The 56,483-nt window shown below is 65.4% G+C and carries 53 protein-coding genes and 4 pseudogenes (2 of these 57 cut by a window edge); 23 read left to right on the top strand and 34 right to left on the bottom strand.

The window, feature by feature from the left end; all coding sequences use genetic code 11:
- From GDIA_RS04475 to GDIA_RS18340, 8 genes and pseudogenes are all read right to left on the bottom strand, one after another.
- Nucleotides 1–267, bottom strand: the 5' portion of a protein-coding gene (locus tag GDIA_RS04475; protein ID WP_012226810.1) for a cysteine hydrolase family protein. It extends 297 nt beyond the left edge of the window; 267 of the gene's 564 nt are visible here — the first part of the coding sequence; the start codon lies at nt 265–267; its stop codon lies beyond the left edge, outside the window.
- Nucleotides 264–1,151 carry an ABC transporter permease gene (locus tag GDIA_RS04470; protein ID WP_012226809.1) on the bottom strand — a complete coding sequence of 296 codons (888 nt, stop codon included), beginning with the start codon at nt 1,149–1,151 and terminating at the stop codon, nt 264–266. Before GDIA_RS04470 ends, GDIA_RS04475 begins: the two co-directional genes overlap by 4 nt.
- Nucleotides 1,148–2,182, bottom strand: a complete 1,035-nt coding sequence (locus tag GDIA_RS04465; RefSeq protein WP_012226808.1) for an ABC transporter permease — start codon at nt 2,180–2,182, stop codon at nt 1,148–1,150. The genes GDIA_RS04470 and GDIA_RS04465 overlap by 4 nt, the downstream gene beginning before the upstream one ends.
- The gene (locus tag GDIA_RS04460) at nt 2,179–3,651 is read right to left on the bottom strand and encodes an ABC transporter ATP-binding protein (protein WP_012226807.1); all 1,473 of its coding nucleotides are present in this window, start codon (nt 3,649–3,651) and stop codon (nt 2,179–2,181) included. Before GDIA_RS04460 ends, GDIA_RS04465 begins: the two co-directional genes overlap by 4 nt.
- Nucleotides 3,648–4,706 carry a BMP family lipoprotein gene (locus GDIA_RS04455; protein ID WP_231854119.1) on the bottom strand — a complete coding sequence of 353 codons (1,059 nt, stop codon included), beginning with the start codon at nt 4,704–4,706 and terminating at the stop codon, nt 3,648–3,650. Before GDIA_RS04455 ends, GDIA_RS04460 begins: the two co-directional genes overlap by 4 nt.
- Nucleotides 4,606–5,436 (bottom strand): GntR family transcriptional regulator, encoded by an 831-nt coding sequence (locus GDIA_RS04450; RefSeq protein WP_012553417.1) that lies wholly within the window; start codon nt 5,434–5,436, stop codon nt 4,606–4,608. The genes GDIA_RS04455 and GDIA_RS04450 overlap by 101 nt, the downstream gene beginning before the upstream one ends.
- Nucleotides 5,437–5,803: 367 nt before the next feature.
- The gene (locus GDIA_RS04445) at nt 5,804–6,568 is read right to left on the bottom strand and encodes a DUF72 domain-containing protein (RefSeq protein WP_012226804.1); all 765 of its coding nucleotides are present in this window, start codon (nt 6,566–6,568) and stop codon (nt 5,804–5,806) included.
- A 116-nt stretch (nt 6,569–6,684) separates the two neighbouring features.
- Nucleotides 6,685–7,014, bottom strand: a pseudogene (locus tag GDIA_RS18340) (FAD binding domain-containing protein); the annotation flags it as partial.
- 108 nt (nt 7,015–7,122) lie between these two features.
- Between GDIA_RS18340 and GDIA_RS04440 the strand changes: the two are divergent.
- Both GDIA_RS04440 and GDIA_RS04435 read left to right on the top strand, forming a co-directional pair.
- Nucleotides 7,123–8,226 (top strand): annotated as a pseudogene (locus tag GDIA_RS04440) (IS256-like element ISGdi8 family transposase); the annotation flags it as partial.
- Nucleotides 8,227–8,328: 102 nt separating this feature from the next.
- Nucleotides 8,329–9,387 carry an IS481-like element ISGdi10 family transposase gene (locus tag GDIA_RS04435; RefSeq protein WP_012222646.1) on the top strand — a complete coding sequence of 353 codons (1,059 nt, stop codon included), beginning with the start codon at nt 8,329–8,331 and terminating at the stop codon, nt 9,385–9,387.
- A 223-nt stretch (nt 9,388–9,610) separates the two neighbouring features.
- Here the strand turns inward: GDIA_RS04435 and GDIA_RS04425 are convergent.
- Nucleotides 9,611–10,728, bottom strand: a protein-coding gene (locus GDIA_RS04425) for an IS3-like element ISGdi11 family transposase (protein WP_157864127.1) whose coding sequence is annotated in 2 segments (ribosomal slippage) — nt 9,611–10,476 and nt 10,476–10,728 — 1,119 coding nt in all. Because the reading frame shifts where the segments join, the coding sequence is not laid out codon by codon here.
- Between the two features lie 44 nt (nt 10,729–10,772).
- Nucleotides 10,773–10,985: pseudogene (locus tag GDIA_RS19875) on the bottom strand (hypothetical protein); the annotation flags it as partial.
- Between GDIA_RS19875 and GDIA_RS19870 the strand changes: the two are divergent.
- On the top strand, nt 10,913–11,149 hold the full coding sequence (locus GDIA_RS19870) for a hypothetical protein (protein WP_390614182.1): 237 nt from the start codon (nt 10,913–10,915) through the stop codon (nt 11,147–11,149). The pseudogene GDIA_RS19875 and the gene GDIA_RS19870 sit on opposite strands and share 73 nt — an antisense overlap.
- Nucleotides 11,146–11,349, top strand: coding sequence for a mandelate racemase (locus GDIA_RS04415; RefSeq protein ID WP_012553416.1), 204 nt, complete (start codon nt 11,146–11,148; stop codon nt 11,347–11,349). The genes GDIA_RS19870 and GDIA_RS04415 overlap by 4 nt, the downstream gene beginning before the upstream one ends.
- A 30-nt stretch (nt 11,350–11,379) precedes the next feature.
- On the opposite strand, the gene GDIA_RS04410 is transcribed toward GDIA_RS04415, so the two are convergent.
- From GDIA_RS04410 to GDIA_RS04395, 4 genes and pseudogenes are all read right to left on the bottom strand, one after another.
- Nucleotides 11,380–11,943: a ferritin-like domain-containing protein gene (locus GDIA_RS04410; protein WP_012226789.1), complete on the bottom strand. Its 564-nt coding sequence runs from the start codon at nt 11,941–11,943 to the stop codon at nt 11,380–11,382.
- Nucleotides 11,944–12,207: 264 nt separating this feature from the next.
- Nucleotides 12,208–12,579: a YidB family protein gene (locus tag GDIA_RS04405; protein WP_012226781.1), complete on the bottom strand. Its 372-nt coding sequence runs from the start codon at nt 12,577–12,579 to the stop codon at nt 12,208–12,210.
- Nucleotides 12,580–12,642: 63 nt separating this feature from the next.
- Entirely contained in the window at nt 12,643–14,157 is a 1,515-nt protein-coding gene (locus tag GDIA_RS04400; RefSeq protein WP_012553415.1) for an FAD-dependent oxidoreductase, read from the bottom strand.
- 39 nt (nt 14,158–14,196) lie between these two features.
- Nucleotides 14,197–15,215 (bottom strand): annotated as a pseudogene (locus GDIA_RS04395) (SDR family oxidoreductase).
- Between the two features lie 324 nt (nt 15,216–15,539).
- Between GDIA_RS04395 and GDIA_RS04390 the strand changes: the two are divergent.
- On the top strand, nt 15,540–16,322 hold the full coding sequence (locus GDIA_RS04390) for an SDR family NAD(P)-dependent oxidoreductase (protein ID WP_012226771.1): 783 nt from the start codon (nt 15,540–15,542) through the stop codon (nt 16,320–16,322).
- Between the two features lie 433 nt (nt 16,323–16,755).
- Nucleotides 16,756–17,556, top strand: coding sequence for an SDR family NAD(P)-dependent oxidoreductase (locus GDIA_RS04380; protein ID WP_012553412.1), 801 nt, complete (start codon nt 16,756–16,758; stop codon nt 17,554–17,556).
- A gap of 31 nt (nt 17,557–17,587) precedes the next feature.
- On the opposite strand, the gene GDIA_RS19500 is transcribed toward GDIA_RS04380, so the two are convergent.
- The 5 genes from GDIA_RS19500 to GDIA_RS04360 form a co-directional block, all read right to left on the bottom strand.
- Entirely contained in the window at nt 17,588–18,463 is an 876-nt protein-coding gene (locus GDIA_RS19500) for an Lhr family helicase (RefSeq protein WP_211205836.1), read from the bottom strand.
- 35 nt (nt 18,464–18,498) lie between these two features.
- Entirely contained in the window at nt 18,499–22,383 is a 3,885-nt protein-coding gene (locus GDIA_RS04375; RefSeq protein WP_211205835.1) for an ATP-dependent helicase, read from the bottom strand.
- Between the two features lie 110 nt (nt 22,384–22,493).
- Nucleotides 22,494–22,880: an MAPEG family protein gene (locus tag GDIA_RS04370; protein ID WP_012226764.1), complete on the bottom strand. Its 387-nt coding sequence runs from the start codon at nt 22,878–22,880 to the stop codon at nt 22,494–22,496.
- A gap of 315 nt (nt 22,881–23,195) precedes the next feature.
- A complete protein-coding gene (locus GDIA_RS19050; protein WP_231854341.1) occupies nt 23,196–23,300 on the bottom strand; it encodes a sugar-binding domain-containing protein in 105 nt (34 codons plus the stop codon).
- 104 nt (nt 23,301–23,404) lie between these two features.
- Nucleotides 23,405–24,145, bottom strand: coding sequence for an SDR family oxidoreductase (locus GDIA_RS04360; RefSeq protein ID WP_012553411.1), 741 nt, complete (start codon nt 24,143–24,145; stop codon nt 23,405–23,407).
- 102 nt (nt 24,146–24,247) lie between these two features.
- Here GDIA_RS04360 and GDIA_RS04355 point away from each other — a divergent pair, with 102 nt between their 5' ends.
- Nucleotides 24,248–25,132: a LysR family transcriptional regulator gene (locus GDIA_RS04355; protein ID WP_012226758.1), complete on the top strand. Its 885-nt coding sequence runs from the start codon at nt 24,248–24,250 to the stop codon at nt 25,130–25,132.
- A 167-nt stretch (nt 25,133–25,299) separates the two neighbouring features.
- On the opposite strand, the gene putA is transcribed toward GDIA_RS04355, so the two are convergent.
- Nucleotides 25,300–28,866, bottom strand: coding sequence for a bifunctional proline dehydrogenase/L-glutamate gamma-semialdehyde dehydrogenase PutA (gene putA / locus GDIA_RS04350; protein ID WP_012553408.1), 3,567 nt, complete (start codon nt 28,864–28,866; stop codon nt 25,300–25,302).
- A 140-nt stretch (nt 28,867–29,006) separates the two neighbouring features.
- Between putA and GDIA_RS04345 the strand changes: the two genes are divergently transcribed.
- Nucleotides 29,007–29,465: an Lrp/AsnC ligand binding domain-containing protein gene (locus tag GDIA_RS04345; RefSeq protein WP_012226755.1), complete on the top strand. Its 459-nt coding sequence runs from the start codon at nt 29,007–29,009 to the stop codon at nt 29,463–29,465.
- Nucleotides 29,466–29,516: 51 nt separating this feature from the next.
- Here the strand turns inward: GDIA_RS04345 and GDIA_RS04340 are convergent, their stop codons facing one another.
- On the bottom strand, nt 29,517–30,251 hold the full coding sequence (locus GDIA_RS04340) for a FadR/GntR family transcriptional regulator (protein WP_012553407.1): 735 nt from the start codon (nt 30,249–30,251) through the stop codon (nt 29,517–29,519).
- Between the two features lie 136 nt (nt 30,252–30,387).
- On the opposite strand from GDIA_RS04340, the gene GDIA_RS04335 reads away from it, so the two are divergent.
- From GDIA_RS04335 to GDIA_RS04310, 6 genes are read left to right on the top strand one after another with little or no spacing between them, the layout of a single operon-like run.
- Complete coding sequence (locus GDIA_RS04335; protein WP_012553406.1) at nt 30,388–31,140, top strand: SDR family oxidoreductase; 753 nt, start codon at nt 30,388–30,390, stop codon at nt 31,138–31,140.
- Between the two features lie 42 nt (nt 31,141–31,182).
- A complete protein-coding gene (locus GDIA_RS04330) occupies nt 31,183–32,028 on the top strand; it encodes a fumarylacetoacetate hydrolase family protein (protein ID WP_012553405.1) in 846 nt (281 codons plus the stop codon).
- Nucleotides 32,025–33,305, top strand: coding sequence for an L-fuconate dehydratase (locus tag GDIA_RS04325; RefSeq protein ID WP_012553404.1), 1,281 nt, complete (start codon nt 32,025–32,027; stop codon nt 33,303–33,305). The genes GDIA_RS04330 and GDIA_RS04325 overlap by 4 nt, the downstream gene beginning before the upstream one ends.
- A gap of 8 nt (nt 33,306–33,313) precedes the next feature.
- A complete protein-coding gene (locus GDIA_RS04320) occupies nt 33,314–34,087 on the top strand; it encodes an SDR family oxidoreductase (protein ID WP_012553403.1) in 774 nt (257 codons plus the stop codon).
- Between the two features lie 26 nt (nt 34,088–34,113).
- Nucleotides 34,114–34,551 (top strand): RbsD/FucU family protein, encoded by a 438-nt coding sequence (locus tag GDIA_RS04315; protein ID WP_012226745.1) that lies wholly within the window; start codon nt 34,114–34,116, stop codon nt 34,549–34,551.
- Nucleotides 34,548–35,375, top strand: a complete 828-nt coding sequence (locus GDIA_RS04310) for an amidohydrolase family protein (RefSeq protein ID WP_012553402.1) — start codon at nt 34,548–34,550, stop codon at nt 35,373–35,375. The genes GDIA_RS04315 and GDIA_RS04310 overlap by 4 nt, the downstream gene beginning before the upstream one ends.
- Here the strand turns inward: GDIA_RS04310 and GDIA_RS04305 are convergent.
- Nucleotides 35,354–36,394, bottom strand: coding sequence for a LacI family DNA-binding transcriptional regulator (locus tag GDIA_RS04305; protein ID WP_012226736.1), 1,041 nt, complete (start codon nt 36,392–36,394; stop codon nt 35,354–35,356). The two genes, GDIA_RS04310 and GDIA_RS04305, sit on opposite strands and share 22 nt — an antisense overlap.
- A gap of 147 nt (nt 36,395–36,541) precedes the next feature.
- On the opposite strand from GDIA_RS04305, the gene GDIA_RS04300 reads away from it, so the two are divergent.
- From GDIA_RS04300 to GDIA_RS04285, 4 genes are all read left to right on the top strand, one after another.
- Nucleotides 36,542–38,086 carry a sugar ABC transporter ATP-binding protein gene (locus GDIA_RS04300; protein WP_012553400.1) on the top strand — a complete coding sequence of 515 codons (1,545 nt, stop codon included), beginning with the start codon at nt 36,542–36,544 and terminating at the stop codon, nt 38,084–38,086.
- A 31-nt stretch (nt 38,087–38,117) separates the two neighbouring features.
- Nucleotides 38,118–39,101, top strand: a complete 984-nt coding sequence (locus GDIA_RS04295) for an ABC transporter permease (RefSeq protein ID WP_012553399.1) — start codon at nt 38,118–38,120, stop codon at nt 39,099–39,101.
- Between the two features lie 66 nt (nt 39,102–39,167).
- A complete protein-coding gene (locus tag GDIA_RS04290; RefSeq protein ID WP_012553398.1) occupies nt 39,168–40,112 on the top strand; it encodes an ABC transporter substrate-binding protein in 945 nt (314 codons plus the stop codon).
- 13 nt (nt 40,113–40,125) lie between these two features.
- A complete protein-coding gene (locus GDIA_RS04285; RefSeq protein ID WP_012553397.1) occupies nt 40,126–41,898 on the top strand; it encodes an L-fucose isomerase in 1,773 nt (590 codons plus the stop codon).
- 23 nt (nt 41,899–41,921) lie between these two features.
- On the opposite strand, the gene GDIA_RS04280 is transcribed toward GDIA_RS04285, so the two are convergent.
- The 6 genes from GDIA_RS04280 to GDIA_RS04255 are packed head-to-tail and all read right to left on the bottom strand — an operon-like array spanning nt 41,922 to nt 46,220.
- On the bottom strand, nt 41,922–42,569 hold the full coding sequence (locus GDIA_RS04280) for a methionine ABC transporter permease (protein WP_012226728.1): 648 nt from the start codon (nt 42,567–42,569) through the stop codon (nt 41,922–41,924).
- Complete coding sequence (locus GDIA_RS04275) at nt 42,550–43,578, bottom strand: methionine ABC transporter ATP-binding protein (RefSeq protein WP_012226726.1); 1,029 nt, start codon at nt 43,576–43,578, stop codon at nt 42,550–42,552. Before GDIA_RS04275 ends, GDIA_RS04280 begins: the two co-directional genes overlap by 20 nt.
- A complete protein-coding gene (locus GDIA_RS04270; RefSeq protein WP_012553396.1) occupies nt 43,575–44,387 on the bottom strand; it encodes a MetQ/NlpA family ABC transporter substrate-binding protein in 813 nt (270 codons plus the stop codon). The genes GDIA_RS04275 and GDIA_RS04270 overlap by 4 nt, the downstream gene beginning before the upstream one ends.
- Nucleotides 44,388–44,419: 32 nt before the next feature.
- Nucleotides 44,420–45,031: an RBBP9/YdeN family alpha/beta hydrolase gene (locus tag GDIA_RS04265; protein WP_012226722.1), complete on the bottom strand. Its 612-nt coding sequence runs from the start codon at nt 45,029–45,031 to the stop codon at nt 44,420–44,422.
- Nucleotides 45,032–45,087: 56 nt separating this feature from the next.
- Entirely contained in the window at nt 45,088–45,567 is a 480-nt protein-coding gene (locus GDIA_RS04260; RefSeq protein WP_012226720.1) for a thioredoxin domain-containing protein, read from the bottom strand.
- 20 nt (nt 45,568–45,587) lie between these two features.
- Nucleotides 45,588–46,220: a peroxiredoxin gene (locus GDIA_RS04255; RefSeq protein ID WP_012226718.1), complete on the bottom strand. Its 633-nt coding sequence runs from the start codon at nt 46,218–46,220 to the stop codon at nt 45,588–45,590.
- A gap of 528 nt (nt 46,221–46,748) precedes the next feature.
- Between GDIA_RS04255 and GDIA_RS04250 the strand changes: the two genes are divergently transcribed.
- The 4 genes from GDIA_RS04250 to cysE all read left to right on the top strand — a co-directional run bounded on the left by GDIA_RS04250 (nt 46,749) and on the right by cysE (nt 49,881).
- Nucleotides 46,749–46,979 (top strand): hypothetical protein, encoded by a 231-nt coding sequence (locus tag GDIA_RS04250; protein WP_012553395.1) that lies wholly within the window; start codon nt 46,749–46,751, stop codon nt 46,977–46,979.
- Entirely contained in the window at nt 46,976–47,275 is a 300-nt protein-coding gene (locus GDIA_RS04245) for a co-chaperone GroES (RefSeq protein WP_012226712.1), read from the top strand. Before GDIA_RS04250 ends, GDIA_RS04245 begins: the two co-directional genes overlap by 4 nt.
- A 25-nt stretch (nt 47,276–47,300) precedes the next feature.
- Entirely contained in the window at nt 47,301–48,926 is a 1,626-nt protein-coding gene (gene groL / locus GDIA_RS04240) for a chaperonin GroEL (protein ID WP_012226710.1), read from the top strand.
- Between the two features lie 193 nt (nt 48,927–49,119).
- Complete coding sequence (gene cysE / locus GDIA_RS04235) at nt 49,120–49,881, top strand: serine O-acetyltransferase (protein ID WP_144880068.1); 762 nt, start codon at nt 49,120–49,122, stop codon at nt 49,879–49,881.
- A 14-nt stretch (nt 49,882–49,895) separates the two neighbouring features.
- Here cysE and GDIA_RS04230 read toward each other — a convergent pair whose 3' ends face one another.
- The 5 genes from GDIA_RS04230 to GDIA_RS04210 all read right to left on the bottom strand — a co-directional run bounded on the left by GDIA_RS04230 (nt 49,896) and on the right by GDIA_RS04210 (nt 54,167).
- Entirely contained in the window at nt 49,896–50,672 is a 777-nt protein-coding gene (locus GDIA_RS04230; protein ID WP_012553393.1) for an ABC transporter ATP-binding protein, read from the bottom strand.
- The gene (locus GDIA_RS04225; RefSeq protein WP_012553392.1) at nt 50,666–51,661 is read right to left on the bottom strand and encodes an ABC transporter permease; all 996 of its coding nucleotides are present in this window, start codon (nt 51,659–51,661) and stop codon (nt 50,666–50,668) included. Before GDIA_RS04225 ends, GDIA_RS04230 begins: the two co-directional genes overlap by 7 nt.
- Nucleotides 51,658–52,719 (bottom strand): ABC transporter substrate-binding protein, encoded by a 1,062-nt coding sequence (locus tag GDIA_RS04220; protein ID WP_012226700.1) that lies wholly within the window; start codon nt 52,717–52,719, stop codon nt 51,658–51,660. The genes GDIA_RS04225 and GDIA_RS04220 overlap by 4 nt, the downstream gene beginning before the upstream one ends.
- Nucleotides 52,720–53,096: 377 nt before the next feature.
- Nucleotides 53,097–53,825, bottom strand: a complete 729-nt coding sequence (locus GDIA_RS04215; RefSeq protein ID WP_012553391.1) for an SDR family oxidoreductase — start codon at nt 53,823–53,825, stop codon at nt 53,097–53,099.
- A 21-nt stretch (nt 53,826–53,846) separates the two neighbouring features.
- The gene (locus GDIA_RS04210) at nt 53,847–54,167 is read right to left on the bottom strand and encodes an ABC transporter permease subunit (protein WP_012553390.1); all 321 of its coding nucleotides are present in this window, start codon (nt 54,165–54,167) and stop codon (nt 53,847–53,849) included.
- Between the two features lie 610 nt (nt 54,168–54,777).
- Between GDIA_RS04210 and GDIA_RS04205 the strand changes: the two genes are divergently transcribed.
- Nucleotides 54,778–56,235: a carbohydrate porin gene (locus tag GDIA_RS04205; RefSeq protein WP_012553389.1), complete on the top strand. Its 1,458-nt coding sequence runs from the start codon at nt 54,778–54,780 to the stop codon at nt 56,233–56,235.
- Between the two features lie 89 nt (nt 56,236–56,324).
- Here GDIA_RS04205 and xylB read toward each other — a convergent pair whose 3' ends face one another.
- A protein-coding gene (gene xylB, locus GDIA_RS04200) for a xylulokinase (RefSeq protein WP_012553388.1) crosses the window boundary here: on the bottom strand, nt 56,325–56,483 show its 3' end. It continues 1,320 nt past the right edge of the window; 159 of the gene's 1,479 nt are visible here — the last part of the coding sequence; its start codon lies off the right edge, out of view — the gene reads right to left on this strand; its stop codon occupies nt 56,325–56,327.

Here is a 56,483-nt window from a genome sequence, read left to right as displayed (position 1 = left end):
AGGCTCGAACCCGGTGACGAAATCGGTGCTCGGGTCGCCTTCCAGATGGTGAATCGGCAGTTTCTTCCACTCGAAATCATCGTGGAACGTCCGGTGCCGTTCGGCGGCATGGATGACGAGATGCCCATGCTGCCGCGCCGCGCGCAGCATGGTCGCAATGACAGGCAGGACGTCTTCGGCGCCCGGATAGTAATTGGGTTCACCCGGATCGAAAAACGAGTTGATCACGTCGACCAGAAGCAGCGCGATCTTGCGTCGCGAAGTCATGTTTTCAGTCCTTTCAGCATGCGCTGGAGGTTGGGCTGATGACGGTTGGCGACGGCCTGGGCGCCCAGCACGCAGATCACGGCCAGATAGGGCGCGGCCTGCGCCAGCGCTGTCGGCAATCCGTCGGCCTGTGCATGGATGGCGGCCTCGGTCAGCAGGCCCAGCATCAGGCACGCCGCCGCCGTGGAGAAGGGACGCGCCCGGCCGATATAGAAAGCCGCCAGCGCCATGAAGCCGCGTCCGTTTGAAATATTCGTGCTGAACGCGCCGACGATCCCAAGAGAAAGGTCCGCTCCGGCCAGGCCGGCCAACACGCCCGCTGCGATCGTGGCGGCGGCCTGCAGACGTTTTGGGTCGAAACCCAGGGCTGTCGCCGCACCCGGTGACTCGCCCGCCGCGCGCAGACGAAGTCCCAGCCGATGATGACGGAGAAACCAGGCGCAGGCCGGGACAAGGCTCCAGGACAGCAGCGTCAGCGCATCGAGCGTTCCAAGTTCCGGTATCGCAACGACTGGAAGGCGTCGCGCCGCAGGAAGGGACAGCAGTCCCGTAACGCCGAAGGCGAGCTTGACGACCAGGCGGCATACGGCCTGCGCGCTCATGTCGAAGCCCAGGCCCGTCACGATCTGGTCTGTGCGGGCAAAGCGGATGACAGCCGCCATCAGGGCTGCGGTCCCCCCGCCGGCGATCGCGGCACCTGCCACCCCGCCCAAGGATGAACCCGTCACCGCCGACGCGACTTCTCCGGCAAGGGCGCCGGCCAGGATGAACGAGTCCAGTCCGACGTTCACCGTGCCGCCCTGGCGGTTGATCGCTCCGCCAAGGGCGGCAAGGAGGATCGGCGTCGTCGCGGCAAGCGCGTCATGAAGGAACGTCAGGCTCATTCCGCCCCCCTTGCCAGGGACGACATGTCGGGACGTCCGAACGTCAGGCGCGCGGACGAGAAAATGATGACGCTTCCGACGATCAGGTCCACGACCTCTTCGGGCAGGCCGGCCAGAAGCTGGACCCCGATGCCCGCCACGTTCAGCGCCCCCAGTGCCATGGCCGCCACGGCCATAGGGAAGGCATGATTCGCGCCCAGAATCGCCACGGCCAGCCCCATGAAGCCGTAATTGGAGGAGAAACCCGCGACGAAACGATGCAGATTGCCCAGGACGTGCAGCCCGCCTCCCAGGCCGCCGACGGCGCCCGAGACGACCATGGTCCCGATCAGGAGACGGGTGCGCGGCAGGCCGACGGCAGCAGCGAAACGCCGATTGCGTCCCATGATCCGCGTCTCGAACCCCGATACCGTGTAGCGCGCCCAGAGTCCGTACGAGACGATGACGAGGAGACCAACGAAAAAGCTGCCGTCCAGGGTACCGGATGCCAGCAGATGGGGAACACGCGATGCCACGGGAACCATGGCCGTTGCGGAATTCGCCGAACCCGGGGCAAGGAAGAATTGTTGCACGAGGCCGTCGGCCACCGCCTGCGCCACGAAATTGAGCATCAGAGTGGTGACGATCTCATCCACGCCGAGGCAGGCATACAGGACCGCCGGAAGAACCATCCAGGCCGCCCCGGCACCCATGCCCGCCAGCAGCGTCATCGTGACAAGGAAAGGGGACGGCAGGATTGGCAGATACGTCGCCGTGACCGCTGACGTCAGGCCACCCAGCACGAAACACCCTTCTATCCCGACATTGAAGATGCCGCTGCGGAAGGACAGCGCGGCCGCGACCGCCGTCAGGATCAAAGGTGCCGCGGCCGAACAGGTTTCGGCCAGGGCGGCCGCGCTTCCGAATGCGGCCTGCACGATCACGGACAGGACATGCATCGGGTTGAAGCCGCTGAGCGTGATGATCGCGGTGGCGAACATCAGCGCCAGCAGCGACGATGTCAGCCAGTAGAGACGAAGCGCTCCGTTCATGCCGCATGCACGGGCAGCAACCGCCCGTCCTCGCGCAGTTGAAGAACGCGCGAAGCCAGCGCCTCGACTTCGTCCCGGTCCTCCGAAACCATGACGACGGCGCCCCCGGATTCGACGAAATCGCGCAATACGCCGTGAATGAAGGCAATTCCGGCCAGATCGACGCCGCGGGTCGGCTGCGCGACCAGCAAGATGCGGGACGCACCGTCCAGTTCGCGCGCCAGGGCGACGCGTTGCTGGTTGCCGCCCGACAGGACGCCGACCGGCAGGTCGTCGGCCGGCCGCCGGACCGAAAAGCGGTCCAGCAATGCCGCGGTATGCGCGCGAATGGCGGCATGATCCAGAATCCGCAGCCGACTGAAGGGTCGGACGCGATGGCGGCCCGCGATGGCGTTGTCGCGAATGGACATATCCCGGCACAGACTTTCCGTGGCGCGATCGGCGCTGAGATATCGGATGCCGGCACGCCGGCGCGCCGTCACGGAGCAGGCGGTGATGTTCCGCCCGTCGATGGATATCGTGCCGGCCGCCGCGCGGCGCAGGCCGGCCAGAACCTCGAGAAGCTCAATCTGCCCCCGGCCGGGCGCACCGGTTATCGCCAGTATCTCGCCAGCCCGGATATCGAGGGAAATATCCCTGGTACGAACGACGCCGCTATCGTCGGTGACGCATACGCCGCGCGCCGTCAGGCACACCTCGCCCGCGACCTGCTCCGCGGGGGCTGTAAAGACGATATCCTCTCCTGTGACTTCGCGCATCAGAAGGTTACGGTCGGCGCTGATGCGCTCGATCGTGGACTGATGGCGCCCTTCCCGAAGAACCGTAATCCTGTCGGCAATATCGAGGACTTCGTTCAGACGATGACTGATGAACAGGATCGTGCGCCCGTTATCGCGCAAGCGACGCAGAATCCCCAGAAGCGAGGCGACCTGTTCATGCGCCAGAACCGCGCTGGGTTCGTCCAGAATCAGGATGTCCGCGCCGCGATACAGGATACGGAGAATCTCGATAACCTGCAGAACATGAAGCGGTGTCGCCGACACGGTCGCGTCCCAGTCGACCGCGACGCCAATCGTGCGTGCCAGTTCCTCGGCCGCGCAACGCGCTGCCTTCCAGTCGACCACACCGGACCGGCCGACCGGCTCCGCGCCGAGAACGAGGTTTTCCAGAAGCGTCAGGCCGGAAACAAGATTGAACTCCTGGTGGACCATGCCGATTCCATGGCGGAACGCAACCTGCGGTGAGGACAGGACAACCCGTTGGCCATCGATCAGGATGTCGCCACCGGTGGGCTGGCACAGTCCCTGCAGCATGCGCATCAGGGTCGTCTTTCCCGCGCCATTGCCCCCCAGGAAGGCGTGAATCGACCCCCGATGGATCTGAATCGAAATGTCGTCGTTGGCGACGAACGTGCCGAACAGACGGGTCAGGCCGCGCGTCTCGATACGAATGGGCGGCAACGCGTTCATTGATAGAAATCCGGATAACCCTGGGCGGTTACGTCCCAGACATGAACATGATCGTTCAGGATATCGCTCCGTGCCCGTGCGACGTCGGACAGGACATCCGGAGGCAGGATTGCACGCGTGAAACGCATGTCGCTCAAGCCGATGCCTCCGCTGGCCAGGCCCATGCGGATCACGCCGTCGTCGGGCAGCGTTCCGTCATGCCATGACCGCACGACATTTCGTACGGCCAGGTCTGTATGTTTGACCATGCTGGTCAGGACATGCCCCGGCGCAAGACCGTCCTCGTCCTGGTCGACGCCGATGGCGTAGCGGTTCATGTCCCGCGCCGCCCGTATGGCGCCTATCCCTGTCGTGCCGGCGACGGCATAGATGATACCGACGCCACCGCGATACATGGCACGCGCCATTTCGAAGCCGAGGGCCGGATCTCCAAAAGAATTGGCATAAGCGACGTGAATCGTGATTTTCGGGTCTATGGATCGTGCGCCCTGGATGAAGCCGACGATGAACTTATCGATCCCCGCCGACCGTACGCCGCCGATCACGCCCAGGCCGGCATGGCGATCCAGGCCCGGCAGCGCACGGTCGCGCAGGGATGCTGCCGCCAGGACCCCGGCCAGGTATGATCCCTCCTGTTCCTGAAACAGGATCGATGTGATGTTGGGTCCATGCACAACCTGGTTCAATGTCACGAAACGGCAGCGCGCGAATTGCGGCGCGACTTCGGCGATGACCGCACCGTGGGCGTATTCCAGGTCGACAATCAGTCCGAATCCCGCCGCCGCGGCCTGACGCAGGATATCGGCGCCCTCGGATACGACCGAGGCGGTTTCCACGATGCGCCCCGTGACACCGATGTCACGAACACCCTGCAGAAAGCCTGCGGTACCCAGATCGTTATAGGACTGGTCGCCCAGGCCGCCCTGGCCGACGACCAGGACGGCATGCGGGGCTTCAGCGCTTCTTGCCGGACAGCTTGCGGCCGGCAAGGCGCCCGCGACCGAAATCGAGACCAGGACCGCCGTCAACTGTGGATGACGCATCCGTCTTGTCATTGACAGGCTCCCTATCCGCCGTGGCATTCCTGATCAATCGTGATTCGTAATAATAATGGCGAGCGTCATAGACCGCCTCGACCATATCGAGCAGTCGGCCGGAAGCGTCGAAGGACTGGCGATGCACGACGATCAGAACGGCGGGATCGTTCAGGCCGAGCAACACCTGTTCGTCGGGCGTGGCCAGGCGACCGCTCAGCCGTTCGGAGGCGCTTGCTACCGGGTAACCATGCGTCGCCAGAAACCTGTAGAACGAAAAATCCTCGCGCGCCGCGATCTGTCTGGTCAGACCGGTTGCGGTCACCAGTTCCTCGGGCACCACCGAATGGTGGCGGGCAATAGGCACGCCGTCGACGTAGCGCAGGCGGTCCATGACCGTGACCGGGCCATCGCTTTCGAAGGGCGGCACGCCGTTCCCGGGCCATTTCTCGAAGGCGCATAGACGGTGCGTCGCGACCCGCCCCGCGGCTTTCACGGCCTCGGTAAAGCTTAAAAGCATGCCCGGGGTCCTACGCAGAGGCCGATCCGCCACGAAGGTGCCTGCCCCCTGGCGCCGAACGACGAGCCCTTCGTCAACGAGTGCCTCGACCGCGCGGGAGACGGTAAAGCGGCTGACGCCCCAGGCGTTCGCCAAGGCCGGTTCGCTCGCCAGTTTTGTGCCGGGCTTGCTCGCGTCGATTTCCTGACGGAGACGTTCGGCGATCTGTTGATATAGCGGAGATGGAACCATGGGGCCTTCGCAAGCTGTCTGCAACCTGACCGGTTGTCCAGTCAACTATGCAGACTGGTACGCAGGAGGCAAGACATTTCGTTCGATATCGAGATGAATGTGGCTGTGCCATTTGTTAATGAGCTGAATTAAAATCATTATCCCTGTCGAGAATCGCTTTGATCCTCGGCTGAGCACGCGGAAATGCCGTCCGATGTTCATGAAAAGGGTGACGGTTCCACGGACATGGCCGGCTCCTGGTTTGGCTGAGAGGAGTTCAAGCGTGGACAGCCCCGCGTTCCATCCCGAACTGCTGGCGGTGGATGGATACTGTCTGCGATGACGTCACGGGAGCCAACGAAACAGACGGCTCCCTGCCGTTGAACCATCAGCTTCTATCGGTCACTGAACGAGCCATTTCCGAGTTTGTATTAACGAGAGCGTCTGCAAGCTGAAACGCGTTCTGCGTGGCGGCGCCAAATGTGGTGTTGTCGTAGATCGTCCAGATATCGGCGCCGCGTTCGGCGAGTGAAGCAACGACTTTCGCGTGGGCTTCGATGGCGTCTTTCCCATAAGGTGACTCGTAGATGCGGGGGGAGCCGTGCAGGCGAAAATAGGCGAGGCCGCCCCAGCCTCCGGGTTGCGCCGCACGCAATGGCTTGGCCGGGTCCGCCGCGACCCGTGATACCTGCTGCCTGCGTAACATGTGGTCGACCTCGGGCTGGAACCAACTGGCATGTCTCGGTTCCAGAACGACAGATCCAGTGATCATACCCTTCAGATCATTGATGAATTGTTCGGCGGCATCGCCGGGATAGGCGAAACTCGGAGGAAGCTGAACCAGGATGGGACCACGCTTGTCGCCCAAGCCACCCGTTTCCTCGGCAAAGCGTTCGATGAGCGACCGACAATCGATCAGGCGGCGCTCATGCGTGATCGTCCTGGGCAGTTTGACGGAGAAGCGGAACTCGGGCGGGACGCTCGCCGCCCAGCGCTGATAGGTCGTGCGCCGGTGCGGTCTGTAGAAACTGCTGTTGATCTCGACAGCAGAAAAGCGCGCGCCATAGCGTTCAAGGTGTGTGCCGACCGATGGAAACTGCCCGGCAAGCGCGGGTGGGATCGACCAGCCAGCGACGCCGACGCGAATGGACATGAACCGCTCCTCCTACGACCAACTGTGGCGGAAACGGGGCCCCTCGCCGGCGCCTGTGCCGCACATGCCGATTTCACCCACGCCCTTGACCCCCAGCGGACTGACAGCAACGTCCCGGCATCCGGGACGCACCAGGGCCTCGTCCCCACGCCGCCAAGCGCGATGCAGCCGCGCTGGATCATACCGTCCTCGATCTGCAGACCGACGGCGACCGAGACGATTGCGAAAGCGAAGGAGAGCCGGTCGCGAATCTTGAGGTAGGTATAATAATGGCAGCGTGTCCGTTGGTTCAGGTTGCCGCCGTTGGTCGCCACGTTCCCGATCTGCGGGCTGGCACCGGCGAGAATGGCGGAGGTCAGAAGGGGGGACAACCTAGCCATGAGGGGATGGGCCGCGGTATCGGCATTGGTGGCAAGGGCACCAAGGTGCAGGCCCCCCTGGCTCATCGAAGGCTGTGTCCCGAGGTGTGGTATAGGAGCGAGTCTGGCTGCTGAGGCGGCCATCGCCGGTCTTTGATAGGGTTCGGGTGCGAACTGAACCTGAAGGACCTGACGATGACCGACGAGAAGATGGCGCTGCTGGAGCTTGTGGAGCAAGCGTCGGATGGCGATTTTGTTCGTGAGATGCTGGCGTTCGCTGCCGATCGGATGATGGAGATGGAGGTTGAGGCCGGGACCGGTGCGCCGCTTGGCGCGCGTTCGGCCTCCCGCTCGACCCAACGCAACGGCTACCGCGCTCGGAACTGGGACACCCGGGCGGGCACGGTGGAGCTTGCGATCCCGAAGCTACGCAAGGGCAGCTATTTCCCGACCTTCCTGGAGCCGCGGAAAACGGCGGAAAAGGCACTGCTGGCGGTCATCCAGGAAGCCTACGTCCAGGGTATTTCCACGCGATCGGTCGATGATCTCGTCCGCGCGATGGGCGCCGGGGGCATCTCCAAAAGCCAGGTCAGTCGTCTGGTGGGCGAGATCGACGAACGGGTCAACAGCTTCCTGTCTCGGCCGATCGAGGGCGAATGGCCGTATCTCTGGATCGACGCCACCTATCTGAAACTGCGCCAGGGTGGCCGGATTGTCTCGATTGCCGTGATAATCGCCGTGGGCGTAAATACGGACGGCCGTCGTGAGGTGCTCGGCGTGGCGACGGGACCGTCCGAAGCGGAAGCGTTCTGGACGGATTTCCTGCGCTCCCTGGCCGATCGCGGCCTGCGCGGCGTGAAGTTGGTGGTGGCCGACGCGCATGCCGGACTGCGGGCCGCGGCCGGTCGCGTGTTCAATGCGACCCTGCAACGCTGCCGGGTGCACTGGCTGCGCAATGCGCTCGCCCATGCCCATGCGAAGCAGCGTCCTGCCATCTCGGCCCTGTTGCGCACGATCTTCACGCAGGAAACCGCCGAGGATGCGTCACGCCAATGGCGGCACGTCACCGACAAGCTGCGCGAAGGCTTTCCGAAGCTGGCCGAATTCATGAAGCGGACGGAAGTGGACGTGCTTGCCTACATGGGCTTTCCTCGGGAGCATTGGACGCAAATCTCGTCGACGAACCCGATCGAGCGGGTGAACAGGGAGATCAAGCGTCGCTGCGACGTCATCGGCATTTTCCCCAACGATGCCGCCATTATCCGCCTCGTCGGCGCGCTGATGTGTAGAAGTCTCGACTAAATCTGACGGATGGTGTCTGCTGAAGCTCAACCAGGGCTGCGGCGGGGGCGGAGTGGCCGGGCGACGCAGCCCCCGCCGCAGCCATCGGAGGATATCCTCATGACCCGTGACCAGAAGATCATCCGCGCCAAAGTTGGCCTGCTGGAACTATCGAAGCAACTGGGCAACGTCTCCCAGGCCTGCAAGATGATGGGGTATTCGCGCGACAGCTTCTACCGCTTCAAGGAGCTCTACGACAAAGGCGGCGAAATCGCGCTCCAGGAACTCTCCCGCCGCAAACCCTTGCTGAAAAACCGCGTCGAGCCGGCGGTTGAGGAAGCAGTGGTCGCGATCGCCATCGAACAACCGGCCTGGGGCCAGGCCCGCGTGGCCAACGAACTGCTCAAGCGCGGCGTCACCGTCTCTCCTTTCGGGGTGCGCAGCATCTGGCTGCGCCACGACCTCGCTACCATGAAGCTCCGCCTCAAGGCGCTCGAAGCCAAGATGGCCCAGGAACGGCTGATCCTCACCGAAAGCCAGCTTGCGGCCCTGGAGAAGGCCAAGGCCGACAAGGAGGCCTGGGGCGAGTTCGAGACCGAATGTCCCGGCTATTGCGGCGCCCAGGATACCTTCTATGTCGGCACCCTGAAGGGCGTCGGTCGCGTCTACCAGCAGACCTTCGTCGATACCTACAGCAAGGTCGGCTTCGCCAAGCTCTATGACCGCAAGACCCCGGTTACCGCTGCCGACCTGCTCAACGACCGCGTCATCCCCTTCTTCGAGCTGCACGATCTCCCGCTCCAGCGCGTGCTGACCGACCGGGGCACCGAATTCTGCGGCTCTCATGACCGCCATGAATACGAACTCTATCTGGCGGTGGAGAACATCGACCATACCCGCACCAAGGCGCGCAGCCCGCAGACCAACGGCATCGTCGAGCGCTTCCACAAGACCATGCTCGACGAGTTCTATCGTGTCACTTTTCGCCGCAAGATCTACGACAGCATCCACGAACTCCAGGCAGACCTCGACGAATGGATGGATGACTTCAACCGCAATCGCACCCACCAGGGACGATACTGCTTCGGCAAAACCCCGATGCAAACCTTCCTTGACGCAGCCCACCACGCCCGCGAAAAAGATATCGGGCGCCACGTCGAACACCACATGAACGCGTAGCATCCACGCCGGCCACTTCAAGCCGTCCGTCAGATTAAGTGCAAACTTCTACAGCTGATGCTCGAACAGAACGACGAGTGGGCGGTCTGCCGACGTTACATGACGCTGGAAGGACTGGCCGCCATCAGCCATAATCCCACAATCAGCCTGCCCGCCGTGGCCGCCTGATAACCTCGAACCCTTCGAGGAACGGTGCTCCTATGACCCTGCCCCGAACGTGCCCTCAGTTTTGAGTTAGGGTCTGTGTATTGTTGTATGCCTTGGTGGCGTGTTGAGCGAAAGCCTCTGGCGTCATGCCATTGAGGCTGGTGTGAGGCCTGACGGCGTTGTAGTCGGCCCGCCAGTCCTCGATGACCGTCCGAGCGTGGGCGATGTTACGGAACAGATGCTCATTGAGGCATTCGTCGCGGAACCGGCCGTTGAAGCTCTCGACGAACCCGTTCTGCTGCGGCTTGCCCGGTGCGATATAGTGCCACAGCACCGATCGCTTCTGCTGCCAGGCCAGGATCGCGTTCGATGTCATCTCGGTGCCATTGTCGCTAACGATCATCAGCGGCCAGCCGCGATGCTCGCCGATCCGGTCGAGTTCACGACCGAGGCGTTCGCCTGATAACGAGGTGTCCGCCACCAGCGCCAGACATTCGCGCGTGTAGTCGTCGACCACCGTCAGCACCCGGAAGCGCCGTCCGTTGTTCAATGCATCCGAGACGAAATCCAGGCTCCAGCGCTGGTTCGGCCCGTCGGGCAGCATCATCGGCGAGCGCGTGCCCAGCGCCCGTTTCCGGCCGCCACGCTTGCGGACCGACAGCCCCTCTTCGCGATACAGCCGGAACAGCTTCTTGTGGTTCATCGTCATTCCTTCCCGGCCGAGCAGGATATGCAGTCGCCGGTAGCCAAATCGCCGTCGCTCCCCAGCCAGTTCGCGCAGCCGCCCGCGCGCTGCGGCATCATCCGGGCGGCGTGACGCATAGCGCCAGGTCTTCGGGTCCATGCCGATCAGCCGGCAGGCCCGTCGCTGCGAATACTCTTTCTCCCGGATCGCCCAGGTCACGGCTTCCCGCCGCAAACCGGGCGTCACGAGTTTTTTGCCAGTAGTTCCTTCAGCGTCGAGACGTCCATCACGCTCTCCGCCAGAAGCCGCTTCAGCTTCGCGTTCTCTTCTTCAAGAGCCTTGAGGCGCCGCGCTTCCGACACCTCCATCCCGCCGTATTTCGACCGCCAGGTGTAGAAGGTCGCGTCACTGATCCCGTGCTTGCGGCACAGATCCGCAGCCGTAGCGCCCGCCTGATGCTCTTTCAGGACCCCGATAATCTGGTCCTGCGTAAATCGCGCTTTCTTCATCGTCTGTCTCCAGTGGACAGACCTTACTTCAATGCGAGGGCATTTCAGGGGGCAAGGTCACCTACACCACACCTCGGGACACAGCCCTCATCGAAAGAGACTTGAGATCGGCCACGTGTGCAGGACGCTCGACATCCGATTTCATGAGATCGATCCTCAACCCGCTTGCGGATGCGCTGGCTGATTGCGTAGCCGGGATGGCGCGTGGTGCGACCATCGATGGAAGATCGTCTGCCTGACAGGTTCTGGGCCACGTGAAGCGCGCACCGATCCCAACGTGCCGCCCCTGCCGCCGCACATCACGTTGCAGCAGGCCAGGGAATTCCTGTCCTCGCTTCCTGCCGAGCCCGAGCGTACAAGCGTCATTCTCGGTTCGGCCAAGGAAATGCTGGCTTCGATCCTGCCGTCCCGGAAGCCGTGAGTCGTCCGGACTTCCAGATCGACGGCGTCACGGCGCAAGCCTTTACCCTTCCGACGGACGGACCGGAAGCGGCGATCATCATCGTGCATGTCCAGGCGGGCGAGCGCGTCGGTTTCGGCTACACCTATTCCGACGCCACGGTAGCCCGACTGATCGAAGACACCCTGAAGTCGAAGATCGTCGGCCAGCACCGAGTCTGAGGCCCGGAGGATGAAACCGATCAGGGCCGGTCAGGAGAGGAACGGAACACCTTCATGGGCCACCAGCAGGTCGTGGAGGTCGGTGGCATGGTCTTCCTCGTCCGCCAGGAATCCTTCGAGCATGATGCGGGTGGTCGGATCGTCATCGCCGAAATAGCGGATAAGCTCCTGATAATGCTCGATCACGACGCGCTCGGCGATCAGGTCCTGCTTGACCATCTCGACGAGATTCCCACCGTTGCCGTATTCCGTCGCCGAGCGTGTGGCCAGTCCTTCCGGATTGAAGTTCGGGACCCCGCCAAGCTGGTCAATCCGCTGAGCCGCCGCCAGCATGTGCTTGCGCTCGGACGCTGCGTGTTCGGCAAACTCGCGGCCCACGCTCTCGCTGGTCAGGCCCTCGACCGAAATGGAATGCATGGTGTAGCGCAGGACACAGACAAGTTCGGTGGCGACGACCGCCTGAAGAAGCTCGATCGTCTTCTTTACGTCCCCCTTGTAGGACGGCATTACGGCTCCGTCATCGAGAGACTTCTGCGCCCGTTCGCGCAGGGTCTTCACGTCGGAGAGGAAAGCATTCTTCGTATCAATGGTCATGGCCGGGTTCCCTTCGTCTGAGACATGAATTCGTAACGTCGTGATGGCGAAAGGTTGCATGCAACCTGGATGGGCGTTTATTGGCAAATTCTTATTATTGATCAGAAAAATCCGTCCGATACCTTCAATTCCTGCTGCGACAGCTACGCAGTTCACGCGATCTGCTGTGGACTGGCACCGGTATGATGATTGTGGAAGGCCCGACAGGGCGGTGCTCCGGACATGGTGGCGGAGCGGCCTTGATGACTGTCGGTGCCTTTCCGGTCAGGCCCTGACGAAATCTTCGTGCGCGCGCAGCTTGTGTGTTGCCTGCGGCAACTGTTCCTGCAACGCCTGAACCGTGGCCGATTTCGTCAGGCCGGTCTGCGAGGCAAAGGTGTCGAGGATATCCTCGGGCACCAGAGCCGTAACGGTCTCCTCGGACGTTTCCTGCGGCAGGCGTTCCATCAACCATTCCTTGACTTCCGCTTCGACGCCGACGTTTCTGGCACGCGTCATCAAGCCGTCCTTCCCGGTTGAAACGAGATATGCGCCAAGGAGACTGGACAGACCCGAATGGTCGCCGGCCGCCCCCGTCACGACGTCGGAAACTTTGCTGATGGCGCTGGTCGCGATGGATGTTTTGTCGTTGGTCATGCCAACCTCCTGCTATTGTCTATTCCTGTGAATGTTCTTGGCGGGCGCGTACTGGTGGCGCCCTTACTCCAGCCTGCCGGACAGCACGGCGTGCGCCGTCACGTCCGGACGTCCCGCCGTGACCAGGCCGACGCAGCGGCCGTTCCGGGCCAGACGCGCAACGAAATGAAGCGCGTCCAGATCGCCTTCGATGGTCACGTCGTCGAATGGTTCATGATAGCCCGCATATTCGATCTTGCTTCCGAATTGCTGGGTCCAGAACCAGGGAAGAAAACGCGAAGGCCCGGATCGACCCGTGATCGTCCGCGCGGCCTGACGGCCCTGCACCTGTGCCGAGCGCCAGTGCTCGATCCGGACGCGGCTGTCGCCATGCGTGATGCGTGCACAGTCCCCGGCGACGGAGATGCCGGGAAGGGCCTGCATGCGGTCGTCGACATCGATGCCGCCATCCGGGGCCGCCAGTGCCGCCGCGAAACCGGTAGCGGGTTGCACGCCGACACCCACCAGGACGATTTCGTCTTCCAGACTGGTACCGTCGTCGAGAGAGACCCTCTCGACACGCTGGTCTCCCTCCATTCCGACGATGCGTCGTCCACCGCTGTAGACCACGCCGTTTTCCTCATGCAGGCGCCGCAGCCGCGCGCCGACCTCGCGGCCGAACATTTTCGCGAACGGGATATCGTCCGGTGCGATGATCGTTACCTGCATGCCCCGGGATGTCAGCGATGCGGCGGCCTCCATGCCGATGAAATTTCCCCCGCTGATCACGACCCGTCCGTTCGGAGGACAGGCCGCGAGCATTCGCTGTGCATCGACTGTCTGCCGAAGCGTGAATACGCCCGGCAGATCGGCACCGGGTACGTCCAGGGGGCGGGGAGTGGAGCCGGGGGCAAGCAGCACATGATCGGCCGCCAGAACCCGCCCGTCCGCCAGCGTGATGGCGCGCGACGGCGCATCCAGTGCCACGACCAGGCCCACGACGCGATCGATGCCGTGATCGGTCCAGAAGCCGTCCGGACGCAGTAATGGGGGCATGTCACCGTCGGCCTTGCCGGCCAGTACGGCCTTGGTCAGCGCCGTGCGATCGTAAGGCGCCGCATCCTGACTATCGACCATGGTCACCGAGCCGGCAAAGCCGAATTCGCGCAGCGAGACAGCGGCGGCGACACCGGCGGCTCCGGCCCCCACGATCAGGACGCTCTGCGCCGGCCCCTCGGTCCCGGACGATAGCGGGCGTGCGCCGAGGGAGACAAGGACGCGCCCGTCGCGGATCTCGGTCGGGTAGGATGCCAGAGGATCAAGGGCAAGGGGCTCGAGCAGCCGCCCATCCTCGACCGAAAAGATCGCCTTGTGCCATGGGCAGACCAGCCGGTCGCCGCATACGACACTCTTTTCCAGCGGCGCGCCCTTATGCGGGCATTCCGCGGCAAGAGCACGCACCTGCCCGTTCTCCCGCCGAAGCAGAAGCACCGGGTGACCCTCGACCTCCACACGGCGCGCGATGGCGGGATCGAGATCTTCAAGGGCCGCGACGTCGTGCCACGGCGCGTCACGGCGATATGGACTGTCTTGCGTCACTGAATATCCTCTCGAAACAGATGATCGGCGCGGCCGCCATTACGGCAGTCCGACCCCTCCATTCACGCCGACGACCTGGCCCGTCATGTAGCTGGCTTCGGCGGAGGCCAGTTGTACATAGACGGGCGCGATTTCGGCCGGCTGTCCCGGGCGGCCCATCGGCACGTCGGTGCCGAATTTCTCGACATTTTCTATCGTCTGGCCACCACTGACCTGCAGCGGGGTCCAGAATGGGCCGGGTGCGATGGCGTTGACCCTGATGCCGCGCCTGACAAGCTGCTTCGCCAATCCTTTCGCGAAGTTGGCGATTCCTGCCTTCGTGATCGAATAATCAAGAATGTTGCTCGATGGATTGTAGGCATTCGTCGAGGCGGTGAAGATGATGGCTGATCCGGGCTTCATGCGCGGGATCGCCGCCTTGGCCAGCCAGAAGAGCGCATAGAGATTGGTTCGGAGCGTCCAATCGAAATCCTCGGTGCTGACTTCAAGGATATCGTCATGCGTGTGCTGCCGTCCCGCGTAATTCACGAAGATGTCCAGGCCGCCCAGTTCCGTCGCGGCGCGGGCGATGAGGTCCTGGCAGAATGCCTCGTTCCGGATATCGCCCGGCAGCCCCACGAACTTGCGTCCCGCCTGCTGCACCAGCGCCTGGACGTCCCGTGCATCACTTTCCTCCTGCGGCAGGTAATTGATGGCGACGTCGGCGCCTTCCCGCGCATAGGCGATCGCGGCGGCGCGGCCCAGGCCGGAATCTCCTCCGGTAATCAGGGCTTTCCGTCCGGCAAGGCGTCCGCTGCCCCGGTAGCTGTGCTCCCATGGTCGGGACGCGGGTCCATCTTCGATGCCAGGCCGGGCCACGGCTGCGGTTGCGCCTTGAACGGGGCGTGTGGAAACAGTCCCCGGGGATCGGCAAGCGGGACGGCGGCCGCAGTCGGTGCGTCGGCTGCGGCTGCACGCTGACCGAAGCCCGACGCGCCCGCCACGGCCGCAACGCCGGCGGCTTGGATCAGCCGGCGGCGCGACGAATCATGGTTCCGGTTGTTGCTGTCGTCAGTCATCGGCACTCCTTTCGTGCTGCGAAACCGCCACGGGACGACATGACGTCGCCGCCCGGACAAGCGGCATCTGCCCCCGGAATTCTGTCGGGGGACGATGCGGGCAAGATCTCTCCGCAGGCACATGTCCGGCGGCGGCCCATTGGTTGGCACTCTTTTGCATACGCAGGCCGCGGACATTCGTTCCGGCCGATACGGCAACGCCGCCATGCGCCAGGTGGGAAGGAGACGCATACGCCCGCCCGCCGGGGAGCGACCTGAAAAAGAAGGTCAACCTGACCGGCCTTCGCCCGTTGGGTGGTATCCACCCCATCGCAGGAGACGAAAATGCCCGTACAGGGAGCACGCCCGGACAATTCGCCATCTGGGCGCATCCAGGACAAGGTTGCCGTGATCACCGGTGCAGCCAACGGCATGGGCCGCGCGACGGCGGAACGTTTCGCGGCCGAGGGCGCGAAACTGGTCCTGGCCGACCTCGACAGGGAAAAGCTGGAAGCCCTGGTGGCCGAGATCGCGGGGCGCGGTATTCAGGTGACAGGCGTGCCCGGCGACGTCAGCCGCGAGGCCGACATGCAGGCTCTGATGGATGAAGCCGTCGCGCATTTCGGCCGGATCGATATCCTGATCGCCAATGCCGGTATCATCCCGGAGGCCGACCTCGCGTCCGCCACCGTCGATCTGTGGGACCACACGATGGCTGTCGACGGACGCGGCATGTTCCTCAGCTGCAAATATGCCGCGGCCGAAATGGTAAAGGCGGGAAAGGGGGCCATCGTCTGCCTGTCGTCGATTTCCGCCTTTGCGGGACAGAAAGGCCAGGCTGTGTACGGCCCGGCGAAATTCGTGGCGTCCGGGTTGACCAAGCACCTCGCCATCGACCTTGCCGACAAGGGCGTGCGCGTCAACGCCGTGGCCCCGGGTACGATCGACACGCCCGCCGTGGCCAAGCTGGGCAAGGAGGGCATCGCGAAAGTGGTCGCCATGCACCCGCTGGGCCGCATGGGAAAGCCAGAAGAAGTCGCCAGCGCGATCCTGTTCCTGGCATCGGACGAGGCATCCTTCATCACGGGTGCCGTCCTGCCGGTGGATGGTGGATATCTCGCCCAGTAATCGTGCGGTAACCGTTCCGCATCAGCGGCGGGCAGGCTGAGGCCGTGCATGCGACTGCCGCCCGTGGGGAGCCGAAGGATAGCGACCTGATCGGCGTGATGCCTCAGTCTCCCTGATCGGCGTGGGGCTGGCGGTCGGTACCATGGGGGCCCTGCTTTCGAACTTTGTCGGGGGCCTATTGACGTCCGCCTATGGCTTCAATGCGGCATTCCTGGCCCTGGCAGGAAGTGGAATTGCCGTGTTTCTCCTGTTCCTGTTCGCTATGCCCGAAACCCGGGAAACGCGGCGCGCACCCGCGCGGCGGCTCGCCCTGACAGGGACGCGTTAGGAAGCTCTTCCCGCCGGACGGTGACCGGTCCGGCGCGCAGGAAGAGGAACCGTTCCATCCAGTTTCGTTATTTTGTCAGTGGTTTCTACGAATGGAGGATATCCCATGGATCTGGAAATTCGTGATCGCCTGGCTTTGATTACCGGCGGGGATTCCGGAATCGGCTTTGCCACCGCCCGGCTTCTGTTGCGCGAGGGCGCGCGGGTGGCGTTGAGTGACAAGGAGGCGGGGCCCCTGCAGGACGCGGTCGCGGAACTCTCGCGATTCGGACAAGTTCGCGGATTTCCGGCCGATCTGACGGATGCGCGCCAGGTGCAGGGGCTTCATGCCCAGGTGACGGCGGAGATGGGCAATCCGGACATCGTCATATCGGCGGCGGGAATAACCGGTCCGACCGGGCTCTTCCACGAATTGACCGAAAAGGACTGGAACCTGGTCCTGGACGTCAATTTTCTAAGTGCCGTCCGCGTGGCGCACGCCTTCGTACCTGCGATGCGGAAGGCAGGGTGGGGGCGTGTCGTTTTCGTGGCCTCCGAAGACGCGGTGCAGCCGTATGTGGACGAACTGCCCTATTGTGCGTCCAAGGCGGCGATTCTCAGCCTCGCCAAGGGTCTTTCGAATACCTATGGCCAGGACGGAATTACCGTCAATACAGTGTCCCCGGCCTTCATCGCCACGCCTATGACGGATGCGATGATGGAAAAGCGTTCGGCCCGTGACAACGTGTCCTTCGATGATGCCGTCCGGACGTTTCTGGAGGACGAACGTCCGATGATGGTCATCAAACGCCGTGGCCGGGCAGAGGAAGTGGCGGCGGCAATCGTATATCTGACATCGGCGCAGGCCGAGTTCACGACAGGGGCGGTCCTTCGCGTGGATGGCGGTTCGGTGGGCACCATGGTTTGACATCCTGTGGAAGAATGGGATGTCTGCCGGGTTATTGATGCCAGCTCAGGCCTTTCGGTACAAGCGAGAAGCCGCAGGCGCGCAGGGCCGTGTCCAGGCTCGTCGTTCTCACGGGACGCTCGTTGACCGTTTCAAGCGTGAACATGAGGTGTTTCTCACGCCTCAGCGTGGCGGCGAGCGACGCCAGGCTGGCACCGAGCATGCCGGCATGGGCGGGATCATCGGCATCGATGTAGGTCAGCAGGGTACGTCCGCCCTGCGTCAGATAGAGCACGAGGTGCCCGCCGGCGATCACGACGAACGCGCCGCCGCGCCGTGTCGGGCGCATTGCGGACGGGTGCGACGGCCAGGGCAGGATCGTGCCGAAGGGGTTGGCCGGGTCGGCCGCCGACAGGGCCACCGGCGTGGGATCGGTGGTGCGACGGCCCGCGAGTTCGCGCAGCCGGTCCACGGTCGCGCGCTCCGCGAACTGGGAAGCCCCCAGTCCTTCGACGAAGCGGCCGCGCAGGATCTGCCCGGCATCCTCCATGCTGCGGAAGATCGGCTGGAGCGCCGGGAAACCGCCCGGCACGTCTTCGGCGACGGCCGCGCCGCGCGTGACGATGCCGTAGCGGTCGAGAAGCCCCTCGACCAATGCCAGCGCCCGGGCCGTATCGCTGGCCGGTTCGCGGGGCAGCAGGGACCAGCGGCCTGCCAGGGTCGGATCGCCCCGCGCGCCGGTTCCCGGTTGCGCGAACGACGGGAAGCCGCGCAGGCCCCTGCGCCGCCGCGACAGGGAAACCGGACGGGGGCGGTGGGCCGCGCGTGCGCCCGCCCGCGCACGTAGCGGCGCCCAACTGTCGCTGGTGACGTATCCGGCCCAGGCGAGGTCCCAGAGCGCCGTATCGAGGTCCGATGCCGACACCATGGGGTCTCCGTCCCAGGTTCCGGCCGGTTCCTCCGTCAGCCGGACGGTTGCCAGCGTCGCAAGCTGGCGTGCGAAATAGGCCCCGCATCGGCGAGAACGTCGAGGATGGATCGCTGAAGCGGCGACAGGGCCGCCATGTCATCGGCATCCGGTGGAGGCGGCAGGGTCTCGGCGGCGAAATCCCGGGGATGCAGGGAAACCAGACCGTCTTCCCCGCCCAGCCTGCCATGGCCGCACCACAGGACCGCGCCCAGGGCGATCAGTTCGTCCAGCATGGCCGAAATGTAGTGATGCACCCGCGCCCCCAGGATCTGGCTTTCCCATAACGAGGCGGGCAAGGGCACGCCGGCCAGTTGTTCGATGGCGCGCGCGAGGCCGTCAATGCCCGTGAACATTCCCCCGGTCATGGGCGGGGAATGCAGCGCGGGCTGGCCGACGGATTCGGCCACAAGGCCATGGCGTTCCAGCAGCAGGTGGACATAGGCCTCCCTGCAAGCCGGGCGGGTCGCCTCGCGCGCCGCCTGGAGCGAGCGCAGCCGCAGGCGCCGGAACACGTCGTCGGCCACCCATTCGTGACGCGCCAGGGGGTTGGAGGGGACGGGATCGACCCCGGTGGATTCATCCCACGCTTCCAGCCGGCGCTCGACGCCGAAATTGCCCTTGAGCAGCTTGCCCTGTTCGCGCAGCCCCTCCAGTGCCGTATCGGCGACCGTAACGCCCAGACCGAACCGGGCGGCCACCGCGTTCGTCGTGAAAGGCCCATGGGTGCGCGCATATCGCGCGAACAGGTCGCGGAGCGGGTCGGGGACCGGTTGCAGGAAAATGCCGGGCAGGGCGGGCGGGAATGTCATGCCGAGCGCATCGCGCAGCCGCCCGGCATCCTCGATTGCGGCCCAGCACGGTTGGCCCGCCATGGCCACCGGGATGACGCGGCGCTCGGCTACGAGGGCTGCGAGGCAGGATTCGGCGTCGCCGTCCGCGAGGCGCCGCGCGATCTCCTGCGTCGATAGCGGGCCGAGTTCGCGCACCAGGTCGGCCACGCCCTCCTTTCCCTTCGCCCGCCGGGCCGGGGCCAGCCGCTGCAACTCGCTTTCGACCTGGTCGATGATGATGGGATCGAGAAGCGTCCCGAGATCGACCTCGCCGAGAAGATCGGCGAGCAGCCCGCTGTCCAGGGACAGGACGGAGGCGCGCCGCTCGGCAATCGGCGCGTCCGTCGCATACATGAATTCCCCGACGTAGCCGAACAGCAGGTCCGCCGCGAAGGGCGACGGGATTTCGGTCGTCACTTCGACGATCCGGACCGCACCGTCCGCCAGGCGGCGTGCCAGGCCGTCGAGTGCCGCAAGGTCGTAGACGTCCTGCAGGCATTCGCGGGCGGTTTCGATCAGGATCGGAAAATCCGGGTGATCGCGGACGATTTCCAGCAACTGGCCGGCGCGCAGCCGCTGTTGCCACAGCGGGGATCGGCGGCCGGGCGTGCGGCGCGGCAGAAGCAGCGCGCGGGCGGCACATTCCCGAAAGCGGGCCGCGAACAGGGCCGAACCGCCCACGGCCTCCGTCACGATGCCCCGCAGTTTGTCCGGGTCGAACAGGAACAGTTCCGCGCCCGGCAGCCGCCCGGCCGTATCGGGCAGGCGGGCGACGATGCCGTCATCGCTGGCCACCACCGAAGGGTCGATTCCGAACCGGCACTGGACCCGCGCCGCGATTGCCAGCGCCCAGGGGTCATGTACGCGGCGCCCGTAGGGCGAATGCAGGATGACCCGCCAGTCGCCGGTCTCGTCACGGCAGCGTTCGACGACCAGGGTCCGGTCCGTCGGCAGCACGCCGGTCGCGGTACGTTGCGTGTCGATCAGGGCCAGTATGTTGGTGATCGCGTTCGGATCGAGCCCGGCCGCCCGCAGCCGCGTCTCCGGTCCGGGGAGGGGCGCGCCGTCCCCGGCCTCTTCGCGCGGACCGGTGTCGAGCGCGGCCAGGAAGGCGCCGATCGCCGCGCCCAGTTCGGCGGGCCGCCGCACGCCGTCGCCGTGCCAGAACGGCAGCCGGGCGGAACGGCCCGGCGCAGGGGTCACGATGACCTGGTCGTTGGTGATCTGTTCGATGCGCCAGGACGTCGTGCCCAGCGTGATGATGTCGTTCACCCGGGATTCGTAGACCATCTCCTCGTCCAGTTCCCCGACGCGGCGCGATCCGGCCCGTTCCTCGCCTTCGGGCAGGACGACGGTGAAGAGTCCCCGGTCGGGGATGGTGCCGCCGCTGGTGACGGCAAGCTGCAGGGCGCCGGGGCGCGGCGTCAGCAATCCGGTCTCGCGGTGCCAGACCAGGCGCGGGCGGAACGCGGCGAAATCGTCCGAGGGATAGCGCCCGGCCAACATGTCGAGCGTCGCATCGAACGCGGCGCGCGGCAGCGTCCGGAACGGCGCTGCACGGCGGACCGTCGCGTACCAGTCCTCGACGGCGAGGGGCGAGACGGCGACCGCCGCCACCGTCTGCTGTGCCAGCACGTCGAGCGGGTTGCGCGGCGGATCGAGGGTCTCGATACGGCCGGCGAGCATGGATTCGACGGTGACGGTGGCATCGACCAGATCGCGCCGCGTGCGCGGATAGACCAGCCCGGACGAGGCACCGCCCACCTGATGGCCGGCGCGGCCCACCCGTTGCAGGCCGCTGGCCACGGAAGGAGGGGCCGCGACCTGGATCACCAGGTCGACCAGCCCCATGTCGATGCCCAGTTCCAGGCTGGACGTCGCGACGACGCAGCGGAGTTCGCCGGATTTGAGGGCGCTTTCGATCTCGCGCCGCTGTTCCTTCGAGACCGAGCCGTGGTGGGACCGCGCGAGCAGGGGCGGCGCGCCTGTCGATCGCTTTTCGGTGCTTCCGGAGACCGATGCGTAGTGGGCGGTCGGCTCGGGGTCCGGCATGTCCTGCGCGAACCGCTCGGCGTAGAGTTCGTTGAGCCTGGCCGTGAGTTTCTCGGCGAGGCCGCGTGAATTGGTGAAGACGATCGTCGCGCGCCGGGGCAGGATCCTGTCGAGGATGCTGGCCTCGACATGCGGCCAGATGGAGCCCGCGCGCGTGCTCCGTTCTCCATCGCCGGGCTGGCCGCCGGATGCCGCAAGGTCGCTCATGTCCGCGACCGGCACGACGATCTTCAGGTCGAGCCGGCGGCTGGAGGGCGGATTGACGATCGTGACCGGCCGCGCGCCGCCCAAAAACAGCGCCACCCGATCGGCCGGGCGTACGGTCGCCGACAGCCCGATGCGCTGGGCTCGCGTCGGCAGCAGCGCATCCAGGCGCTCCAGGCTCAGCGCCAGGTGCGCGCCGCGCTTGGTGCCGGCCACGGCGTGGACTTCGTCGACGATCACGGCATGAACGCCCCGCAACGTCTCGCGCGCCTTCGACGTCAGCATCAGATAGAGCGATTCGGGCGTGGTGATGAGGATGTCGGGCGGACGGCGCAGCAGTCCCGCCCGTTCGGCGGAGGGCGTATCGCCGGTGCGCATGCCCACGGTGATCTCGACCGCCAAGTCACCGCGCCGCTTTCGCTCCGCCCCCACGCCATGGAGCGGGATACGCAGGTTGCGCTGCACGTCGGCGCCCAGCGCCTTGATCGGCGAGATGTAGAGAACGCGTGTCGCCGCCCCTGGCCCGGGCGTCGTGGATTCCGCTGCCGTCCCGGCGACGGCTTCGGCCTCGCGTTCGCGGAACAGCCGGTCGATCGCGTGCAGGAACGCGGCCAGCGTCTTGCCCGACCCCGTCGGCGCGATCACCAGCGCATTTTCGCCGGCGCCGATGGCCGTCCAGGCTGCCGCCTGTGCCGGGGTCGGAGAAGCGAACGCGGCCTTGAACCACGCGCGGGTCGCGGGGGTGAACCGCGCAAGCGGGTTCGTGGTGGAGGGTCTTGCGGGAGGCGTCATTCCGCAGGTCGGTTCTTTCTGCCCATGGTGCCGCCGCTGACGGGATCGAGGCGACTGACCCCGAGTATCGCACCGGATGCCTGGTGCCGAAAGACCGGCCCAGGATAGGATCAGAAAATCTGCACGATGATCAGCACGGTACCGACCGCGCCCACGATCCACGCCAGCGTCCGGATACCCGGGATGCCCGCGATATAGCTCGTGGTATGTACGACGCGTGCGCCCAGGAACAGCCACGCGCCCAGTACCGTCATGCCGTTGGAAATGCCGGCGGCGCGCGCGATCAGCACGACGATGGCGAACGGAAGCAGGTTTTCGACCAGGTTGCGATGCGCGCGCAGGCCCCGGCCCGCCGCCCCCGTCGGCTCGAGGATATTTTCGCGATTGCCGATCATGGCCGCCTGACCGACCTGGCGGGAATAGAGCGGACTGTACAGCACGGGCAGCACAAGGCAGAGGATGGTCGACCACAGCAGGGCCCAGAGTTCGGATGTCATGGAAGGAATTCCTGCACGAGGGAGAACGCAAGCGTCTCACCGGCCCATGAGGGGACGGTGAGGGAGACGCGATCAGGCGACGGACAACGTCACGTCGATATTGCCGCGCGTGGCGCTGGAGCAGGCACAAGATCCTCGGCCTGCGACGCCAGGAGTTTCATCGTGCCGAGGATGTTGGCGGAGGTGCGGGAGAGACCATTTGCGGACATGGCTTCGATCCTTGTGACGAGGCGGTATTCCCGGAAGCGCGGGCCTGAAGATCCGGTTCCGTTTGCCGTCGGTGTCGAAGGAGATTTACCGCCTGTCAGTCCAGGCTCAGGATCGTTCTGTGACGATCTTCGTGCTTTCGCTGGCGATCGCGACAACATTGGGAATGCGGCGAAGCTCGTCGAGCGAGAGGCCGATTACCCTGCCCTGCATGGGAACGTCAGCCGGACGGCCGTCGATGGTGCGAATCTCGTCATCGACGGGGGTTTTACGATCCAGTAACGGGCAGGTCCCACGCAAACGCGTGGGACAGCCCTTCAGATGATGCCGCCATTGGCGCGCAGCGTCTGGCCGTTGATCCAGGCGCCGTCCGGGCCGGCTAGGAAGGCGACGCTGGCCGCGATGTCGTCGGGCTGGCCCAGCCGTTCCAGCGGCGCCATCGTGGCCAGGCGCTCGACCAGTTCGGGCGATTTTCCGTCCAGGAACAGGTCGGTTGCCGTGGGGCCGGGTGCCACCGCGTTGACCGTGATGGCGCGGCCCCGCAACTCCTTGGCCAGGACGCTGGTCATGGCCTCGACGGCGGCCTTGGTGGCGGCATAGACGCCGTAACCCGGTTGCAGCAGGCCGACGACGCTGGACGACAGATTGATGATCCGCCCCCCGTCACGCAGGCGCCGGGCGGCCTCGCGCAGCGTGTTGAACGTGCCCTTCACATTGACGGCGACCTGACGGTCGAAAACGGCGTCCTCGGTATCGGCGATGGGCGACAGGGTCATGATCCCGGCGTTGTTGACCAGCACGTCCACGCCGCCGAACGCGGCCTCCGCCGCATCGAACATGCCGCGCACGGCCTGGGGGTCGCTGACATCGGCCCGGGCGGCGATCGCCCGTCCGCCCTGGTCTCCGATCTTGCGCGCCAGGGCTTCGGCCGGGGCGGCGCTGCCCGCATAATTGATGACGACGGTGAATCCGTCCCGCGCCAGACGCGCGGCGATGGCGGCACCGATGCCGCGCGAGGCTCCGGTGACGATTGCGACCTTGCAGGGGGCCTGGGTCATTTTTCGCTCTCCTGTTGCGGATGGAGCGACCATGAACCTTTTCCCTAACCGGATAATCGGCCATGATCCGGCATCACAATCCGAAAGATACGAACAAAGCCGATGGATCGATTCGACGCCATGCGGGTGTTCACGCGGGTGGTGGAGCGCCGCAGCTTCACGCTGGCGGCCAGCGACCTGGGCCTGCCGCGTTCGACGGTGACGGACGCGGTCAAGCGGCTGGAGGCTCGGCTGGGTGTCCGGTTGCTGCAACGCACGACGCGCCATGTCAGCCCGACCCTGGACGGCGCGGCCTATCATCGCCGCTGCCTCGCCCTGATTGCCGACCTGGAGGATGCCGAGGCCGCGTTCGGCGGCGCCAGGCCGCGCGGCATGCTGCGGGTCGACGTGCACGGCACGCTGGCGCGTCATTTCGTGCTGCCGCGCCTGCCGGACTTCATGGCCGCCTATCCCGACATCGAACTGACCCTCAGCGAGGGCGACCGACTGGTGGACCTGATCCGGGAGGGGATCGATTGCGTGCTGCGCGTGGGCGACCTTCAGGACAGCGACATGGTGGCGCGGCGGGTGGCGATGCTGGAAGAAGTCACCTGCGCGGCGCCATCCTACCTCGCGCGGTTCGGCATGCCGGGGGATGTCGATGCGTTGGACGGGCATCGCATGGTCGGGTTCCGCTCGTCGGCGACCGGGACCCTTTTGCCGCTGGAATTCATGGTCGGTGACAGCCTGCGCACGATTACGCTGCTCAGCCCGGTGGCGGTGAACGGGGCCGAGAGTCTCGTCGCGGCCGCGCGGCTGGGTCTCGGGCTGGTCCAGGTACCGCGCTATCACGTCGTACAGGATCTGGGGCAGGGGACGCTGGTGGTGGTCCTGCCCGATCATCCCCCGTCGCGAACGCCGGTTTCGCTGCTTTATCCGCGTCACCGGCAGGTCGCGCCGCGCGTGCGCGTGTTCATTGACTGGATTTCGCAGGTCTTCGCAGGATAATCCGCTGGTATTTGATAATTTTATGGAAATCAAGATTAATGCTCGCCATCGACAAGGTCGTCCAGCGGCCCACGAACCAGGTTGAAGGAAGGGGCGGCGGCCTCGTAGGCCGTGTATTGTGGATGCGACATCCTGGCCTGCTGTCAGATTTCGCAAGATTGCGTACCCTACCCCGCGGCCATTAGCGCGGCATTGCCGCCCGCCGCTGTTGTGTTCGTGCTGCATGACCGCTCCAGCACCAGCCATTCCAGCGCATAGCCGCCGTCCGGCCCGGGCGTGTGCAGTCCGACGATCGGTCCGGTGCGCCCGGCCAGGTTCATCCCCAGGGCGGTGCGATCGCCCTCGGTCCCATCGCAGAGTGCAACATCGATGATATCCGGGTCCCGGAATGCGCCGATCCGGGACGAAAGACCGGCCGGCAGCGGCGGCAGGACGGCCAGCAGCGCCGCCGGCACGACCGCGCGATTGCCGGTGGCGAGTGCCGCTTCGGCCTGCCGCGCCACCGCCTGCGGGGTCGGGCCGGCGCACAGGACGGTGCCGCGCGGTGTCAGGCTGTAGATATTTTCCTCGCCCACGGGGCCGGGCAGCGTGATGGTTGTGCCGAGCGGGGTCGCGGGGCAGCCCGGTCCGTCCCCGGCCGGAGGGGCGGAATGCAGCCAGTTTCGGCAGAGTCGCGCCGGTTCGGGCACGGGTCGTGCGAAGGCGCCGTCCAGGACTGGACAGCGCGACAGCAGGCGGCGCAGGTAAAGCGGTCCCCCCGCTTTCGGGCCGATTCCGGACAGGCCGTGTCCGCCGAACGGCTGCACGCCGACGACGGCCCCCACGAGGTTGCGGTTGACGTATATGTTGCCGGCCTGCGCGCGGGACGTGAGTGCGGCGATGGTGTCGTCGATGCGGGAATGGACGCCGAAGGTCAGGGCGTAGCCGGTGGCGTTGATGTCACGCAGCACGCGCGCCATGTCCTTGCGCGCGAACCGGACGACATGCAGGACCGGCCCGAAGATTTCGCGGTCCAGCACGGCGATGTCCGGGATCTCGATGATCGTCGGCGCGACGAAGGTGCCGTGCGTGCAGTCCGGCGGCAGGGGCGCCTGATGGATGCGGTATCCCCGTGCGCGCAGGGTGTCGATATGCGCGGTGATGCGCGCCTGGGCCTCCGCTGAAATGACCGGCCCGATATCCGTCGCCAGGCGGTCCGGGTTGCCCACCGAGAGTTCGTCCATGGCGCCCCGCAGCATGGTCAGGATACGCTCGGCGCCGTCGTCCTGGAGGCAGAGGACGCGCAGCGCGCTGCAGCGTTGTCCGGCGCTGTCGAAGGCCGAGGACAGGACATCGGCGACCACCTGTTCGGGCAGGGCCGAACTGTCGACCACCAGCGCATTCTGACCGCCGGTTTCCGCGATCAGGGGAACCGGCGTGCCGTCCGGGTTCAGGCGCGCGGCAAGCTGGCGCTGGATCAGGCGCGCCACGTCCGTGGACCCGGTGAACACGACGCCGCGCACCCTGCGATCACCCACCAGTCGCGCACCGACATCGCCGGCCCCGGGCAGCAGGTGCAGGGCGTCCGGCGGAACGCCGGCCGCGTGCAGGATGCGAACGGCCGCGCGCGCGATCAGCGGCGTTTCCTCCGCGGGTTTGGCCAGGACGGTGTTGCCGGCGGCCAGAGCGGCGGAAACCTGGCCCACGAAAATGGCCAGGGGAAAGTTCCACGGGCTGATGCACGCCACGGGGCCAAGAGGCCGATGGGTCTCGTTCCTGAAGGAACCGGCAACCTGCGCGCCGTAATAGCGCAGGAAATCGACGGCCTCGCGGACTTCCGCCACGGCGTTCGGCAGCGACCTGCCGGCTTCGCGCACGATGAGGCCGAGAAGGCGCGGCATGTCGGCCTCCAGCGCGTCGGCGGCGCGCGCCAGGATGGCGGCGCGAACGGATGGCGGCGTCCCGGACCAGCCTGCGTCTTCGGCGCGGCCGATGGCGGCATCCACCTGTTCCGGCGTCGTGAAGGCGATCCGGCCGACGATGTCGCGGTGGTCGGCGGGATTCACGACGGGCTGGCCATCGGTGTCGTCATGAATGCCGGAACGGGGCAGGACGGCGGCAAGGGCGCGGAGCGTGTTTTCGTCGGTCAGGTCCAGGCCGCGCGAATTTTGCCGCTCCGGCGCATACAGATCCGCGGGCAGGCGGATCGCGGCGTTGCGTGCCGTCGGGTCCAGCCGCGTGACCGGGTCCGCCGTCAGTTGGGCGATCGAGATGCCGTTGTCCTGGATTTGATTCACGAAGGATGAATTCGCGCCGTTTTCCAGCAGGCGGCGGACGAGATAGGCCAGCAGGGTTTCATGCGTGCCGACGGGGGCATAGACGCGTACCGGCCGGTTCAGTTTTTCCGGCCCCACCACTTCCGTGTACAGGGCCTCGCCCATGCCGTGCAGGCACTGGAACTCGTAGCGTTCATCGGTGAAGTCCGGCCCGGCCAGCGCGTGGATGGTGGCGAGCGTCTGCGCGTTATGGGTGGCGAACTGGGGAAAGACCGCGTCCGGTGCCGCCAGCAGCGTCCTTGCGCAGGCGATATAGCAGATGTCGGTATGGATCTTGGTGGTGAAGACCGGAAAGTCGGTCAGGCCGTCGACCTGTGCGCGTTTGATCTCGCTGTCCCAATAGGCGCCTTTCACCAGCCGGATCATCAGGCGACGCCGGCTGCGCCGCGCCAGGTCGATCACCCAGTCCAAAACAAGGGGGGCGCGCTTCTGATAGGCCTGGACGACGAAGCCGAGACCCTGCCACGGCGCCAGCGTGTCGTCGAAGCACAGGGCCTCCAGCAGGTCGAGCGAGAGTTCCAGCCGGTCCGCCTCTTCGGCATCGATATTGAAGCCGATGTCATAGCAGCAGGCCAGCCGCGCCAGCGCCGTCAGGCGCGGCAGCAGTTCGGTCATGGCGCGCTGGCGCTGCAACCGGGAATAGCGGGGATGCAGGGCCGATAACTTTACCGAAATGCCCGGTCCCCGATAGACGCCCTGCCGCTGGGCCGCGCCGCCTATGGCATGGATGGCGTGCTCGTACTCGCGATAATAGCGCGCGGCGTCGGCGGCGGTGGTCGCGGCTTCCCCGAGCATGTCATAGGAATAGCGGAAGCCCCGCGCGTTGAGCCGGCGGCTGTTCCCCAGCGCGGTCTCGATGGTCTGGCCGGTGACGAATTGCGCGCCCATCAGGCGCATGGCCATGTCCACGCCCCGGCGGATCACGGGTTCGCCACAGCGCGCGACCAGCTTCGACAGGCTTCCGGCCAGCCCGCCCGTCTGGTGCGGCGACAGCACCGTGCCGGAAAAAACCAGCCCCCATGTGGCGGCATTGACGAAGAGCGAGGCGTCGTTGCCTACATGGCCGCGCCACTGCCCGCGCCCGATCTTGTCGCGGATCAGCGCGTCGCGCGTGGCATCGTCAGGGATGCGAAGCAGGGCTTCGGCCAGGCACATCAGGGCGACGCCCTCCTGCGTGGACAGGTCGTATTCGCGGATCAGGCCTTGCACCAGCCCCGTCGTACCCGAACGACGCAGTGCCCCGACAAGCCGGGTCGCGGTGTCCCGCACCTCGGCCGACAGCGAGGCGGGAAGGGTGGCGGCCTGCGCCAGCGCCGCGACGCATGCGGGTTCGGGTGCCCGCGTCTGGTCGGTTATGGCCTGCCGCAGCGCGGATCGCGCAGGCACGGCGGCATCGAGGGTCGCAAAAGGCTGGATCATGGCGGCACTGTCCGAACGGAAACCTGAACGTCGCTGTATCGCTGTTGTGACCGAACGAGGTATCGAATATAAGAAATATTACCGAATTTTGGACGGTGAACCTCTGATCGGCCATATTATATTCGGGGAAGGGGTGGCGCTTGGACGACGCGGATCGCAGGATTCTCGGCTATTTGCAGAAGGACGGGCGCATCACGAACGTCGAGCTCGCCCGCCTGATCCATCTCAGCCCGGCGGCGACCCTGGAGAGGGTGCGCAAGCTGGAACAGGCCGGGATCATACAGGGATATATGGCGCGCCTTGACCCCGAGGCGCTGCAACTGGGTCTGCTGGTCTTCATCCAGGTCACGCTGGACCGCACCGACCCGGGCCTGTTCGATGAATTCGCAAAGGCGATCAAGTCGATCCCGCAGGTCCGTGAATGCTATATGGTCGCCGGCGGGTTCGATTACCTGATCAAGGCCCGCGTCCGGGACATGGGCGCGTATCGCAATTTCCTTGGAAAGACGCTGACACGCCTGCCGGGCGTCCGGCAGACCCATACCTACACGGTCATGGAGGAGGTGAAGGCCGAGGCCGGGCTTCCGTTGTCGATATGATGCTGGTGGCGAATGGCCGATCGGTCGCCTGACGCCCTACAGGATCGGCAGTCAGGTGTCGCGCGAGAATATCCCGATCACCGCCTGGATGTGCCGGCGCATCGCCTCGCGCGCGCGCGGCGGGTCGGCCGCCAGGATCGCCTCCAGTATCGCCGCATGTTCGTGTTCGGAACGGCCGGGCATGTCCTGGGGGGTATAAAGCTGCTGGAGACGGCGGAACAGGTCGCCATAGCGATGGCCCAGCAGCAGCATGATCGTCAGTTCATAGGCGCTGTTGCCGCTGGCCTGCGCGATGCGGATGTGAAACAGGCGGTCGCCCGGATGGGTTCGTGACCCACGGGCGTTGTCCGCGATATTCTGCCGGAACGCCGCTTCGATCATCGCGCGCTCGCGCGGGCCCGCGTTCTGCGCTGCCAGCGCCGCCGTTTCCGGTTCGATCAGCAGCCGCGCCTGCAGCAGGTCGAAGGGCGGGACCTCGGTTTCCAGGTCGATCGGCACCGGCAGTTCCGGATCGGGCTCCAGCAGTCGTGTCCGCGCCAGGCTGGAACGCGCCGTCGCCGGCGCCAGCACCATCACGCCCGCGCCGACCCGGACCTCGACAATGCCCATCACCTCCAGCGCGATGATCGCCTCGCGCACGGTGGAGCGACTGACGCCGAACCGGACGGACAGTTCGCGCTCGGGCGGCAGCATCCGTCCGGGCGGGACGTCGCCCGCCTCGATCAGTTTCAGGATCGCCTGGGCAATCGGCTGGTAGAGCCGGCGATTGGCGCCGCTTTCGGCCATGTATCGTCTGTCCTCGTCTCGCGCCGGCCTCGCTGAAGCGTGATCGCGCGGGTCGCAAATTGGTCTGACCAATCTTGACATTGGCCGGACCAATTTAATAGGAGATTCACCAAAGCAATAACAAGGCGGGATCGTCATGCGACTGGCGGGCAAACGGGCTCTGATCACGGCGGCAGCCAACGGCATCGGTCGCGCGACCGTGGAGGCCTTCATTCGCGAGGGCGCGGGCGTGATCGCAACCGATATCGATCCCGGCGTGATGGAGGCATGGGGCGATCTCGGTCCTGGGGGGCGCGCGTTGCGGCTCGATGTCATGGACCCGGCGGCGATCGACGACGTGGCGCGCCAGGTCGGTTCCGTCGACGTGCTGTTCAATTGTGCCGGCACGGTCCAGAACGGCGCGCTGCTCGACTGCACGGACCGGGAATGGCAGTTCTCGTTCGACCTGAATGTGACGGCGATGTTCCGGATGATCCGCGCCTTCCTGCCCGGCATGATCGCGGCCGGCGGCGGCGCGATCGTCAACATGGCCTCGGTCGCGTCGAGCCTGAAGGGCGTGGCGGACCGCTGCGCCTATGGTGCCTCGAAGGCGGCCGTGATCGGCCTGACGAAATCGATCGCGACGGACTATGTGCGTCACAATGTCCGCTGTAACGCCGTCTGCCCCGGTACCGTCGAAACCCCGTCGCTGCGCGCCCGGGCCGAGGCGCTGGCCCGTGCGCGCGGTACCGACCTGGACGCGGCACTGGGCGCCTTTCGCGCGCGCCAGCCCATGGGCCGCCTGGGCACCGCCGATGAAATCGCGGAGGCCGTGGTCTATCTGGCCTCCGACGCCGCCGCGTTCGTGACCGGCAGCACGCTGGTCATCGATGGCGGGTTCATCAACTGACACCCGGAAGACGCAAGAACAACAACAAGGCAGGCGTCCATCATGAAGCTTTTGAGATTTGGCGAGAAGGGGGCGGAGCGTCCCGGCCTGCTTGACGAAGACGGGCGGGTGCGTGATCTGTCGGCGCACGTGCCCGACATCGCCGGGCCGGCGCTGTTGCCGGATACCCTGGCGCGTCTGGCCCGGCTCGTGCCCGGCCACCTGCCGCTGGCGCCCGTGGATGCGCGTATCGGTCCGTGTGTCGGATCGGTCGGAAAATTCATCTGCATCGGCCTGAACTATAGGGATCACGCGGCCGAAACCGACAGCCCCATTCCGGAAGAGCCCGTTATCTTCAATAAATGGACCAGCGCCATCGCCGGGCCGTACGACGATCTTTGCATTCCCCCCGGCTCGACCAAGACGGACTGGGAGGTCGAACTTGGGGTCGTGATCGGCAAGGGCGGACGCGCCATGGCGGAGCGTGAGGCCCGCGCGCATATCGCCGGCTATTGCGTGGTCAACGATCTCTCGGAACGCGAATGGCAGCTGGAACGGGGCGGAACGTGGGACAAGGGCAAGGGCTATGACGGTTTCGGGCCGATCGGCCCCTGGCTGGTCACGACGGACGACATCGAAGACCCGCAAACCCTGCCGATGTGGCTGGAGGTCGATGGCCACCGCTACCAGAACGGCAACACGCGGACCATGATCTTCGGCGTGGACACGATCGTGTCCTATTGCAGCCGGTTCATGAGCCTGCAGCCCGGCGACATCATCTCGACAGGAACACCCCCGGGCGTCGGGCTCGGCCAGCGGCCGCCGGTCTATCTCCGGCCGGGACAGACCGTGCGCCTGGGCATCGAGGGACTTGGCATCCAGCAGCAATATGTCAGGGGGGCGGCATGACCCGGATCACCGGCCTGCGCGTGTTCGATATCCGCTTTCCGACATCCGCCCGGCTCGACGGGTCGGACGCCATGAATCCGGACCCGGACTATTCCGCCGCCTATGTGACCCTCCAGACGGACGATCCGCAGATCGAGGGATACGGGCTGACCTTCACCATAGGCCGGGGCAACGAACTGTGCTGCGCAGCCATCAGCGCGCTGGCGCCGCTTGTCGTCGGCCTGGACCTGGACTGGATCAGGGAAAATCCGGGACGGTTCTGGCGCCATGTGACGGGTGACAGCCAGTTGCGCTGGGTCGGCCCGGACAAGGGCGTGATCCATATGGCGACCGGCGCGGTGGTGAACGCGGTGTGGGACCTGTGGGCGCGGGCCGAGGGAAAACCCGTCTGGCAACTGGTGGCGGAGATGTCGCCCGCCGAACTGGTCCGCGCGATCGACTTCCGCTACCTGACCGATTGCATCACGCCCGAGGAGGCGCTGGACCGCCTGACCGATCGTGCCGCCGGAAAGCGGGCGCGCATCGAGACGCTGCTTGCCGATGGTTATCCCTGTTACACGACATCGGCCGGTTGGCTCGGTTATGACGACGACAAGCTGCGCGGCCTCTGTCGCGATGCCGTGCGGGCGGGATTCGCCCACATCAAGCTCAAGGTCGGGCAGAATCTGGCGGATGATGTCCGCCGGGTACGGATCGCGCGTGAGGAAATCGGTCCCGACCGCCGGCTGATGATCGACGCGAACCAGGTCTGGGAACGGGACCAGGCGATCGAATGGGTTCGTGCGCTGTCCTTCGCCAACCCGTGGTTTATCGAAGAACCCACGTCACCGGACGACGTGGAGGCGCATCGCGCGATCCGCGAAGCCGTCGCGCCCGTCGCGGTGGCTACCGGCGAGATGTGCCAGAATCGCGTGATGTTCAAGCAGTTCATCATGCGCCAGGCCATCGACGTGGTCCAGATCGACTCGTGCCGGGTGGGGGGGATGAACGAAATCCTGGCAATCCTGCTGATGGCCGACAAATACGGCCTGCCGGTCTGCCCCCATGCGGGGGGTGTCGGATTGTGCGAATATGTCCAGCATTTTTCGATGATCGACTACGCCGCGATTTCCGGAAGCATGGCGGGCCGTGTAATTGAATATGTCGATCATCTGCATGAACATTTCACCGATCCCTGCGTGGTGCGCGGCGCACGGTACATGCCGCCGCTGGCACCGGGTTTTTCGGTCCGCATGAAAGCCGACACGCTGCGCACCTTCCTGCATCGGGCCCCGTAGGTGTCATCATGGATCTTCGCCTGACCGGGCATGTCGTTATCGTGACGGGCGGTGCCTCGGGGATCGGGGCCGCGATTTCGGAGGTGCTTGCCGAAGAGGGTGCGGTGCCCGCGATCGTGGGGAAATTCGCGCCCGATCCGCACTTCATGGCGCGCCTGCGCGCGCGGCAGCCGCGCGCGAGCTTTCATCAGGCGGACCTGACCGAGGACGGCGCCTGCGCGAGTGCCGTCCGTCACATCGTGGAAACGCATGGCAGGATCGACGGACTGGTGAACAATGCCGGTACCAATGATTCCATCGGCATCGAAGCGGGGCCGGATGCCTTCCGCCGGTCGCTGAACGCGAACCTGGTGCATTGCTATACCATGCTGCATCACGCGCTGCCCGGCCTGCGCGATGGGGGCGGCAGCGTCGTCAATATCGCGTCCAAGACCGCGCTGACGGGGCAGGGCGGCACAAGCGGTTACGCGGCGGCGAAAGGGGGGATGCTTTCGCTGACCCGGGAATGGGCCGTGACGCTGGCCGCCGATCTGATCCGCGTGAACGCCGTCATTCCGTCCGAGGTCTGGACACCGCAATATGACAGTTGGCTCGACGGTTTTGCCGACCGGGAGGAAAAGCTCCGGGCGGTCAAGGCGCGCATCCCGCTTGGGCGGCGCATGACCACGCCGCGCGAGATCGCGGACAGCGTGGTCTTCCTGCTCTCACCCGTATCGTCGCACACCACGGGACAATGGGTCGTCGTGGATGGCGGCTACATTCATCTCGACCGCGCATTCTGACCGCGGGGCCGGGTAAAGGAGGCTGCATGCTGATCGGTATTTCGTCCCTGCTGACGCCGGATGTGCTGTATGCGCTGGCGGCGATGGGACATGGCGACCGCGTCGCGATCGTCGATGCGAACTTCCCGGCCGAGCGGATCGCCCGCAGGCTGAACCGCCTGCCCGCGATCCCGGTCCCGCCCGTGCTGGACGCCATATTGAAGCTGTTGCCGCTGGATGGCTTCGTCGATGATCCGGCCGTCTCGATGCAGCAGGTCGGCGACCCGGACGCCGTGCCCGAAGCGGTGGCGGACATCGACGCGACGCTGCGCGCGCATGGCCACGCGGCATCGCGCAGAATCGAGCGTTACGCATTTTACGAAGAAACCGCGCATTGCTTCGCCGTGATCCAGACCGGGGAAGGGCGTCCCTATGGGAACGTGATCCTCGCCAAGGGGGTCATCTTCGCGGATCATCCGGGATGAAGATCGACGCGCATCGTCACGTCTGGCACCGGGCGTCGGGCATCTATGGCTGGCTGCCGCCCCATTCGATGATCGACCGCGATTTCGACCTCGACATGCCGCGTCCGGGGCGCGATGCCGCCGACGGCATCATCCTGGTGCAGGCGGCGGCGAGCGAGATCGATACGGGCTTCATGCTCGACCAGGCGCGGGCCCATCCGGGCCTGGTGCGGGGCGTCGTCGGCTGGGCGCCGCTTGATGACGTGCACGCCCCCGCGACGGTGGCGCGTCTGGCCGCGATGCCGCTGATCGTCGGCCTGCGTCCGATGCTGCAGGATATCGGCGATACGGACTGGATTCTCGGGGACGCGGTCCAGCCGGCCCTGCATGCGATGACCGAGGCCGGGCTTGTGCTCGACCTGCTGGTGACGGCGCGCCACATGAATGCCATGCGCGTGCTGGCCGAACGGCATCCGGGCCTGACGATGGTCCTGGACCATGCCGGAAAGCCGCCGCTGCGCAACGGTGACCTTGCGCAGTGGAAAGACCATATCCGCGACCTGTCCGACCATCCCGCCATGAATTGCAAGCTGTCCGGACTGGTGACGGAGGCGGGCGATGACTGGAGCGTCGAAACCCTGCGTCCCGTGATCGACCATGTCCTGGCGTGCTTCGGGCCGCGACGGGTGATGTGGGGAAGCGACTGGCCCGTGGTCGAGATGGCAGGCGGCTATGACGCGTGGCGTGACGCAAGCGACGCGCTTCTGGCCTCGGTCGGAGGCGAGGCACGCGCCGCGATCGAAGGCGGGACGGCCGCCCGGGCCTATCGCCTCGCGGGGCGTTGAACGAACGTGCAGGGGGCAAGCACACGGCCGGGACCGTCGGGTCCGGTCGGATGCTGATCGAGATAGTCCAGCGCCAGTGCGGCCAGCATGTCCGCGTCCTGGCGAATGGCAAATGTGTGGTTCGGCAGAAAATCGAGCATGAAATGATCGTCGAATGTTCCGAAGGTGATATCCGGCGGCAACTGCCCGAGACGGAGCTTCAGGCGCTCCATGGTCCCTTGCAGCATCAGGAGGGAGGAGCAGATCAGGGCACGGGGTGGGCCGCCCTGCGCCAGCAGCGCGTCGACGATCGTTCCCGCGCTGTGGATGCTGTCCTGATCCGCGCAATGGACCCGGGCGCGCCAGTTCCGGATGCGTCGTTTCCGGCATGCCGCGCCGAATCCCGCGATTCTATCGCCGATGCTCGGCAGGCGTTCATTCGCGCAGATGAAATGCGGCTGCTCCCCGGCATCGAGGATCGCATCGGTCAGGGCAACGCATTCGCCGAAATTGTCGCTGGCGATGACGGTATAGGGGGCGCCCGTATAGGCGCGATCGAGCAGGACCACCGGAATGTCCTTCGCGCCGCCAAGAAGGCGCCCGTAGCGGGGCGCCTGGCATGGTACGACGATCAGGGCATCGATCCCACGGGTGCCCAGTTCCCTGATCGCGCGGTCCTCCTGCGCCGGCATTTCGCCGGACGACGCGGTCAGCAGCACCAGTCCGCGGGCCGCGCACAATCGTTCCAGGCAGGCCATCAGCCCGGCAAAGAACGGATTGGCGATCTCCGGCACGACCAGGCCGATCGTATCGGTCCGGCGCAGCTTGAGGCTTCGCGCCGCATGGTTGAGGCAATACCCATGCAGATCGACATAATCGCGAACGATCTTCTGCGTGGCGGCGCTGATCCGGTATTTTCCAGCCTGTCCGTTCAGGACGAGCCGGACCGTGGTGACCGAGCAGTTGGTGGCCTTGGCCACCTGCGCGATGGATGGCGGGTCGCTGTCGGGTCGGTCCATGGCGGGAACGGCGGGTTTCATCGGTTCTTTCGTCACAGTTTTGCGAAGATGCACAGGGCGGCCGATATCGTCCTTGCACGGAACGATACACGCTAATAGTGTGCTAACACGACTTAGCAAAAGACCACAGAAAATAATCAAGCGAAGTCGCTGGGCCTGGAGAGGGCTATGACAGACAACCAAGGCAGCGCCGACGACGCGCCGGATGTGCCGGACCTGCTGGTCGCAACAGGGATCACCAAGCGGTTCCCGGGTGTGCTGGCGCTGGACGGCGTGAATTTTCATCTGCGCGCGGGCGAGGTGCATGCGCTCTGCGGTGAAAACGGCGCCGGCAAATCGACATTGATGAAGATCCTGTCCGGCCTGTACATTCCGGATGAGGGAACGCTGTATTTCCGGGGCCAACCCTGCCGCTTCGGCTCGATCCAGGACGCGCAGGATGCCGGGATCGCCATGATCCATCAGGAACTGAACCTGGTTCCCGACCTGACCGTGGCCGAAAACATCTTTCTCGCCCGCGAACCCCGGCGCGGGCCCTTTGTCGATCGGGCAAAGATGGCCGCGCAGGCGCGCGGAATCCTTGACAGGCTCGGCGTCGATATCGAACCGGACGCGCAGGTCAAATCCCTGTCGGTCGCGCGGCAGCAGATGGTGGAAATCGCCAAGGCCCTGTCGCTGGACGCCGATGTGCTGATCATGGACGAGCCCACCTCGTCCCTGACCGAGGCCGAGACGACGCAGTTGTTCCGCGTGATGAACGAACTGAAGCGCCAGGGCGTCGGCATCGTCTATATTTCCCACCGTCTTGACGAATTCCGTCATATCGTCGATCGCGTCACCATATTCCGGGACGGAAAATATGTCGCGACACAGCCTTTCGAGGCGATCAGCATCGACGAGATCGTGCGGCTTATGGTTGGGCGCGATCTGCGCGACAAATTTCCCGAACGGATTTCGGTCCCCGATGATCAGATCCTGCTGGATGTCCGTGGCCTGACGCGTCTTCCGGCCTTCCGCGACGTCAGCTTTTCATTGCGGCGTGGAGAAATTCTCGGCTTTGCCGGCCTGATGGGCGCCGGCCGGACCGAGGTCGCGCGCACGATCTTCGGTGCGGAGCCCGCGCAGGCGGGTGACATCATCCTGGACGGCAGGCGGCTGGACATCAGGTCGCCGATCGACGCGATCGCCCACGGCATCGCCTATCTGTCCGAGGACAGGAAGTTCGACGGCCTGGCGATCGGCATGTCGGTCGCGCATAATATCACGCTTGCGCATATCCACGATGTGTCCAATGCGTTCGGCCTTATCCGGGCCGATCGGGAACGGGAAGTCGCGCGCCAGTCGGTCGCCTCGCTCGATATCCGGACGCCGTCGGTTTCGCAGCCGGTACGCCTGCTGTCGGGCGGGAACCAGCAGAAGGTGGTCATCGGCAAGTGGCTGTACCGGGAATCGCGCATCCTGTTCTTCGACGAGCCGACGCGCGGTATCGATGTCGGCGCGAAGTTTGCCATCTACAAGCTGATCGACGCGCTGGCCGCGCGCGGAATCGGCATCGTCGTGATTTCCTCGGAACTGCCGGAGATCCTGGGCCTGACGGATCGGGTCGTGGTGTTTCACGAGGGAAGCATAACAGGCGTCCTGGACACGAAAACAACCAATCAAGAAGAGATCATGTCCTATGCTTCAGGCATCAAAAACAGTTCCGCAGCATGAAGGGCGTCCGCCCCTTATACCCGCGCGCCGGTTGTCCGACCGACAGAAGGACCTGATCCAGAAATTCGCGGCCCTGGGCAGCCTGGTCGTGATGATCGTGATTTTCGCCCTCACGTCGCGCGCGTTCTTTTCGGTAGATAACGGGCTGACCGTCGCGCTGCAGACCACGCAGATCGCCTATCTGGGGATCGGCGCCACCTGCGTGATCATTACCGGCGGCATCGACCTGTCCGTGGGGTCGGTGCTTGCCCTGTCCGGCGTGGTCGCGGCGCTCGCGGTGAAGGCCGGGGTTCCGGTTCCCCTGGGTTTCGCCATCGGAATCCTGACCGGCGGCGCGTGCGGCGCCATCAACGGGATCATCATCACATGGATGAAGCTGCCGCCGTTCATCGCGACGCTTGGCATGATGATGGTCGCGCGCGGCGTGGCGTTGCAGATCACCGGGGCACGGCCGGTTTCCGGGCTGGGGGATGCGTTCGGGGTGCTGGGAAACGGCGCCCTGTTCCGGATCGTTCGCGACGGCAGCGACGGGTTTCCGAACGTGGTGTTCGTGGGGATTCCCTATCCCGTCATCCTGATGGTCGTGCTCGCCGTGGTCGTGGCCATCATGCTCGGCCGGATGCCGATCGGACGGCATGCCTATGCCGTGGGGTCCAGCAGCGAGGCCGCGCGGCTTTCCGGCGTCAACGTGGCGCGGGTCAAGATGGTGGCCTATGGCATGTCGGGGCTGCTGGCCGGGCTGGCCGGATGTGTCCTGATGTCACGCCTGGTGACCGCGCAGCCGAATGAAGGCATCGCGGCCGAAATGGATGCGATCGCCAGCGCCGTGATCGGCGGTACGTCCCTGATGGGTGGGGTCGGGACGATTTCCGGTACCATGATCGGCGCGTTCGTGATCGGCATCCTTCGCAATGGCCTGAACATGAACGGCGTTTCCTACTTCATCCAGCAGATCGTCATCGGACTGGTCATCATCGGGACGGTCTGGATCGATCAGATGCGAATGAAGCGGTGAATGATACGGGCCGTATGCTGCTCCGTGGCTCGGCGACCGATAACAAGAAGAAAACAGGAATCGAACATGAGACGTCTTTTATGCGCGGCGACAATGCTGTGCGCCGCCGTTGCCGTGGGGCAGGCCCATGCGGCGGATCGCGGGATCGCGGTCATCGTCAAGACCGCCAATTCCAACTACTGGCAGAACGTCCGAAAGGGCGCCGCCGACGCCGTTGCGAAGGTAGAGAACTATACGATGACCTTTCAGGGACCGACGTCCGAATCCGCGGTCGCGGACCAGGTCAACATGGTCGCCGACGCCGTGACGCAGAAGGTCGCGGCCATCGTGCTGGCCCCGTCCGATCCGGATGCTCTGGTGCCCTCCATCCGCAAGGCGTGGGAGGCGCATATTCCCGTCGTGCTGATCGACAGCATGATTTCTGATTCGGGTGCCAAATATTACCAGTCCTTCCTCGCGACCGACAACGAGGCGGCGGGCGAGGCGCTGGGCAAGGAAATGGTCGATCATGTCGGACAGACCGGCAAGGTCGCGATCATGTCGTATGTGCCGGGTGTGGGGTCTGAAATCGGCCGGGTCGGCGGATTCAGGAAATATATCGCCGAACATTCGCATATCCAGATCGTCGGTCCCTTCTATTCGCAGTCCCAGATGGCCCTGGCCATGAACCAGACGACCGACGTGCTGGCCTCGAACCCCGATCTGAAGGGTATTTTCGCCGCCAACGAGATGACGGCGGTGGGCGTGGGCCGTGCGATCCAGCAGGCGGGAAAAAGCGGAAAGCTCTACGCCATCGCCTTTGATGGAAACGAGGACGAACAGGGGTTCGTCAGGAGCGGCACGTTCCAGTTGCTTGCCGTGCAAGGGTCCTACGCGATGGGCGCGAAGGGGGTCGAGACGGCGATCGGCGTCCTGACGGGGGCGAAGCCCACCAAATATGTCAACACGGGCGTGGTCTTCGTGACCAGGGCGAACCTGGATTCGCCGGAAGCCAAGCAGGTTCTGTATTGATCGGGAGGATGTCATGAACAGATCTTTGCCGAAAATCGGCATCCGCCCGATCATCGACGGGCGGCGCGGCGGCATTCGCGAATCGCTTGAAGACGTCACGATGGCGATGGCCCACCGCACGGCCGCGTTCCTGACCTCGGAATTGCGTCATGCCGGGGGCGAGGCCGTGGAGTGCGTGATCGCCGACACCTGCATCGCGGGATACGCCGAAGCCGCGGCGTGCGAAGAGAAATTCGCGTCCGCGCATGTCGGACTGTCGATTTCGGTGACTCCGTGCTGGTGTTACGGGGCGGAGACCATCGACATGGTGCCGGAACGCCAGAAGGCGATCTGGGGCTTCAACGGCACGGAACGGCCGGGCGCGGTCTATCTGGCGGCGGCGCTGGCGGCCCATAACCAGAAGGGGCTGCCCGCCTTTTCCATCTATGGACGGGATGTCCAGGATTCCGGCGACGAGGCGATCCCGCCCGACGTGCGGGAAAAACTGCTGCGGTTTGCCCGCGCGGGGCTTGCGGTCGCCACGATGCGCGGGCGCACCTACCTGTCGATCGGCGGCGTGTCGATGGGAATAGCGGGGTCGATCGTCGATCACGCCTTTTTCCGGTCGTGGCTGGACATGCGCGTGCAGGCCGTGGACATGACGGAATTGCGGCGCCGGCTCGACAGGAAAATCTACGACACGGCGGAACTGGAGACCGCCCAGGCCTGGGCGGACGCGCGGTTCCGTTTCGGCATCGAGCGCAACGCCCGTCCGCGTGACGCGGCCGGGAAACGCGAAATCCTGTCGGAAAGCCTGGCGATGACCCTGTGCATTCGCGACATGATGCACGGCAACGCGCGTCTGGCGGCAATGGGGTGGGCGGAAGAGGCGCTGGGCTATGACGCGATCGCGGCGGGTTTCCAGGGGCAGCGTCACTGGACCGACCAGTATCCGAACGCCGATGTCGCGGAGGCATTGCTGAACAGCTCGTTCGACTGGAGCGGCGCGCGCGCACCCAGTATCCTGGCGACCGAGAATGATTGCCTGAACGGGGCGACCATGCTGTTCGGCCTGCTGATGAGCGGCAAGGCCCAGATTTTCGCCGATGTGCGCACGTTCTGGTCGCCCGAGGCGGTGCAGCGGGTGACGGGACACCGGCTGGAAGGCAAAAGCGCGGGTGGAATCCTGCATCTGATCAACTCGGGCGCGGCCGCGCTGGACGGGTCCTGCGCCGTGCGCGACGCGCAGGGTGCGCCCACGATCAAGCCGCACTGGCAGGTGGACGAGGACGATATCTCCGCCCTGCTGGCCGCGACGGACTGGTGCCCGGGACTGGAGGAATATTTCCGGGGCGGCGGCTTTTCCAGCCATTTCGTGACACGGGGTGGCGTGGCCTTCACCATGGTGCGGCTGAACCTGGTCGCCGGAATCGGTCCGGTGCTGCAGATCGCGGAAGGCTGGAGCGTGGACCTGCCGCCTGCCGTGCATGCGGCCCTGGAAGCCCGCACGGACCCGAGCTGGCCGACGACCTGGTTCGTGCCGCGGCTGACGGGGCATGGCGCGTTCCGCGACGTCTATTCCGTCATGGCGTCATGGGGGGCGAACCATGCCGTGCTCGCGCACGGGCACGTGGGCGCGGACTTCGTGGCGCTCGCCGCCATGCTGAGGATTCCGGTGTGCATGCACAACCTGGACGAAGCGGCGATCGATCGCCCCAGCCTCTGGGGGGCGTTCGGTTCCGACAAGGAAGGACAGGACTATCGCGCCTGCGCCGCCCTCGGCCCGCTATACGGGCGCAGGGGCTGACGGCTCAGGCCCTGTTTTTGGCTCTAGCGGAGCCGTCGCGCCGCGAGGTTTCCGATCAACTGGATGATGGTGACCATGACGATCAGCACGGCCACGACCGACAGCATCACCTGGGTGTTGAATCGCTGGTAGCCGTAGCGGATCGCCAGGTCGCCCAGCCCGCCGGCACCGATGACGCCCGCCATGGCCGAGGCGCCGACGAGTGTGACCAGCGTGACGGTGAAGCCCGAGATCAGGCCGGGCAGGGCCTCCGGCAGCAGGACGTAGCGGACGACCATCCAGCGCGTGCCGCCCATCGCGCGCACCGCATCGACCAGGCCGCGATCGACCTCGCGCAGCGAAACCTCGGCGATGCGGGCGAAATAGGGCACGGCGGCGATCGCCAGCGGCACGATCGCGGCCCCGGTGCCCAGGGTGGTCCCGGCGACCAGACGCGTCAGCGGAATCAGCAGCACCAGCAGGATCATGAAGGGCACGGCCCGGACCGCGTCGATACCCAGGCCGAGGATACGCGAGAGTGCCGGCAGCGGATACAAGCCGCCCGGTGCGGTCGCGACCAGCAGGACCGCCAGCGGCAGGCCGCCGATGACCGCGATCAGGCCCGATGCCAGCACCATGTCCAGCGTCTCGACCGTCGCGCGCAGGACCAGATCAACGATCAGCCGGGACATACCCGATCACCTCCATGGACTGGCTGGCCTGCCGGATGAAATCGAGCGCCTCGGCGGACTGGTCCGACAGGCGCAGGACGAATTCGGCGCCGGCACGGCCCGAGATGTCGCCGACCGTTGCCTGCACGACCGTCACGTCCAGTCCGAAGCGGCGGCCCAGCGTGGACAGAAGGGGCGTCTGGCCTGCCGGCGCGTCCAGGACGACGTGCAGGACCGGATGGGCGCCCTGGGATGGCGCGTCGCGCAGGGCGTCCATCACATCGTCCGGAACGCGGGGCCGGCCTTCGGACAGGAAGGCGCGCGTGACTGGGTGGCGGGTCGCGCCGCCCAGCAGCGCGGCGGTCGGGCCGTCCTCGACGATCCGGCCCTGGTCCAGGACCAGGACGCGCCGGGCGATGCGACGGATGACCTCCATCTCATGCGTGATCAGGATGATGGTCAGCCCGAGCCGCCGGTTGATGTCGAGGAGGAGGTCGAGAATCGAGACGGTCGTTTCGGGGTCCAGCGCCGATGTGGCCTCGTCGCACAACAGCAGCGCCGGCTGCGCGGCCAGGGCCCGGGCAATGCCCACGCGCTGTTTCTGGCCGCCCGACAACTGGCTGGGCCGTTTCCGTTTGTGCCCGGACAGCCCGACCAGTTCGATCAGTTCCGCCACCCGCGCCGCGCGTGCGGCTTTCGGCACGCCCGCGATTTCCAGCGGCAGCGCGACGTTGCCGGCGACGGTCCGGGACTGCAGCAGGTTGAAATGCTGGAACACCAGCCCGATGCGCCGCCGGACCTGCACCAGCCGGCTTTCCGGCAGGGCGGTGATGTCCTCGCCTTCGATCACGATCCGGCCGCTGTCCGGCCGTTCCAGGCCGCTCAGGCAGCGCAGCAATGTCGTCTTGCCCGCGCCCGACCGGCCGATGACGCCCAGAATCTCGCCGGGATGGACCTCGAAATCGATATCCTGAAGCGCGGTATGGCCGGCGAAGCGGCGCGACGCGTGCTCGACCCGCAGAAGGCTCATCCCCATGCCGGAACGATCGCACCATGGTAGACGTCCAGGATTCCCTGGCGGACGTCCGGCTGCTGGAAGGCATGGACCAGCGGGGCGACCCAGGGGGCGTGCTCGTCCTGCGCGTTGACGGCGATGAAGTTGACGTAGGGGTTGCCGGCCAGTGCTTCCTGGCCGATCCGCTGCCGGCTGACCTGGATACCGGCCTTGAGGGCCCAGTCGGTATTGACCACCGCCGCGTCCAGGTCGGGCAGCGCGCGGCCCACCATCCCGGCATCCAGTTCCTTGATGGTCACGTTGCGCGGATTGTCGGCGATATCCAGCGCGGTGGGCAGAAGGCCCGCCGAGGGGGTCAGGGTGAACAGGCCCAGCGATTCAAGCAGATGCAGGGCGCGCCCTTCGTTGCTCGGGTCGTTGGGGACGCCGATCACGGCGCCGCCGGGCAGGTCCCTGACCGATTTCCAGCGGCTGGAATACAGGCCGATCGGCGAGAAGTAGGTATTGCCGACCGCAACGATGCGATAGCCGCGCGCCGCGATCTGGGCCGACAGGAACGGCCCGTGCTGGAAGGCGTTGGCGTCCAGTTCATGGTCGGCCAGTGCCTCGTTGGGCGCGTTGTAGTCCGAGAACGTGACGACCTTCAGCATCAGGCCGGCCTGGGCGGCATGGACGGCGGCGATACGCCAGATATCTTCATCCTCGCCAGCCATGATGCCGATCCGCAGGGTCGTCGGCGCGGCCGCGTGGGCGACATGCGAAAAGGGTGTCGCGGCCAGCAGGGCAAGCAGCGAACGGCGGCGCAGGGGCAACGGGGGCGTCATTGGCACTCCTTGAAGTGAAACGGCTGGCGGCGTCAAGGCAGCGCGTGCGCCAGTTGCAGCAGGGCCGACAATCCGTCCGGCCACAGCCCGACGCCCGATGCGCTGCCGATATGCCCGATCCGCCCGGCATCGATCAATGTCGATCCCCACCGTGTCGCCAGGGTCGCGGCGCGGGCCGGCGACAGCCATTCGTCGTTCCGGCTGGCGACCAGGATGGAGGGTAGCGGCAGCCGGACACCCGGCAGCGGGGCGAAACCGGTGACCCGGCGGGCGTCCGGCCCGGCATAGTGCTCGACATCGGCGGGCGCTACCAGCAGGGCGCCGACCGCGCGCCCCAGGCGGTGTTCGGACGCCCGCCGCGCCACCAGGACGGCGCCGAGACTGTGCGCGACAAGGATGGCCGGGCGCCGGCAGGCCTGCAAGGCATGGCGCAGACCGTTGCTCCATGCCTGATAGGTGGGATTCGCCCAGTCGCGCTGGATGACCCGGCGTACCGTGACACCCTGCAGGCGCAGGGCGTTCTCCCACCGGGACTGCCAGTGATCGGGACAGGAGCCGTGGAGGCCGGGCACGATCACGATTTCGAAAGCCGAGAGAAGCGCCAGCGCGGGGGTGACGTGATTCGGGGAATCGACGGCCGACATCGCTGTGCCTCCGGGATCGATAATGGTCATGGTCGGTGATTTTGCGGTTCGGGGCTTCAGGCCGCACGTCTGTCGCGTAGTGCGGCACAGCCCGTATCGCAGGCTTCCACGACCTGGATGATTTCAGCGAAGTCCCGGTTGCGCGACGGGGGATAGGACACCGTCGTCCGGATCGTCCGGGCCGGGTCCAGGACGAACACCATATGTTCGTCCAGCGTCGTGCCGGCCGGTCCGACATCCACGCTGAAGCCGCGCCAGAGGGCGGCGACACCTTCGGCGCCGTCCTGGATGATCGGAAACTCCAGGCTTTCGACCTGCCTTGCTTCGTGGCCTGACGATGCCAGGCCGAGCAGCCGGACCGGCCGCGCGCCGGACCGGGCCCAGGCAACGGCGCTGCGCAGGCTCTGCGGGCTGTAATCGTCCGGGTGGGTGACGACGATGCCCCACCCCCCGGCCAGCCACGCGTGGAAGCGGACCGGCCCCAGTGCCGTATCGATCGTGAAATCCGGTGCGGTCCAGCCGGGGAAGAGCGCCATGGCCTGTATCCTGAAACGCGCTATCGCGGTTGCGGGACAAGCCGCAGATAGGGCAGCACCGTCTTCCAGCCGGCGGGAAAAAGGCTACGGGCCTGTTCGTCGCCGACCGAGGGCGCGATGATGACTTCGTCGCCGTTCGTCCAGTTGGCCGGGGTCGTGACCTTGTGGGCGTCGGTCAGTTGCAGGCTGTCCAGCACCCGCAGCACTTCGTCGAAGTTCCGGCCGGCCGACGGCGGGTAGGTCAGCGTCAGGCGGACCTTCTTGCTGGGATCGATGATGAAGACCGTGCGGACCGTCACCTTGGGATCGGCCGACGGATGGATCATGTCGTACAGGGCCGCGACCGTTCCGTCCGCGTCGGCGATGATCGGGAAATTGACCGACGCCCCCTGGCTCCGGGCGATATCGCTCTCCCATTCCGAATGGCTGCCGACCGGATCGACGGACAGGCCGATCACCTTGGTATTCCGTTTCGCCCATTCGGGTGCCAGCTTCGCGACGGCGCCGAGTTCCGTCGTGCAGACCGGCGTGAAATCCTTGGGGTGGCTGAACAGGATGCCCCAGGAATCGCCCAGCCAGTCATGGAAGCGGATCGGGCCGAAGGTGGTTTCCTGCTCGAAATCGGGAGCGATCTCCCCGAGATGAATGGTCATTGGACTGGATTCCCCTTGCCTGTGATGGCCGCCATGCCGGCAGGACACCAGATAACGGCATTCGGTCGTTCTTTTCAATATATAACTATCGAAAATGTTATATAAAGGTCGCATCCGTGCGCACTGAAAGCGCCTATGGAACCAGGCATGATCCGGGGAACGGGCCCGATCCTGGCCCGCGCGATTGGGAATTATAACCAACACATTGAAAATAATATAAATTATATAAACCGGCGGGACTGGGTCCAAAAAGCACTCAATAAATAGTTATATAATATATAACCAAAATTCGGCGGGTTTATGTGTTGACCGGCGGCCTGCCGCCTGTATGATCACCCTTGTTCGCCGCGATGGGCGACGATCGACCGGAGTGGTTCACATGATTCAGGCGACTGCACGAATGTGCCGCATCGAACGATGTAGCGCGGCGTGTGCCGGCCACGGGGCGCCGGCGCACACCGGATAGAACGCCGGCGGGAAACCGTCGGCCGAATCCCGCCTGTGCGGGGTCGAAAAGGCGGCAACCCGATGCTTGAATCCCATATCGTCGAAATCGACGGCACGTTTCTCGGCACCGTCATCCTGGAGGATGACCACGAGACGCGGCGCTTCTATGCCACGCACGACAGCGTGCGGGCTTTCCATAACCGGACCCTGACAGGGCATGACGACCTGACGTGGCAGGTCGCGCGGCTGTTTCGGCGCGCGCGCGCCCGCCTGTCCGGTCATTCGACTATTCCGAAGGAAAATTTGTCATGAGCAGCTTTCGCCCCCTGCATGACCGCGTGGTCCTGCGGCGCATCTCCCCGACCGAAAAGACGGCCGGCGGCATCATCATTCCCGACACCGCCCAGGAAAAGCCGGTCGAAGCCGTGGTGGTGGCGGTCGGTCCCGGCGCCCGTGACGATCGCGGAGAGATCGTGCCGCTCGAGGTCCGCGCCGGCGATCACGTCCTGTTCGGGAAATGGTCGGGCACCGAGGTCAGGATCGCGGGCGAGGACCTGCTGATCGCCAAGGAATCCGACCTGTTCGGTATCGTCGGGTCCACGCGCTGACATCTCAGGGACAGGAAAAACTTCAATGGCCAGCAAAGACGTCAAGTTCGCCGGCGACGCACGGGCGCGCCTGCTTTCCGGAATCGACACGCTTGCCGACGCGGTCAAGGTGACGCTGGGGCCGAAGGGCCGCAACGTCGTCATCGACAAGAGCTTCGGCGCGCCAAGGATCACCAAGGACGGTGTCACGGTCGCCAAGGAGATCGAACTGTCCGACAAGTTCGAGAACCTGGGCGCGCAGCTTCTGCGTGAGGTCGCCAGCAAGACCAACGACCTGGCGGGCGACGGGACGACGACCGCGACCGTCCTGGCGCAGTCCATCGTGCGCGAGGGGCTGAAGGCGGTCGCCGCCGGTTTCAACCCGCAGGACGTCAAGCGCGGAATCGATCACGCGACGACCGCGGTGATCGAGGAACTGCGGACGCGTACCCGCCCGATCGCGACCCGGGAGGAAACCGCCCAGGTGGCCACGATTTCGGCCAACGGCGAGGTGGAAATCGGCCGCATCATTTCCGAGGCGGTGCAGAAGGTCGGCAAGGACGGTGTGATCACCGTCGAGGAAGCCAAGGGATTCGAGACCGAACTGGACGTAGTCGAGGGGTTGCAGTTCGACCGGGGCTATATCTCGCCCTATTTCGTGACGAACAGCGAGAAGCTGATCGCGGACCTGGAAAATCCCTATATCCTGATCCATGAAAAGAAGCTGTCGTCGCTGCAGCCCCTGCTGCCGCTGCTGGAGAACGTGGTCAAATCCGGGCGCCCGCTGCTGAGCATCGCCGAGGATGTCGAGGGCGAGGCCCTGGCGACCCTGGTGGTGAACAAGTTGCGCGGCGGGCTGAAGATCGCGGCTGTCAAGGCGCCGGGCTTCGGCGACCGGCGCAAGGCCATTCTGGAGGATATCGCGATCCTGACGGGTGGCGAGGTCATCAGCGAGGATCTGGGCATCAAGCTGGAAAGCGTGACGCTGTCGCAGCTTGGCCAGGCGCGGCGCATCGTGATCGACAAGGACAACACGACCATCGTCGACGGCGAGGGCGACGCCGACGCCATCAAGGGCCGCGTCGGGCAGATCCGCGCGCAGATCGAGGAAACCACCTCGGACTACGATCGGGAAAAATTGCAGGAGCGCCTGGCGAAGCTGGCGGGCGGAGTGGCCATCATCCGGGTCGGCGGTTCGACCGAAATCGAGGTGAAGGAGCGCAAGGATCGCGTCGATGACGCGCTGAACGCCACGCGCGCGGCCGTCGAGGAAGGCATCGTCCCGGGCGGCGGGACCGCGCTGGCGCGCGCGGCGGAGGTCGTGGCGCGGCTGCAGTTCCATAATGACGACCAGCGCATCGGCGGCGACATCGTCCGCAAGGCATTGCAGGCGCCGCTGCGCCAGATCGCGGAGAATGCCGGCGAGGACGGTGCGGTCGTGGCCGGAAAGGTGCTGGAGAACGGCGCATACAATTTCGGATTCGATGCGCAGATCGGCGAATTCAAGGATCTGGTCGCCGCCGGCATCATCGACCCGACCAAGGTCGTGCGCACGGCCCTGCAGGACGCGGCCTCGGTCGGCAGCCTGCTGATCACGACCGAGGTCCTGGTCACCGAAAAGGCCGAACCCAAGCCGGCCGCCCCACCGGCGGGTGCCGACCTCGGATACTGACCAAGGATGCCCAGGGGTTGCGCCGGACCGGTCGTCCGGCGCAACCGCCTGCATCGCCAGGGGCTGAAGCGGAAAAGACATGCCAGGACACGTCACGAGTTTACGCGCCTATCTCGACCAGGGCCGCGCGGTGCCGCTGACCGCGCGGGTCAGGCAGCACGCGCCGTCCTCGACGGCCGCGCTGTGGCAGGCCATGCGGGCGGAGGTGCGTGGATGTCGCGACGTGGTCCTGAAGGATCTTCTGCGCCCGTCCATTCTCGACCAGCCGGATTTCGCGACGGCACTGGCTTTCCTGCTGTCACGGAAGCTCGACAGCGACCTGCTCCGCAAGGCCACCCTTTTCGGGCTGGTCCGCGATTTCCAGCGGGCGCGGCCCCAGTCCGTCGATGCGGCGGCGGCCGACCTGCATGCCATCTGCGACCGGGACCCTGCCGCGACGGATTCCGTGACGCCGTTCCTGTTCTTCAAGGGATTCCATGCCATCCAGTGCCACCGCGTGGCGCACTGGCTGTGGCAGGAAAACCGCCGGACGCTCGCGCATTATATCCAGAGCCGGGCTTCCGAACTGTTCGCGGTGGACATTCATCCCGCGGCGCGCCTGGGGCAGCGGATTCTGTTCGATCACGGCACGGGCATCGTCGTCGGGGAAACCGCCGTGATCGAGGATGACGTCGCCCTGCTGCAGAACGTGACCCTGGGCGGCACCGGCAAGGAAGCCGGCGACCGGCATCCGAAAGTCCGGCGTGGGGCCCTGATCGGTACCGGCGCCAAGGTCCTGGGCAATATCGAGATCGGCGAAGGGGCGAAGGTCGGGGCGGGTGCCATCGTACTGCGCCCTGTCGCCCCCTTCACCACGGTCGTGGGCAATCCGGCGCGTCCGGTGGGCGAGAGGCATGAGGGCCTGCCGTCGCTGACCATGGACCAGAGCCTGCCGCCGGTGGATTACGTGATCTGACGGTTGGCTGGCGGCTACCAGTCCTCGCTGTGGCCCAGCCGGACCAGGATCTCGCGGCGCAGCGTCAGGAGGCGCGGATCGTCGCGATGGCGGTGATAGGGCAGGTCGATCGCGATGTCCGAAAGCACGCTCGCCGGCCGCGCGCTGAACGTTACCACGCGGGTGGCCAGCAGCAGCGCTTCCTCCACGTCATGCGTGACCATGATGACGGTGAAGCCGCGCCTTTGCCACAGGCGCAGCAATTCCGTCTGCATCGTCAGCCGCGTCAGGCTGTCCAGCTTGCCCAGCGGTTCGTCCAGGATCAGCAGTCTCGGATCGTTGACCAGTGCCCGGGCCAGGGCCGCGCGCTGCGCCATGCCGCCCGAAAGCTGGTGCGGCCAGGCGCGTTCGAAGCCCTTCAGCCCCACCATGTCGATCGCGGCATCGATGGCCGCGTCGTCGCGCCGGCCCGCGATGTCCTGGCTGAGCGCCACGTTGGCGCGCACGGTGCGCCAGGGATAGAGCGTCGGGTCCTGGAACATGACGATACGGTCGGGCCCCGGGCCCGTGACCGGCACGCCGTCCGCCAGAATTTGCCCCGAACGCGGCGGTTCCAGCCCCGCGATCAGGCGCAGCAGGGTCGATTTGCCGCACCCGGACGGACCCAGCAGCGCCACGAACTCGCCCGGCGCGATATCAAGGCTGACATCCTGGATTACCGGCTGGAAGGCGCCGCCGATCCGGTAGCCGTGGTGAATGCCGCGAAGCCGGATGCCCAGCGGTGCTGTCTGTCCGACCGGAGAGGTCACCATTTCAGCCCGTCCTTCTGCCAGCCGAGAATCCGGTCCCGTACCTTGAACAGGATCGTGACCAGCCCCGTGCACATCAGCGACATGACCAGGAGCGCGGCATACATGTTGGGATAGGCCGCCCATCCCTGGGCCCACTGCATGTAAAAGCCCAGCCCGGATTTCACGCCAAGCATTTCGGCGACCACCAGCACCACGAAGGACATGCCCAGGCCCATGAACAGCCCGACGAAGATCTGGGGCATGGCGGCGGGCAGCGCCACCCGCAGGACAAGGAAGCGGTCCCGTGCGCCCATGGTGCGCGCCACGTCGTAATAGGCCGGGTCGACCGCGGCCACGCCGGACCAGGTCAGGACGGTGATCGGAAAACCGGAGCCAAGTGTCATCAGCGCCTCGCTGGCCAGCCAGTTCGAGGGAAACAGCACCATGGCAAGCGGCAACAGGGCCACCGGGGGCAGGGGACCGATCAGGCGGACGAAGGGCAGCGCCCAGTAGCGGAAGCGCCGCGACCGGCCCAGGCCCAGCCCCGTCGCGATGCCCAGGGTGGCCCCGGTCGCGTAGCCCACCGCCAGCAGGCCGAGCGAGTGCAGCAGGCTGTCGCCCAGCCGTTTCCAGTCGGTCAGGAACACATCCAGCAGGTCCTGCGGCGTTCCGAAGAACGGCCGTGGCAGCAGCAGCAGCTTGGCCTGCGCGACCTCCCACGCCGCGAGGCCGAGGCCGAGCGCGATCATCCAGGGGCCGCGCGCCGAAAGACGCCGCACTGCCGCCGCCGCCAGCAGCGCGACGCCGATGCCGGCGAACACGCCGGCGAGGATGTCGGTATCCGGAAAATCGTCGGCGTCCGGCCAGCGCCAGGTCAGCAGGGCCGCGACGAACCACGCCGGGCCGGCTACCCAGGGCAGAAGGGCGCGCGACGAAATGTGCGCATTCGCGCGGACATGGGGCCGATCCTCCGCGACGGACCCGATGGCCTGGGTCGTCTCGCCGTTCATGCGCTGAACAGGTCCTGCGTGACGCGCACCGCGAAACGGGTGGTGTCGAACGAGGGACGGAACACGCCGATATCCTTCAGGGCGTTGGCGTAGAGCACGATCTCGTCGCGGAACGTGCCGCCCCGTGCCTGGTGATGGTGTCCCTGGAGGCGGATCATGGCGGCGATGTCTTCCGCCGTCGCCCTGGGCGCGTAGGGCTGGAAGATGCGGCCCGCCTCGTCCGGATTGCAGGACAGCCACGCGCCGGCATCGAGGATGGCGCGCGTGACCGCGACGGCAACCTGTGGCTCCTCCCGGATCAGGCTGCCGCGCAGCCCGATCACGCAGCATGCGACATGCGCCCAGTCGCCGTGCATGCTGCTGTCGATCTCGGCCAGCCCGAACTGGCGTTTCTGAAGGTAGCTGTAAGGATCGCTGCCCGTGATTGCCTGGACCTCGCCGCGTTGCAGGGCGATGGGCAGCAGGTCCGGGGGGTACTGGCGCCACTGCACTTCGGATTCCGGGTCGATGCCGATCTTCTTCAGGCGGATACCGAAGAAATTCCGGTCGGGGCCGCCCATGTCGGTAACACCCACGATCTTGCCGCGCAGGTCCGCAAGCTGCGTGACGGCGCCCTTGGGCGGGGCGAGCAGGTACAGGCACCCCGCATGGAGGCCCGCGACCAGCTTCACGTCGAACCCCTGTTGCAGCGGCTTGAGCCAGCGCAGCGCCATGCCGGGGGCACCGTCGGCCTTGCCGGTCGCAAGTGCCTCAAGCAACTGGTCGGTCGAGCCGGCGAAATTCACGTAGTCGATGTCCAGGTTGTGCCGCGCGAAGAATCCCTTGGCTTTCGCGACCGGCACCGCCGCGGTGCAGATCGAATTCTGGTTCCACGCGATGGTCAGCTTGCGTGGCGGCCCGGCGAGCGGGATGATCGCGCCCGGCGCCGCACCCGCGCAGGCCATGTCGCCGGTCATGCCGTCGGACGCGGCGGCGCGCCCGGCGCCGATGAACGGAAGGGCCAGGCCAGCGGCTGTGGCCAGCGCCGCACGACGGGAGAGAGGGGGAAGTTCGGACATGATGCTACCCTGACGGACCGGAGCGGGATGCTCCTCACGTGAAATCGCGGCGCCCCGAACCGGCCGGCAGGGCTCCGGAGCATATCCATATTAACGTATACAAATCGTCATATGGTTATATTTGTCCCGTTCCTGCTTTACGCACAAGTGTCAAATTCCTCAATTAACGATAAATAGTCGTTAAATACGTGCGTTCAACCACCTGATGCGCGGACGCATGGCCGTGTTCGGCCCGATTACAGGGATGAGCCGCCCGTGGCCGGAGCGACAAGTCGTAAAGCTTCGGCCCAGGGGCGCGCGACTGTGCCCTGGCCGGGACTTTCCCGGGGCGTCGCGCGCAACCGGCGCGCGGGCCGCCGGTACAGTTCATCTGATGATCATACGTCGAAATGATGCGGCAGAAGCACCAGGTCGCGGACGATGACCCCCTTGCGGCGGGTCAGCATGAACATCACGGCTTCGGCGACTTCGTTGGCTTCCATCATCGCACCGGCCTCGATATTGGCCTTTAGCCGCGCCGGGTCCCAGTCCTTCAGCAGGGGAGTCACGACGGGGCCGGGCTGGATCGCGCCGATGCGGATGCCGAACTGGGCCACCTGGCGGCGCACCGTATGAACGAAAGCCTGTACGGCGTGCTTCGATGCGGTGTAGATCGGCTCCGCCATGATCGGGACCACGCCGGCGATGGAACTGGTCACGATGATGTCGCCGGATTCCTGCTTCATCATCTGCGGCAGGGCCGCGCGGACCGAACGGAATGCCGCATTGATGTTCAGGTGCAGCATCGGGTCCCAGCTATCGGGGTTTCCTTCCCAGACGTTGCCGCCGACATAGGCGCCCGCGTTGGCATGGAAGATGTCCAGTTGCCCTTTCTCGCCGACGATGCGGGAAACGGCGGCATCTACCGTCGGGTAGTCAAACAGGTCGACAACGCAGGCATGGGCCTTGCCGCCCAGTTCGGCCGCCGCCTTGTCCAGCGCGGATGCGTCACGGTCCAGCAGATAGACCTCAGCGCCCGCATCGATCATGTGACGGACGCATTCCAGGCCGATGCCCGACGCCGCGCCGGTCACGGCCGCGATCTTGCCTTCAAGAGAGTTCGTCATGGTGGTTATCCTTGTCAGAAGTCACAGAGAGCCCCATTCAGCGCGCCATGCCGGCAAACCCGTCCAGCGCTCCTTGCCGGCGCGACGCCGGCGGCTGATGAAGATGGTCAGCAGGGTGATGGCATCCGCGTTGGTCTGGCCGCTCATCAGCCGCGAACGCGGGACCACGCCCGACAGCGCGGCGGTAAAGCCGCTGATCAGGTAGACGATGATCTTGCAGCGCCGGGCGTCGATGCCGGACAGGCGGACGGCTTCCTCATTGCTCCCGATGGCGTAGATGAAACACCGATCTTCAGCGGGTCGGCGCAGGCGGTCCGGGACAGGGCGGTACCACCCAGGCACAGGACAGCCAGGGCAAGAGAAAGCGTGGGATTTTCACGGGACACCTTCTGGAATTTTATCGTTCCAGATGATCGACACCTGGAATCATCTTGTTTGTTTCCGCAGATACGTCTTCTTGCTTTTTCTTGACGCGGACGTTTTTCGAAGCAGACCCTGCCGGCAGGAAACATCCCGAAACCGTCCGATTTCGTCTCTTTTACTCCATGCACGAACGCTTGACCAAGTCCAGACAATTGTCGGGCAGACCGTTCGTATCGGTGCCTCTGTGGCAGATGAGCAAACTCTCATAATCGTGTAATGACGATGGCGAACCAACTTTTGTACGAGGCGTTCTGAGGGCCGTAGGCGTGGAGATTACCGAGGTTTATAAAATCTTGTAAAAATCATTAGAGTAATCGGATGATAAAAATGAATAAAATCTGGTTGCCAGCCCGAAATCGAGTCCACGCAGATAAATGGGGTATATCGCTCCGGCTCGGAAAGTAGAACATAAAAAAGAAATCATAAGATCCGTCTAAACAATGCTTCTCCATCGACCGTGGATCATGGTGCGGGGGTGAGGCGTTGGCCGAAACCGAGCAATCAGGCTCCAACAAGAAAAACAAGAACAATGAAGAAGACAATCTCTTTTTCCCGTACCGTGGCGTGTGGCGCCCTGCTGTCCGTATGCACGGGTTTTGCCGTGTGTGCCGCGACCGGGGCCATGGCGCAGACCTCTCTCAATCCCAGCGTCCGGGTCGCGACCCCGCTGAACCAGGTCAATTTCGGTGCGACGTCGGTGCCCCCGCTGCCCCAGCCCGAGGCGCTGTGGCCGGACCCGTTCGGCTGGAATACGTGGCTTCGCGATCGCGGCGTTGCGTTCCTTCTGGATAACGTCAACGAATTCGCGGGAAATGTCGGAAGCGTGACGCCCGGATACGGCCTGCGCAAGGGCAGTTCCAACGCGGGCCAGTACGCATTCGAAAATGATACGGACTGGGAGCGCCTTGCGGGACTGACGGGCTTCAGCACGCACGCGATCGTCGTCGGTCGTTACGGTATTCCGGCCAGCCGCATGTTCGGTGACAACGTGGCCCCCAGCCAGGAAATCTATGGTGCCGGCGGCAACGTGGTCGTGCACTTCGTGTATGGATACGGGGAAGAGACGTTGTGGCAGGGCCGCTTCGATGTCGCGGCCGGGCGCATTCCGTTCCTGAACGATTTCTCGTCCAACCCGCTGTACTGCAATTTCATGAACAATGCGTTCTGCGGTAACCCCAAGGCGTCTTCCGACAACACCGCCCATTCGTCCTATCCGGATTCGAACTGGGCCGTCCGGTTCCGGGTCCGTCCGACCACCGATACGTATTTCCAGACCGGCGTCTATTTCGACCAGGCCGGTATCTACGGCAATACGCAGTATCGCACCGGCTTCAAGCTCAACGGCGCCGATATCAACGGCGAATCGATGCCCATCGAATTCGGCTGGGAACCGGTCTTCGGTCACGGGACGCTGCCCGGCCATTACAAGATCGGCTACGCACGCGATACGGTGGACCATCAGGACGTCTATTATGACGGCTATGGCGATGCCTGGGCGTTGACCGGCCTGCCGCGTCGGCGGGACCATGGTGCGAACGCCGCATGGTTCCTGGCCGACCAGATGCTGTATCATTTCAAGGGCGGGGCCAAGGATGCGGGCGTGACCTTCCTGGGCGGCTTCTATTACAACGACGAAGATATCTCGATGCGCTCGCAGCAGTACCAGGCCGGTTTCCTCGCCCGGGGATTCTGGAAGGCGCGGCCGCTCGATGGTGCCGGCATCAATTTTGCCTATATCCGTGAGTCGGCGCTGGCGGCCAAGACCCAGGAACTGCAACTGCAGCAGGGAATTCTGCCCGGCAACCTGCTGAACGGGGCCTATGGCCCGCAATCCTACGGCATGAACCTGGAAGTGGACTATCAGATCCACGTCTATCGGGGCATGACGATTGCCCCGGATTTCCAGTATTACTTCAATCCGGGTGGCCAGCGCGTGCTGCGTGACACCGCCGTGCTGGGGTTCAAGACCCATATCGAACTGTTCTGAACACCAGGCCGGGGCCGGAGCCGTCCTTCCCGCATGCGGGACGGGAACGGCTCCGGCCTTCGTCGTGACGGGGCCGGACCGCCCCTGCGTTACAGGCCGGCGGCCGTGCCCTGGCCGATGGATCGAATGGCCGGATACAGCCGTTCGAATTGCGCATATTGCGCGTCATAGAGCGGGATCGCTTCGTGGTCGGGCGCAATCGCCTGCGCGATCTCGAAAGCCGGCATGGCGTCCGCCATCGTCCATCC

The organism is Gluconacetobacter diazotrophicus PA1 5, from assembly GCF_000021325.1.
Taxonomy (GTDB): domain Bacteria; phylum Pseudomonadota; class Alphaproteobacteria; order Acetobacterales; family Acetobacteraceae; genus Gluconacetobacter; species Gluconacetobacter diazotrophicus.
Note: the sequence above shows the minus strand (reverse complement) of the source record. Positions and strands in the feature narration are given on the sequence as shown.

Coding starts and splice junctions, on each gene's coding strand:
- GDIA_RS04470 (WP_012226809.1), bottom strand. CDS start 1,151: ATGAGCCTGACGTTCCTTCATGACGCGCTTGCCGCGACGACGCCGATC.
- GDIA_RS04465 (WP_012226808.1), bottom strand. CDS start 2,182: ATGAACGGAGCGCTTCGTCTCTACTGGCTGACATCGTCGCTGCTGGCG.
- GDIA_RS04460 (WP_012226807.1), bottom strand. CDS start 3,651: ATGAACGCGTTGCCGCCCATTCGTATCGAGACGCGCGGCCTGACCCGT.
- GDIA_RS04455 (WP_231854119.1), bottom strand. CDS start 4,706: ATGACAAGACGGATGCGTCATCCACAGTTGACGGCGGTCCTGGTCTCG.
- GDIA_RS04450 (WP_012553417.1), bottom strand. CDS start 5,436: ATGGTTCCATCTCCGCTATATCAACAGATCGCCGAACGTCTCCGTCAG.
- GDIA_RS04445 (WP_012226804.1), bottom strand. CDS start 6,568: ATGTCCATTCGCGTCGGCGTCGCTGGCTGGTCGATCCCACCCGCGCTT.
- GDIA_RS04435 (WP_012222646.1), top strand. CDS start 8,329: ATGACCCGTGACCAGAAGATCATCCGCGCCAAAGTTGGCCTGCTGGAA.
- GDIA_RS04410 (WP_012226789.1), bottom strand. CDS start 11,943: ATGACCATTGATACGAAGAATGCTTTCCTCTCCGACGTGAAGACCCTG.
- GDIA_RS04405 (WP_012226781.1), bottom strand. CDS start 12,579: ATGACCAACGACAAAACATCCATCGCGACCAGCGCCATCAGCAAAGTT.
- GDIA_RS04390 (WP_012226771.1), top strand. CDS start 15,540: ATGCCCGTACAGGGAGCACGCCCGGACAATTCGCCATCTGGGCGCATC.
- GDIA_RS04380 (WP_012553412.1), top strand. CDS start 16,756: ATGGATCTGGAAATTCGTGATCGCCTGGCTTTGATTACCGGCGGGGAT.
- GDIA_RS19500 (WP_211205836.1), bottom strand. CDS start 18,463: ATGGTGTCGGCATCGGACCTCGATACGGCGCTCTGGGACCTCGCCTGG.
- GDIA_RS04375 (WP_211205835.1), bottom strand. CDS start 22,383: ATGACGCCTCCCGCAAGACCCTCCACCACGAACCCGCTTGCGCGGTTC.
- GDIA_RS04370 (WP_012226764.1), bottom strand. CDS start 22,880: ATGACATCCGAACTCTGGGCCCTGCTGTGGTCGACCATCCTCTGCCTT.
- GDIA_RS19050 (WP_231854341.1), bottom strand. CDS start 23,300: ATGCAGGGCAGGGTAATCGGCCTCTCGCTCGACGAGCTTCGCCGCATT.
- GDIA_RS04360 (WP_012553411.1), bottom strand. CDS start 24,145: ATGACCCAGGCCCCCTGCAAGGTCGCAATCGTCACCGGAGCCTCGCGC.
- GDIA_RS04355 (WP_012226758.1), top strand. CDS start 24,248: ATGGATCGATTCGACGCCATGCGGGTGTTCACGCGGGTGGTGGAGCGC.
- putA (WP_012553408.1), bottom strand. CDS start 28,866: ATGATCCAGCCTTTTGCGACCCTCGATGCCGCCGTGCCTGCGCGATCC.
- GDIA_RS04340 (WP_012553407.1), bottom strand. CDS start 30,251: ATGGCCGAAAGCGGCGCCAATCGCCGGCTCTACCAGCCGATTGCCCAG.
- GDIA_RS04335 (WP_012553406.1), top strand. CDS start 30,388: ATGCGACTGGCGGGCAAACGGGCTCTGATCACGGCGGCAGCCAACGGC.
- GDIA_RS04330 (WP_012553405.1), top strand. CDS start 31,183: ATGAAGCTTTTGAGATTTGGCGAGAAGGGGGCGGAGCGTCCCGGCCTG.
- GDIA_RS04325 (WP_012553404.1), top strand. CDS start 32,025: ATGACCCGGATCACCGGCCTGCGCGTGTTCGATATCCGCTTTCCGACA.
- GDIA_RS04320 (WP_012553403.1), top strand. CDS start 33,314: ATGGATCTTCGCCTGACCGGGCATGTCGTTATCGTGACGGGCGGTGCC.
- GDIA_RS04315 (WP_012226745.1), top strand. CDS start 34,114: ATGCTGATCGGTATTTCGTCCCTGCTGACGCCGGATGTGCTGTATGCG.
- GDIA_RS04310 (WP_012553402.1), top strand. CDS start 34,548: ATGAAGATCGACGCGCATCGTCACGTCTGGCACCGGGCGTCGGGCATC.
- GDIA_RS04305 (WP_012226736.1), bottom strand. CDS start 36,394: ATGAAACCCGCCGTTCCCGCCATGGACCGACCCGACAGCGACCCGCCA.
- GDIA_RS04300 (WP_012553400.1), top strand. CDS start 36,542: ATGACAGACAACCAAGGCAGCGCCGACGACGCGCCGGATGTGCCGGAC.
- GDIA_RS04290 (WP_012553398.1), top strand. CDS start 39,168: ATGAGACGTCTTTTATGCGCGGCGACAATGCTGTGCGCCGCCGTTGCC.
- GDIA_RS04285 (WP_012553397.1), top strand. CDS start 40,126: ATGAACAGATCTTTGCCGAAAATCGGCATCCGCCCGATCATCGACGGG.
- GDIA_RS04280 (WP_012226728.1), bottom strand. CDS start 42,569: ATGTCCCGGCTGATCGTTGATCTGGTCCTGCGCGCGACGGTCGAGACG.
- GDIA_RS04275 (WP_012226726.1), bottom strand. CDS start 43,578: ATGAGCCTTCTGCGGGTCGAGCACGCGTCGCGCCGCTTCGCCGGCCAT.
- GDIA_RS04270 (WP_012553396.1), bottom strand. CDS start 44,387: ATGACGCCCCCGTTGCCCCTGCGCCGCCGTTCGCTGCTTGCCCTGCTG.
- GDIA_RS04265 (WP_012226722.1), bottom strand. CDS start 45,031: ATGTCGGCCGTCGATTCCCCGAATCACGTCACCCCCGCGCTGGCGCTT.
- GDIA_RS04260 (WP_012226720.1), bottom strand. CDS start 45,567: ATGGCGCTCTTCCCCGGCTGGACCGCACCGGATTTCACGATCGATACG.
- GDIA_RS04255 (WP_012226718.1), bottom strand. CDS start 46,220: ATGACCATTCATCTCGGGGAGATCGCTCCCGATTTCGAGCAGGAAACC.
- GDIA_RS04250 (WP_012553395.1), top strand. CDS start 46,749: ATGCTTGAATCCCATATCGTCGAAATCGACGGCACGTTTCTCGGCACC.
- GDIA_RS04245 (WP_012226712.1), top strand. CDS start 46,976: ATGAGCAGCTTTCGCCCCCTGCATGACCGCGTGGTCCTGCGGCGCATC.
- groL (WP_012226710.1), top strand. CDS start 47,301: ATGGCCAGCAAAGACGTCAAGTTCGCCGGCGACGCACGGGCGCGCCTG.
- cysE (WP_144880068.1), top strand. CDS start 49,120: ATGCGGGCGGAGGTGCGTGGATGTCGCGACGTGGTCCTGAAGGATCTT.
- GDIA_RS04230 (WP_012553393.1), bottom strand. CDS start 50,672: ATGGTGACCTCTCCGGTCGGACAGACAGCACCGCTGGGCATCCGGCTT.
- GDIA_RS04225 (WP_012553392.1), bottom strand. CDS start 51,661: ATGAACGGCGAGACGACCCAGGCCATCGGGTCCGTCGCGGAGGATCGG.
- GDIA_RS04220 (WP_012226700.1), bottom strand. CDS start 52,719: ATGTCCGAACTTCCCCCTCTCTCCCGTCGTGCGGCGCTGGCCACAGCC.
- GDIA_RS04215 (WP_012553391.1), bottom strand. CDS start 53,825: ATGACGAACTCTCTTGAAGGCAAGATCGCGGCCGTGACCGGCGCGGCG.
- GDIA_RS04205 (WP_012553389.1), top strand. CDS start 54,778: ATGAAGAAGACAATCTCTTTTTCCCGTACCGTGGCGTGTGGCGCCCTG.